At 68.7% G+C, this 53,588-nt stretch carries 56 protein-coding genes and 6 pseudogenes (2 of these 62 cut by a window edge); 25 read left to right on the top strand and 37 right to left on the bottom strand.

What is annotated here, in order from left to right:
* From WMF20_RS12630 to WMF20_RS12600, 7 genes are all read right to left on the bottom strand, one after another.
* Nucleotides 1-111, bottom strand: the start of a protein-coding gene (locus WMF20_RS12630) for a hypothetical protein (protein WP_437613541.1). The gene continues 312 nt to the left of window position 1, outside the view; 111 of the gene's 423 nt are visible here — the first part of the coding sequence; it begins with the start codon at nt 109-111; its stop codon lies off the left edge, out of view.
* Between the two features lie 271 nt (nt 112-382).
* Nucleotides 383-583: a hypothetical protein gene (locus tag WMF20_RS12625; RefSeq protein ID WP_165373941.1), complete on the bottom strand. Its 201-nt coding sequence runs from the start codon at nt 581-583 to the stop codon at nt 383-385.
* Nucleotides 584-822: 239 nt separating this feature from the next.
* A complete protein-coding gene (locus WMF20_RS12620; protein WP_129574582.1) occupies nt 823-1,059 on the bottom strand; it encodes a DUF433 domain-containing protein in 237 nt (78 codons plus the stop codon).
* Nucleotides 1,056-1,289 carry an addiction module protein gene (locus WMF20_RS12615; RefSeq protein ID WP_061626031.1) on the bottom strand — a complete coding sequence of 78 codons (234 nt, stop codon included), beginning with the start codon at nt 1,287-1,289 and terminating at the stop codon, nt 1,056-1,058. The genes WMF20_RS12620 and WMF20_RS12615 overlap by 4 nt, the downstream gene beginning before the upstream one ends.
* A gap of 641 nt (nt 1,290-1,930) precedes the next feature.
* Nucleotides 1,931-2,110, bottom strand: a complete 180-nt coding sequence (locus WMF20_RS12610; RefSeq protein ID WP_061626030.1) for a hypothetical protein — start codon at nt 2,108-2,110, stop codon at nt 1,931-1,933.
* 4 nt (nt 2,111-2,114) lie between these two features.
* Nucleotides 2,115-2,585, bottom strand: coding sequence for a type II toxin-antitoxin system VapC family toxin (locus WMF20_RS12605; protein WP_020464953.1), 471 nt, complete (start codon nt 2,583-2,585; stop codon nt 2,115-2,117).
* A gap of 136 nt (nt 2,586-2,721) precedes the next feature.
* Nucleotides 2,722-2,862, bottom strand: coding sequence for a DUF433 domain-containing protein (locus WMF20_RS12600; protein ID WP_129574581.1), 141 nt, complete (start codon nt 2,860-2,862; stop codon nt 2,722-2,724).
* Between the two features lie 100 nt (nt 2,863-2,962).
* Here WMF20_RS12600 and WMF20_RS12595 point away from each other — a divergent pair, with 100 nt between their 5' ends.
* Nucleotides 2,963-3,376 carry an LIC_13387 family protein gene (locus WMF20_RS12595; RefSeq protein ID WP_129574580.1) on the top strand — a complete coding sequence of 138 codons (414 nt, stop codon included), beginning with the start codon at nt 2,963-2,965 and terminating at the stop codon, nt 3,374-3,376.
* Between the two features lie 191 nt (nt 3,377-3,567).
* On the opposite strand, the gene WMF20_RS12590 is transcribed toward WMF20_RS12595, so the two are convergent.
* From WMF20_RS12590 to WMF20_RS12570, 5 genes are all read right to left on the bottom strand, one after another.
* On the bottom strand, nt 3,568-3,828 hold the full coding sequence (locus tag WMF20_RS12590) for an AbrB/MazE/SpoVT family DNA-binding domain-containing protein (protein ID WP_061616985.1): 261 nt from the start codon (nt 3,826-3,828) through the stop codon (nt 3,568-3,570).
* Nucleotides 3,829-4,112: 284 nt separating this feature from the next.
* The gene (locus WMF20_RS12585) at nt 4,113-4,733 is read right to left on the bottom strand and encodes a uracil-DNA glycosylase family protein (RefSeq protein ID WP_437613537.1); all 621 of its coding nucleotides are present in this window, start codon (nt 4,731-4,733) and stop codon (nt 4,113-4,115) included.
* A gap of 290 nt (nt 4,734-5,023) precedes the next feature.
* Nucleotides 5,024-6,637, bottom strand: coding sequence for a hypothetical protein (locus WMF20_RS12580; RefSeq protein WP_437613535.1), 1,614 nt, complete (start codon nt 6,635-6,637; stop codon nt 5,024-5,026).
* A gap of 154 nt (nt 6,638-6,791) precedes the next feature.
* Nucleotides 6,792-8,297 (bottom strand): hypothetical protein, encoded by a 1,506-nt coding sequence (locus WMF20_RS12575; protein ID WP_437613533.1) that lies wholly within the window; start codon nt 8,295-8,297, stop codon nt 6,792-6,794.
* 152 nt (nt 8,298-8,449) lie between these two features.
* Nucleotides 8,450-10,561 carry a DUF4365 domain-containing protein gene (locus WMF20_RS12570; protein ID WP_437613531.1) on the bottom strand — a complete coding sequence of 704 codons (2,112 nt, stop codon included), beginning with the start codon at nt 10,559-10,561 and terminating at the stop codon, nt 8,450-8,452.
* A gap of 439 nt (nt 10,562-11,000) precedes the next feature.
* On the opposite strand from WMF20_RS12570, the gene WMF20_RS12565 reads away from it, so the two are divergent.
* Nucleotides 11,001-11,951, top strand: coding sequence for an integron integrase (locus tag WMF20_RS12565; protein ID WP_437335414.1), 951 nt, complete (start codon nt 11,001-11,003; stop codon nt 11,949-11,951).
* A gap of 77 nt (nt 11,952-12,028) precedes the next feature.
* Here WMF20_RS12565 and WMF20_RS12560 read toward each other — a convergent pair whose 3' ends face one another.
* The 3 genes from WMF20_RS12560 to WMF20_RS12550 form a co-directional block, all read right to left on the bottom strand.
* Nucleotides 12,029-13,324, bottom strand: coding sequence for a hypothetical protein (locus WMF20_RS12560; RefSeq protein WP_437613529.1), 1,296 nt, complete (start codon nt 13,322-13,324; stop codon nt 12,029-12,031).
* A gap of 62 nt (nt 13,325-13,386) precedes the next feature.
* Entirely contained in the window at nt 13,387-13,986 is a 600-nt protein-coding gene (locus WMF20_RS12555; protein ID WP_437613527.1) for a hypothetical protein, read from the bottom strand.
* Nucleotides 13,987-14,399: 413 nt separating this feature from the next.
* A complete protein-coding gene (locus tag WMF20_RS12550) occupies nt 14,400-14,678 on the bottom strand; it encodes a helix-turn-helix domain-containing protein (protein ID WP_129574575.1) in 279 nt (92 codons plus the stop codon).
* Between the two features lie 161 nt (nt 14,679-14,839).
* Between WMF20_RS12550 and WMF20_RS12545 the strand changes: the two genes are divergently transcribed.
* The 5 genes and pseudogenes from WMF20_RS12545 to WMF20_RS12525 form a co-directional block, all read left to right on the top strand.
* Complete coding sequence (locus WMF20_RS12545) at nt 14,840-15,502, top strand: RNA polymerase sigma factor (RefSeq protein ID WP_437613525.1); 663 nt, start codon at nt 14,840-14,842, stop codon at nt 15,500-15,502.
* A complete protein-coding gene (locus tag WMF20_RS12540) occupies nt 15,499-16,125 on the top strand; it encodes a JAB domain-containing protein (protein WP_437617108.1) in 627 nt (208 codons plus the stop codon). The genes WMF20_RS12545 and WMF20_RS12540 overlap by 4 nt, the downstream gene beginning before the upstream one ends.
* 313 nt (nt 16,126-16,438) lie before the next feature.
* Complete coding sequence (locus WMF20_RS12535) at nt 16,439-16,663, top strand: addiction module protein (RefSeq protein ID WP_437613523.1); 225 nt, start codon at nt 16,439-16,441, stop codon at nt 16,661-16,663.
* Entirely contained in the window at nt 16,660-16,956 is a 297-nt protein-coding gene (locus tag WMF20_RS12530) for a type II toxin-antitoxin system RelE/ParE family toxin (RefSeq protein ID WP_437613521.1), read from the top strand. Before WMF20_RS12535 ends, WMF20_RS12530 begins: the two co-directional genes overlap by 4 nt.
* Before the next feature lie 10 nt (nt 16,957-16,966).
* A pseudogene (locus WMF20_RS12525) lies at nt 16,967-17,215 on the top strand (JAB domain-containing protein); the annotation flags it as partial.
* 184 nt (nt 17,216-17,399) lie between these two features.
* Here the strand turns inward: WMF20_RS12525 and WMF20_RS12520 are convergent.
* From WMF20_RS12520 to WMF20_RS12510, 3 genes and pseudogenes are all read right to left on the bottom strand, one after another.
* A complete protein-coding gene (locus WMF20_RS12520) occupies nt 17,400-19,007 on the bottom strand; it encodes a hypothetical protein (RefSeq protein WP_437613519.1) in 1,608 nt (535 codons plus the stop codon).
* 2 nt (nt 19,008-19,009) lie between these two features.
* Nucleotides 19,010-22,402: an RHS repeat-associated core domain-containing protein gene (locus WMF20_RS12515; protein WP_437617107.1), complete on the bottom strand. Its 3,393-nt coding sequence runs from the start codon at nt 22,400-22,402 to the stop codon at nt 19,010-19,012.
* Nucleotides 22,403-22,465: 63 nt separating this feature from the next.
* Nucleotides 22,466-22,840 (bottom strand): annotated as a pseudogene (locus WMF20_RS12510) (DUF6531 domain-containing protein); the annotation flags it as partial.
* Nucleotides 22,841-23,387: 547 nt separating this feature from the next.
* Here WMF20_RS12510 and WMF20_RS12505 point away from each other — a divergent pair.
* Nucleotides 23,388-23,718: pseudogene (locus tag WMF20_RS12505) on the top strand (JAB domain-containing protein); the annotation flags it as partial.
* Nucleotides 23,719-24,253: 535 nt separating this feature from the next.
* On the opposite strand, the gene WMF20_RS12500 reads toward WMF20_RS12505, so the two are convergent.
* Both WMF20_RS12500 and WMF20_RS12495 read right to left on the bottom strand, forming a co-directional pair.
* Nucleotides 24,254-24,607: an HNH endonuclease gene (locus WMF20_RS12500; protein ID WP_437613516.1), complete on the bottom strand. Its 354-nt coding sequence runs from the start codon at nt 24,605-24,607 to the stop codon at nt 24,254-24,256.
* Entirely contained in the window at nt 24,608-24,961 is a 354-nt protein-coding gene (locus WMF20_RS12495; protein ID WP_437478116.1) for a hypothetical protein, read from the bottom strand.
* A gap of 174 nt (nt 24,962-25,135) precedes the next feature.
* On the opposite strand from WMF20_RS12495, the gene WMF20_RS12490 reads away from it, so the two are divergent.
* On the top strand, nt 25,136-25,360 hold the full coding sequence (locus WMF20_RS12490) for an addiction module protein (protein ID WP_437613514.1): 225 nt from the start codon (nt 25,136-25,138) through the stop codon (nt 25,358-25,360).
* Nucleotides 25,361-25,668: 308 nt separating this feature from the next.
* On the opposite strand, the gene WMF20_RS12485 is transcribed toward WMF20_RS12490, so the two are convergent.
* A complete protein-coding gene (locus WMF20_RS12485; RefSeq protein ID WP_437613512.1) occupies nt 25,669-26,253 on the bottom strand; it encodes a hypothetical protein in 585 nt (194 codons plus the stop codon).
* Nucleotides 26,198-29,614 carry a DUF6531 domain-containing protein gene (locus WMF20_RS12480; RefSeq protein WP_437613510.1) on the bottom strand — a complete coding sequence of 1,139 codons (3,417 nt, stop codon included), beginning with the start codon at nt 29,612-29,614 and terminating at the stop codon, nt 26,198-26,200. Before WMF20_RS12480 ends, WMF20_RS12485 begins: the two co-directional genes overlap by 56 nt.
* A 58-nt stretch (nt 29,615-29,672) precedes the next feature.
* Here WMF20_RS12480 and WMF20_RS12475 point away from each other — a divergent pair.
* Both WMF20_RS12475 and WMF20_RS12470 read left to right on the top strand, forming a co-directional pair.
* Nucleotides 29,673-29,927: pseudogene (locus WMF20_RS12475) on the top strand (hypothetical protein); the annotation flags it as partial.
* A 97-nt stretch (nt 29,928-30,024) separates the two neighbouring features.
* Nucleotides 30,025-31,193 (top strand): IS3 family transposase gene (locus WMF20_RS12470; RefSeq protein WP_437606080.1). Its coding sequence is split into 2 segments (ribosomal slippage): nt 30,025-30,277 and nt 30,277-31,193, totalling 1,170 coding nucleotides; the frame shifts between segments, so codons are not numbered across the junction.
* Here WMF20_RS12470 and WMF20_RS12465 read toward each other — a convergent pair.
* The 4 genes from WMF20_RS12465 to WMF20_RS12450 form a co-directional block, all read right to left on the bottom strand.
* A complete protein-coding gene (locus tag WMF20_RS12465) occupies nt 31,169-31,678 on the bottom strand; it encodes a type II toxin-antitoxin system VapC family toxin (protein ID WP_437613508.1) in 510 nt (169 codons plus the stop codon). The genes WMF20_RS12470 and WMF20_RS12465 overlap by 25 nt on opposite strands.
* Nucleotides 31,675-32,058 carry a hypothetical protein gene (locus tag WMF20_RS12460; RefSeq protein ID WP_437613506.1) on the bottom strand — a complete coding sequence of 128 codons (384 nt, stop codon included), beginning with the start codon at nt 32,056-32,058 and terminating at the stop codon, nt 31,675-31,677. Before WMF20_RS12460 ends, WMF20_RS12465 begins: the two co-directional genes overlap by 4 nt.
* A 379-nt stretch (nt 32,059-32,437) precedes the next feature.
* Nucleotides 32,438-32,767 carry a type II toxin-antitoxin system RelE/ParE family toxin gene (locus WMF20_RS12455; protein WP_437613504.1) on the bottom strand — a complete coding sequence of 110 codons (330 nt, stop codon included), beginning with the start codon at nt 32,765-32,767 and terminating at the stop codon, nt 32,438-32,440.
* Nucleotides 32,764-33,006: an addiction module protein gene (locus WMF20_RS12450; RefSeq protein ID WP_437613502.1), complete on the bottom strand. Its 243-nt coding sequence runs from the start codon at nt 33,004-33,006 to the stop codon at nt 32,764-32,766. The genes WMF20_RS12455 and WMF20_RS12450 overlap by 4 nt, the downstream gene beginning before the upstream one ends.
* A gap of 339 nt (nt 33,007-33,345) precedes the next feature.
* Here WMF20_RS12450 and WMF20_RS12445 point away from each other — a divergent pair.
* A pseudogene (locus WMF20_RS12445) lies at nt 33,346-33,585 on the top strand (JAB domain-containing protein); the annotation flags it as partial.
* 186 nt (nt 33,586-33,771) lie between these two features.
* Nucleotides 33,772-34,176 carry a hypothetical protein gene (locus tag WMF20_RS12440; RefSeq protein ID WP_437613500.1) on the top strand — a complete coding sequence of 135 codons (405 nt, stop codon included), beginning with the start codon at nt 33,772-33,774 and terminating at the stop codon, nt 34,174-34,176.
* 86 nt (nt 34,177-34,262) lie between these two features.
* Here WMF20_RS12440 and WMF20_RS12435 read toward each other — a convergent pair whose 3' ends face one another.
* Both WMF20_RS12435 and WMF20_RS12430 read right to left on the bottom strand, forming a co-directional pair.
* Entirely contained in the window at nt 34,263-35,087 is an 825-nt protein-coding gene (locus tag WMF20_RS12435) for a hypothetical protein (RefSeq protein ID WP_437613498.1), read from the bottom strand.
* A 14-nt stretch (nt 35,088-35,101) separates the two neighbouring features.
* On the bottom strand, nt 35,102-35,824 hold the full coding sequence (locus tag WMF20_RS12430; protein ID WP_437613496.1) for a hypothetical protein: 723 nt from the start codon (nt 35,822-35,824) through the stop codon (nt 35,102-35,104).
* Nucleotides 35,825-36,034: 210 nt separating this feature from the next.
* Between WMF20_RS12430 and WMF20_RS12425 the strand changes: the two are divergent.
* From WMF20_RS12425 to WMF20_RS12405, 5 genes and pseudogenes are all read left to right on the top strand, one after another.
* A pseudogene (locus tag WMF20_RS12425) lies at nt 36,035-36,435 on the top strand (JAB domain-containing protein); the annotation flags it as partial.
* Between the two features lie 201 nt (nt 36,436-36,636).
* Nucleotides 36,637-36,861 carry a hypothetical protein gene (locus tag WMF20_RS12420; RefSeq protein ID WP_437617272.1) on the top strand — a complete coding sequence of 75 codons (225 nt, stop codon included), beginning with the start codon at nt 36,637-36,639 and terminating at the stop codon, nt 36,859-36,861.
* Nucleotides 36,862-37,121: 260 nt separating this feature from the next.
* Nucleotides 37,122-37,373 (top strand): hypothetical protein, encoded by a 252-nt coding sequence (locus WMF20_RS12415; protein WP_437613494.1) that lies wholly within the window; start codon nt 37,122-37,124, stop codon nt 37,371-37,373.
* 4 nt (nt 37,374-37,377) lie between these two features.
* On the top strand, nt 37,378-37,542 hold the full coding sequence (locus tag WMF20_RS12410; RefSeq protein WP_437613492.1) for a hypothetical protein: 165 nt from the start codon (nt 37,378-37,380) through the stop codon (nt 37,540-37,542).
* 367 nt (nt 37,543-37,909) lie between these two features.
* Nucleotides 37,910-38,779: a formate/nitrite transporter family protein gene (locus WMF20_RS12405; protein WP_129574556.1), complete on the top strand. Its 870-nt coding sequence runs from the start codon at nt 37,910-37,912 to the stop codon at nt 38,777-38,779.
* Between the two features lie 330 nt (nt 38,780-39,109).
* On the opposite strand, the gene WMF20_RS12400 is transcribed toward WMF20_RS12405, so the two are convergent.
* Nucleotides 39,110-39,316 (bottom strand): hypothetical protein, encoded by a 207-nt coding sequence (locus tag WMF20_RS12400; protein WP_129574555.1) that lies wholly within the window; start codon nt 39,314-39,316, stop codon nt 39,110-39,112.
* A gap of 293 nt (nt 39,317-39,609) precedes the next feature.
* On the opposite strand from WMF20_RS12400, the gene WMF20_RS12395 reads away from it, so the two are divergent.
* The gene (locus tag WMF20_RS12395) at nt 39,610-40,209 is read left to right on the top strand and encodes a hypothetical protein (RefSeq protein WP_437613489.1); all 600 of its coding nucleotides are present in this window, start codon (nt 39,610-39,612) and stop codon (nt 40,207-40,209) included.
* Nucleotides 40,210-40,242: 33 nt separating this feature from the next.
* On the opposite strand, the gene WMF20_RS12390 is transcribed toward WMF20_RS12395, so the two are convergent.
* Nucleotides 40,243-40,386, bottom strand: coding sequence for a hypothetical protein (locus WMF20_RS12390; protein WP_437613488.1), 144 nt, complete (start codon nt 40,384-40,386; stop codon nt 40,243-40,245).
* 171 nt (nt 40,387-40,557) lie between these two features.
* Here WMF20_RS12390 and WMF20_RS12385 point away from each other — a divergent pair, with 171 nt between their 5' ends.
* From WMF20_RS12385 to WMF20_RS12375, 3 genes are all read left to right on the top strand, one after another.
* On the top strand, nt 40,558-40,836 hold the full coding sequence (locus WMF20_RS12385; RefSeq protein WP_207217829.1) for a MoaD/ThiS family protein: 279 nt from the start codon (nt 40,558-40,560) through the stop codon (nt 40,834-40,836).
* 1 nt (nt 40,837) lies between these two features.
* Nucleotides 40,838-42,013: a WD40/YVTN/BNR-like repeat-containing protein gene (locus tag WMF20_RS12380; protein ID WP_437613487.1), complete on the top strand. Its 1,176-nt coding sequence runs from the start codon at nt 40,838-40,840 to the stop codon at nt 42,011-42,013.
* A 69-nt stretch (nt 42,014-42,082) separates the two neighbouring features.
* Nucleotides 42,083-42,415, top strand: coding sequence for a hypothetical protein (locus WMF20_RS12375; protein ID WP_437613485.1), 333 nt, complete (start codon nt 42,083-42,085; stop codon nt 42,413-42,415).
* A 7-nt stretch (nt 42,416-42,422) separates the two neighbouring features.
* Here the strand turns inward: WMF20_RS12375 and WMF20_RS12370 are convergent, their stop codons facing one another.
* The gene (locus WMF20_RS12370) at nt 42,423-44,399 is read right to left on the bottom strand and encodes a RecQ family ATP-dependent DNA helicase (protein WP_437613483.1); all 1,977 of its coding nucleotides are present in this window, start codon (nt 44,397-44,399) and stop codon (nt 42,423-42,425) included.
* Between the two features lie 125 nt (nt 44,400-44,524).
* Here WMF20_RS12370 and WMF20_RS12365 point away from each other — a divergent pair, with 125 nt between their 5' ends.
* Complete coding sequence (locus WMF20_RS12365; RefSeq protein ID WP_437613481.1) at nt 44,525-45,526, top strand: hypothetical protein; 1,002 nt, start codon at nt 44,525-44,527, stop codon at nt 45,524-45,526.
* Between the two features lie 234 nt (nt 45,527-45,760).
* On the opposite strand, the gene WMF20_RS12360 is transcribed toward WMF20_RS12365, so the two are convergent.
* Both WMF20_RS12360 and WMF20_RS12355 read right to left on the bottom strand, forming a co-directional pair.
* Nucleotides 45,761-46,078, bottom strand: coding sequence for a DUF1330 domain-containing protein (locus WMF20_RS12360; RefSeq protein ID WP_437613479.1), 318 nt, complete (start codon nt 46,076-46,078; stop codon nt 45,761-45,763).
* Nucleotides 46,068-46,799, bottom strand: coding sequence for an SDR family NAD(P)-dependent oxidoreductase (locus WMF20_RS12355; RefSeq protein ID WP_437613477.1), 732 nt, complete (start codon nt 46,797-46,799; stop codon nt 46,068-46,070). Before WMF20_RS12355 ends, WMF20_RS12360 begins: the two co-directional genes overlap by 11 nt.
* Before the next feature lie 108 nt (nt 46,800-46,907).
* Between WMF20_RS12355 and WMF20_RS12350 the strand changes: the two genes are divergently transcribed.
* Entirely contained in the window at nt 46,908-47,843 is a 936-nt protein-coding gene (locus WMF20_RS12350; RefSeq protein ID WP_437613475.1) for a LysR family transcriptional regulator, read from the top strand.
* 24 nt (nt 47,844-47,867) lie between these two features.
* Here the strand turns inward: WMF20_RS12350 and WMF20_RS12345 are convergent, their stop codons facing one another.
* Both WMF20_RS12345 and WMF20_RS12340 read right to left on the bottom strand, forming a co-directional pair.
* Entirely contained in the window at nt 47,868-49,136 is a 1,269-nt protein-coding gene (locus WMF20_RS12345; protein ID WP_437613473.1) for an FG-GAP repeat domain-containing protein, read from the bottom strand.
* Between the two features lie 96 nt (nt 49,137-49,232).
* Entirely contained in the window at nt 49,233-50,135 is a 903-nt protein-coding gene (locus tag WMF20_RS12340; protein ID WP_437617106.1) for a LysR family transcriptional regulator, read from the bottom strand.
* A 144-nt stretch (nt 50,136-50,279) separates the two neighbouring features.
* Between WMF20_RS12340 and WMF20_RS12335 the strand changes: the two genes are divergently transcribed.
* Nucleotides 50,280-51,059 (top strand): NAD(P)H-dependent oxidoreductase, encoded by a 780-nt coding sequence (locus tag WMF20_RS12335; RefSeq protein ID WP_437613471.1) that lies wholly within the window; start codon nt 50,280-50,282, stop codon nt 51,057-51,059.
* A gap of 34 nt (nt 51,060-51,093) precedes the next feature.
* Here WMF20_RS12335 and WMF20_RS12330 read toward each other — a convergent pair whose 3' ends face one another.
* A complete protein-coding gene (locus WMF20_RS12330; protein WP_437613469.1) occupies nt 51,094-52,167 on the bottom strand; it encodes a cyclase family protein in 1,074 nt (357 codons plus the stop codon).
* A gap of 202 nt (nt 52,168-52,369) precedes the next feature.
* A protein-coding gene (locus WMF20_RS12325; protein ID WP_437613467.1) for a PAS domain-containing protein crosses the window boundary here: on the bottom strand, nt 52,370-53,588 show its 3' portion. Its footprint extends 65 nt past the window's final position; 1,219 of the gene's 1,284 nt are visible here — the last part of the coding sequence; the start codon falls outside the window, past its right edge — the gene reads right to left on this strand; its stop codon occupies nt 52,370-52,372.

Here is a 53,588-nt window from a genome sequence, read left to right as displayed (position 1 = left end):
TGCCGCAGTCGGCGTCACGGCGGCAGCGGGCGGCTGCTTCGCGCCCCGCGGGGGCCCACTCGGACGGTGTGCGTCGCCGCACGCGGCCAGCAGCGCGGCGACCGCGATCACGAGACGACCAGCTCCTCGACCCAAGCTCGTATGCATTCCGGGCGAACGGTCGAACCTCCTGCCCCCTTACAGTGCTTCACTGGGCACGTGCGGGCGGACCGCGTAGGGCAGCACGCTGACAGCAGCCCCCGTGTCGAGCAGGCCCAACGCTTGCACGCTGCGCCCTCCCACCAGCGTCAGCGGGAGCATCGGCGCAAGGCTTCCGGCGACATGCTCAGAGGCGCGCGCCAGGAAGGGGAACTGCTGACCCGTAACGGACACGTTGCGGTTCCTATTCGGTGCGCAAGGTCTGGAGGAGCGTCTCGGCCGCCTCAAACGCTTGGTCGGGCGACCACACGGAGTAAGACTGGCCCGCCCGGAGCGCAGGCGGCTCCTCCGCCTCCGCCAGCTCCTGTGCGAGGAACTGGATCAGCTTGAGCTTGTCAGCACGCGGCAAAGACTGGATATCCGGGAGCAACTCCACGAGCGACATGACGCGTCACCTCAATTGGTTCTCAGCGATGAACTCGTCGCCCAGCCCGGGGCGCCTCTCGTCGTACCAGATGGCCGCCGCACGAAGCTCAGCGCACGCTTCAGGATGAAGCTCGACCCGCACGCCGGTCCTCGAGCTCCTTCAGGATCTCCGCTCGCGCCGTGCCCCAGCCGTCGTGGCCGAGCTGCACAAGCGCCTCGACCAGGGAAGTCGGCAGATCTCGTCCAGGTTGATGCGCATCAGAACCCGACGACCTTGGGCGCCGGTAGATCTTCGCGGACGGAATCCGCGGCGAACGCGATCACGGCGCGCACGTCGTCCGCGGTCAGGGTCGGGTAGTCGCTGAGGATGCCATCGATCGAGTCGCCGTCCGACAGGCTGGCGAGCAGCGTGCGGAGCATGACCCGCGTCCCCTTGATGACCGGCTCGCCCCCGCAGACGAGAGGATCTCGCACGATGCGATTGCGGTGGTTCATGACGTGAGCTCCAGGATACGGCGCCGGGCTTCCGGCCAGGGGACCGGCGTGACGACCCCGGCGTCGACGTCGGCGAGACGTTGCTGGATCTCCTCGGCCCACGCAGCCTCGACCTCCTCGGTCGTCTGCTCGGGCTCGTCGAGGCTCTGGATCAGCGCGGCCGCCACGGCCGCTCGGTCCTCCGCCGACAGACGCAGCGCTGCGACCAGGACATCCTCGACGTCGCTCATGGTGCAGGGAGCTTACCGCAGGCTCGGCCGGGTCACGAGCGGGACCCGCCTCGATGCGGGGCCTGGGCCGCGGGTCCTGGGCGAGGATCCGTGGCTCGCGGCGGCCCCGGCCCTTGGGCCGCTGCCGGCGACGCCCGGCCTGCAGGCTACGCAGAGCGGAGCCTGGCTCCTTCCCGACCAGACGGCGCTCGTACCTGAGGTGGAAGCGTTCCTCGCCGCCGGCGAGCCGCCCGCCTACGTCGGCTTCGGTACCATGCCTGTGGACCCGCAGACCGGCCGCAGGGTCGTCGAGGCCGTGCGGGCTGCGAGGCGCCGTGTCGCGCTGTTTCAGGGGTGGGCCAAGCTCGGTCGGGTCGACGACGCCGCCGACGCCGACCCCGACGCCGACCCCTGGCAACAACGGACGGCGAGGACGCGGGGACGTGGCCGACGTGGGCTGCACGGACGGGAGCTACGGGAGCTACGGCGCGCGAGGCCCCGTCGGCGCCCCCGGCCACGGCATCGGGCGCATCGGCGAGGCCGGCTGGGAAGCGGACTGGGCCGGGGCACGCCGGGCCAGGGCGGCGGCGGAGGCGGCGGCCGCAGGGGCGGGCTCGGCGTGTGCGGCGCGGCGTCCAAGGGGGGCGCCGGGCATCGCCTCGTCACGAGGCTTTGCGAACGACCGTTACCTCGCGCGGTGGCAGCCGTACGACTTTCCGCCCGCTATTGGCCTCACGCGCCTTGAGCGCCTCGGCGAGCTTATCAACATCATAGTCGTGCTCCTTGGCGATGGCGTCGCGGGTAGCACGGACCTCGTCGATGATGGAATCGGAATAGCGCATGATGTTACTCCTCCACGAGCTCCAGAGGCGTGCAGATAACCGGAGGCTCGAAGCCACCGGCTCGGCAGATCTCCTCGATCTTAGGGCGCATCGTGGCGTTGGCGATGTGCGCGCAGTTCCAGGTGAGCAGGTAGCGCATGCCGTGCGCCGCGGAGAGCGCGATATGAACTGCATCGCCGGCTGCCTTGGACGGGAGGGCGGCGGCGTGAAGGAGCTGCCGGGCGAGACCGACAGCCTCCGGCGTGAGCTCCAGCAGCGGCAGGTCGCCGAGCGCCTGGAGCCGCAGCGCTGCCGCGCCGGGGTCGCCCGCCGAAGCTTCGTCGACCACGAGCTGCGAGATGTACAAGTCGTAGGCGTCGCGCCCTGCCCACCACTCGCCGGTCACCTCTTGATGCGCCGCTCGCACCAGATCGCGGCTCGGCCTGGCAGTCAGGTAGCTGACGATGCTGGTTTCCACATCGACGCTCGGTTTCATGCACAGGCCTCGGGGATGAAGCTCGTGGATCGTACAGGCCCGCGGCAGACCAGGCAACGCTCATTCGGCCACCCCAACCGACGAGCGAGCAGGCGGTCTGCATCGCCGCGAGGACAGCGGCATCATGAGATTGGGTTCAGGCGCCGCCCTCGCCCGCGGTGAGGATGTGCTCGATCGAGTCGCCGTCCGACAGGCTGGCGAGCAGCGTGCTGAGCGTGACCCGCGTCCCCTTGATGACCGGCGCGCCCCCGCAGAGGAGAGGATCTCGGGAGCCCATTCGGTGCCGTATTGAAATCTCCAGGGCCGTGCTCCAGATCCAAACGGCAGCATGTGGAGCGCACCCGCCAGGGACCGGCGGCAAAGAAACGAGGGCTGTCATGAGTAGCCGTGCACAGGTGCTGTTTCAGATGGGCGCGTGGGCGTGGGTCGTCACCGGGATCGGGCACCTCGCGATCACTGCGCTGCTGCTCGGTCGCCCCGCGCCGCCCGCCGCGGAGACCGCGGTCCTGGACGCGATGCGGGCGCACCGGATGTCCATGATGGGGCTGTCGCGCGACCTGCTCGGCCTCTTCAGGGGGTTCAGCGTGGCCATGGGCCTGGCGCTCGCGCTGCACGGCGCCGTCTGCGTGCTCGCCGCGCCCGCCCTCGCCGCGCTCCCTGCTGTCGTGGCGCTGAACGCGGCGGTGTCGCTGGCGCTGCTGGCCATCGCCGTCCGCGCGTTTCCGCCGCCGCCGATCGTGACCATGCTGGTCGCGACGGCGTGCTTCGGCGCGGCGCTCGTGGTGCGCTGAGCGTGCGGGCGAAGATAGCTCATTGCCCATCGCGGTCGCGATGAGCGGCCCGTCGGACGAACCGTCGCGGCATCGGTCCTTCAGGTTCCGGCGGAGCGCGCCGCTATCGCGGGGCGGCGGGCTGCAGGGGCGGGCTCGGCGTGTGCGGCGCGGCGTCGTCGCGTGCCAGCAAGCGAACGAGGACATTCATGTCAACGGCGCGCATGGCGGGCCCTCATGCGCTGCCTGATGCCCTCCTTGAGATCCTCAAGGCTGCGCGGCTGAGGTTCCCGCGAGAACAGTGCCCGGTGAAGGTCCTCGAAGCTGTGCCGACCAACGCGCCGCACGGTGATTCGATCACCTTCGGCATCCCATTCCAGGATGGATCCAGGCACCAGTTCGAGGCGCTTGCGCACCTCCGCGGGAACCGAGATCTGCCCCTGAGCCGTGACCCTGGATTGCGCGAGCTTCATGCTGGCACAGTACCACGGTAATGAGCCCTGAGAAACGACGGCCGCTCGGCCCGTCGATGAGCCCGGCTGGAAGCGACGACCCATATCCGCCCCATACAACATCGCGGACGGTGCGCCTCCAGGGATGCCCCGATGGTACCGCACCTGGACCTCCGCCGGCCCAACGACTTGGGCCTCAGCCGCGGGGCGCCGGACCGCGCTTCGCGCGGCCCAGGTGCACCGTCGGCCGCAGGCCCTTGTTGTGCAGCCGCACCGATGAGGACGAGCCCTGCAACGGGTAGTCATCATGGGAAGTACCTCGCAAGCAGCGCGGCACGGTAGGCTGCGAACTCCCGATGGATTTGTTCCGTCCAGCCAACGCCGGCCAGCAACGCGATCTGATGGAAGAGAGCGTCATGCTTCGTATCGGTCACCGCGGCAAGTCCCGCATTCACGGGGAAGGGAAGCGTGAAGATGGCGGGGGAGTGTTGCTGATTCCGGAGCGAGGCGACTTCTCTTGCAGCCGTTGCTCCAAAGGCGAGCAGGACGCGGGGGGCGAAAGCGGCAAGCTCAGCTTCAAGGTGTGGGCGACATGCTGCGAAGGCGGCCTTAGGGATGCGCGGCGCACTTTCCGCCCTCGTGCTGCATTTGAAGATGTCGGTGAACCAGCAGTTGTCGATCCAGCCATCAGCGCTGACGGCGTCGCGATGGCCCAGCACCCAAAGGCTCGCGCGCGCAAACGTCGTAATCTTCCGATGGAAGACCGTGTCGGCGCCTCGTCCTGGGGCAACGTACTGCTTCGTGCAGTGTGCCATCAGGAGCTTGGCCTGGTTCTCGCTAACGCATCCGGGTACGGTCAGTCCCCAGGAGGCGTAGAGGTCGCGCTCGCCATCCATCGGGGCCCCGGGGTTCAGGGTAACGACCATCAATGCACGCGGTCCGCGCCGAAACGTACCGGCCCACCCGCGGGGCACACACCAGGGAGTAAGGACAGCGGTGGCGCGGTCGCGTAGGAACGTCCTGGGGTCGCGCAGGCAGGTCGTGCAGTTCGCAAAGCGGTGGCTCAGGTCAGCAGGCATGGTTGGTCGGAGGGGGCAGGATGGTGGGGCTCGTCACTACTCGGGCTGCACAACGGCTTGGCAATCAGCCGCGGGCGCCGCAGGCGCCCGTCGGCTGCATTGCCGTGTTGGGCAGTCACCGCGGCAGACATCGTCGGTCACGCGAACAGCCAGGCGTTCGCCGCGTCGAACAGAGCGCTTCTCGCCTCCTCGATGAAGTGCGGATCCTTCGGCGTGAAGTCTGCATACTGCTCAATGCAGAAGTCGCCCAGACCGGCCGTAATGAGCGGCGGCTCGTCGGGCGCAGCCTTCACAGTCTTGACAGATGATCGGAGCGCTTCGTGGTACCTGGCGACAAGAGACGAAAGCGAAAGATGCTCGCCGGCCTCCGCCATCGCAGTTGCGACCGCCGCGATCTTTTCGAGATCGCGAATGCTTACGAACAGCGTTCGCGCTTCGATGTCGCGTTCCGGAGCAGCTAGGTGTGGCACCAGGAACCGTTGTCTGAAAGCCGGCCAGTTCGCGGTCGGCGGCGGCGAGCCATAGCACACGACAAGGTACTGAAAGGACTCTGTGTATGCGGGCAACTTGTCTGTCGGCACATGCCCTGCCTTCCAGTCGGCAATAAATCCGGACCCCTGCTTCAGCGGACTGCGTCGGTCATTCCCGCCGCCAAGATGCCAAATCCAATCATCGAGAGCCTCGAGCGAGGTCGCGTTCCCGTCGTCCGGCAGCCGCACCGTCTTACACTCAACAACGAATATGGAGGCGTCCTCGCGAGCGAAGATGTCCGGGCTGTCGACCGGATTGCCGTCCCGGTTTGTGTACTTGAACTCTTTCGTCACGGAGTCATTTTTGAGGATCGCCTGCAGGAGCAACACGGCATATCGTTCGAGAACGTGTCCGAAAGCTGAGGAGAAGTGCTTGAACCCACCATCGGGGTCATCGTGCACGAACTTACGAATGGCTGCCTGGTGTTGCTGGGCCTCGAACGTGCCGAGCAGATACTGCGGTTCCGGGATGAATAGCGCGTTGTCCGACAGTTTAACTATGGGCCGGAGCGCAAACGGCGATGTGAACCAAGCCTCCGGGTAGCCGACGTGCGCGTATGACCCGAGAAGATCGTCAGGAGTCCAGCTTGCCAAGTCGATCAGATGAAGCGCGGTCTCGACAGGAACGGCTGTCTCCGAGAACCGGCTGCGAATGTCCTTCAAGAGTGTCGGTCCCGACTGGAGTGCGGACGCGACGGCGAGTGCCGATGCTAGGTTTTCGTAGGCGCTAGAAAACAGGGTGCTTTCTGTCTCCTCAGTCCACAGAGATCCATATAGGAGTTGCGCCCGAGCGATCTCAAGCCTCGCAGAGCGGGAGAACCATTGCTGCTCAAGCGTCGTGAACCAGATCTTCCTCCCCAGCTGCAGCGGGCTAGGAAGCTTGACGATCCCCGAAAGTGCAACGTGCTGACGCCGCCTCGAGTGGAGCTGCCGCGCGCACCGCAGCAGGGCGGTCTTTGCGGCGTCCGTCATTTTCGGCGTCGCGCAGTCGAGGCAGAAGCCTGCGTCGCGCCAGCGAGAGAGGAAGCGAAGCATGAGCGGAGGAACAGAGAGTGCTGATAGCGGGCCCGCATTCGTAAACACGCCGTCATTTCGGATCGCGTTTGCGATCACTTGCGACACAATAACCGGAGCCTGCGGCACCTGAAGTGTGTCAAGCGCGGCCTCCCACGAGGGCCATCCGGGGAAGGGCACATCCGTAAGTATGTCGACGCTGCTCATTTCTCTCTCCTTTGGTAGGTCCCGATGGCGGGACGCTAGCGACCGTGAGTTAACAGCGGGTTCCGGGGCGCGTCAACGGCGCCCGCTACCTGCCCAACGATGACGGCTCTGCCGCCGCGCGAAGCGCGGCCGGCAGCAGCCGTGAGTTGGGCAGCTACTTGTTGTCGTCGCCGAGTTCCCACTTGTCGAAGAATCGATCTCGTGCAGCAACGAGAAAATCATTCTCTGCTTCCTCCGGCGGCGCATGGTGGGCCATCCAGTCGCCAACGTCCATCAGACGGGCCTCCTCGCCGACCCATCGCTTCGCCCAGAGGAGGTCGTACAGCGATGACGCCTTACTCCGCGCGACGAGACGTTCGAGCTCCCTTACAGACATCGCGTGCACAACATCGTCGCCCGCTTCCCCTCCAAAGTCGCGCTGAAGAATGGAGTTGACCCACGACGCCTCCTCCCAGAACACGGCAGCAAGTTCGACATTTTCCGGACGAGGCATGTTTTTGATGTGGGGGAGGTGGCTCTTAAACTGGCAGAGCTGCCGTTTGGCCGCATGAAGAGTCTCCTCCAAATCCCTCTTTACGCTATCAGAGTGGCCAAATGCCTTGGCTTTGGATCGAAGAAGCGACTTCTTGACTTCGACCACAACGGCGCGCTCTCCATCCAGAACTAACCAGTCCGGACTCAGGTATTTCTTGCCATTGATCGTGTACGAGAACTCCGGGCGGATCGTTGCTTCCGGAAAAACCTCACCAAGCAGCTTGCCCACATACTCCTGCGCCACGAATCCGAACTGTTCGTCGAAGGAGGGTCCGAACTTCTTCCGGCAGTCGAACAAGATACCGTGAGTAACGCGTTCAATGAGGAATTGGTAGCAAGGGACCAGAAAAACCGGTGTGTCCGTGGGCGGGGAGATGTCGGGTCTGATCAGAGGGTACAAGAACAGAGGGTTGAATCGGTATTTGGCCAACGCCGGACTGGGTGGCTCGAAGGCCTCGGCCCTGATCTGTGCGTACGTCGCCGAAAATCTATCGAGGAATGCAGCCTGTTGCTCGTGGCTGAAGAGACGAAGGACTGGGCGGGAACTATCGGCGGCCGGCGGCGGGTACGGATTAATGTAGCCCTGTCGCTTCGCCATACCAGCGAACGATTGACCGAAGAGTAGCAGCTGTTCGAGATTGAACCCCGTGGCTTCGGAGACCACGTCCGGAGGGAGTCGGCCACGGGGCCGAGCCGGCCAGATCTCCCCAAAGGCGACCAGGAACCGTGGAAGCGCGTACGGATCGTGGTGCTGGAAGGAGAACTGTGCCTGACCTTGGCGAATCAGATACTCGAGTACAGCATCGTTCTCGAGTCCCGCTTCGGTCATGTTGTGGTAGTCGTCAACGAGCGCTGCGAGCGATCTGTCGTTCAGGTGGCCAGAACCCTCGTCGGAGCACTCCAGGATGAAGAGAAGAGCAATATATGCGAGTGCAGTCGGGGGAATCGGGACGTCATGAATCACGACGAACCGGTCGCGTGCGGACGCGACCGCGGCATAAGCCTCGGCAATCGCTCGCAAGGAATCGCGCAAGTTCAGGCCACGGATTTGGGCACGAAGATCCGCTTCGGTCTTCGCAGGTCCATCACCATAAACTCGGAACTGCTTGCCCGCGATCGTCCTCATTATTCCAACCTCTGTTTACGAACCTGTCGCGCCCCTCGGCGAGGCAACCTTGCCTGGATGCTCATGGGTGCTCGGCTTGGCTGCCCAACGGCTGGCGGCTCAGCCGCGCGCGAAGCGCGTCGGCTGAGCCGCTTGTTGGACAGCGAAAGAGCCTAGCCACTGCCAAGTCGTCGGCGCCTTCTCATCGCTTTTGCTTTATTCCGCAGTGTGCGCCCCTGCAGAGCACCCTTATCACGCTCCGTAACAGGTCGGGCAATGTCGGGGCTTCGATGAATACAGGTCTGGCAATGGCGACGTCGAAAATCTTCGCTCACCAGGCTAGCATCTGACGCTTGCACCAAAGCCTCCTTGCGAAGTTTAAGACAAACAATCTTTATCGGCGGACGCTCTGCATACATAGTAATAAGCGACCCCCGGTGGCCGTCGTGCTCTGCATGCGCAATGTGCTTGCACCAGTCGCGCCTCTCCCTAGCGAGTTGCCTCTGACACAATAAGCTATAAAGAATGTTAGGGGCTCGATACATCGGCAGCTGGTACGCGTTTGCTAGGGCACCAGCCATAAACTCCACCTGGTCATCTCCCGCGTCTCGAATGATCTCTTCCTCAGATTTTGCTGCAAACTGCATCATCTCGCGCTTACGTGCTTCGCTGCGGTCCGCGCCACTGAGGAAGTGACTCGCTTGACGCACATGAAGTGCGCTGCCGCTAAGCTCGGCAATTCTCAGGGCATCAGTCGCGAGCGCCGTAGCATCTTCCTCGCTGCCGCAAGTGTCGAGAGTCTCAGCCAGCATAAGCATGGCGGACAATTCCAGATCCCGATCTTCAAGTGCGCGTGCTACGCGCAGCGTCTCTTGAGCGGATTCAACTAATGTCCCCACATCGGCACGGTCTTGCGATTTTGGATTGTCCTGTGACCACTCCACATAGCGACGTTGTCGCTCCGCTGCAAGTGCAGCATGGTTTTTCAATAGAAGAACGTGGCAGTAGGTGCGGTGCTCGGCCCGAGACGTTTTAGCCGCCAGCTCATTCACAGCCTTCAGCCAGACTTCCATGAGCTGGCGCGGTGCCCGCGCCTGTTCACGTGCGAGATGGGCATCTCCGATGCCGATTGCCGCAACGTGGTTCAACGCTTGCGCGTCAATCGCCATGTCTTCAATTTCATGCTGTCGCAAGGTCAACTCAAGTAGCTCAATGTGATTGGCTACTCGTTGACTTTGGATGCTCCGCCCGCGGAGCAGCGCGGCATGAAGCTTCTCCTTAGCGATCGCGCGGACATGCTCGGGGGTAGCGCGAGCAATCGTCTTCGTGTAGTCGGACCATGCACGAGAGATCGCGTACTGGATTGCCAGATCTGTTGGAGCGTGCATCGACCATGCGTCGATTTCGCGGTTGTATTGGTCTTCTCCGATTTCTCCAAGCATCCGCCTAACGGAGACATGGAGAACATCAAGCAACGCTCGACTATCAGCGTCTAGCGGAGGGTTAGATAGGAGCAGTTGTCTTATCGCAGCGGACGCATCGTAGTAATGTGATAGATGGAAATGAGCATAAACCACAGCTAGTGCTGCCCGGGGAGTTTTCAAGAGGAGGTCGGTCGGCACCAGCCTAGCTCGTTCGATGACTTGCTTGGCGAGCCCAGAGTTGGTCAGCGCCTGACCAATCTGGCTCAACATGTCTAGGACCTGGCTCGAATCAGCAACTTCGAGGCTCTGTGCATCAATAGTTACCGCATGACCGGTGGTCACTCGTAGTACGTTGAGCCGTTCGTCTACTCCGCGACGTACGGCCGCCTCGTTCGCGATAAGACGCCTGAGCTCTGCGAGGGAATCCGGCGTCAAGATTCGATGAAAATGAATGTTGATCCACTGTTGATCGCGCCAGTTTGCGTTGTCACGCTCAATACGCGCCCACTCGTCGCGCGCAAGAGCAAACCTTAGCTCGCTGGATTCGGGGCGAAACAGTATGTACAGAGGGCAACTGCCGTTTAGAAGATAGTTTAGGTTTGCAGTGCTTACCTGTATCGACACCGCGCCGCTCTTGTTGACTTGTGTGTTTGAGCGTCCCTTGAGCTGAACCTGTGCTCGAACGTTTGTCGCTCTGCTATTGGCCAGGAGCTCAATGGCGCCATCGACGCCGTAGTCGTCTAGCCGCTCATCGCGGAATATGTAGTCGGAGAGCGGCAGCGCCGCTTGTAGGGCACGCTTGCTCTGTTCCTGGAGGATGCTGCCGGCGTCAACAATGGGTAGGGGTCCTTGAAATGTCACGGTGGCTTCGATCCTCTCGCGGAAACATAGCTCACTTTACCGGCGCCTGTCCAACATCGCAATCATCTGTGCTGCGCGACATATCTTCGCATTTTTGCATGTAGGCTGCGAACCGCGGTGCCCGATCACCGTGTTCTCGTGGATGAGTCGCGGCACCCCGCAGCATATCTAGATATCCCCGCGGATAGGTCGCGATCTTCCGCAGGCTATCTGCGCATCTCCGGAGATAGGCCGCCGCTACACAACTACGTATCGCCGTTGATGGGCTTCGGACGGCGACGGTGTGCCGAGAAGCAAGATGCGTGCCTGTGATTGATTGCCTCGGGCGACTGATGTGCGGCCCAAATATCCGCTGGCCGCCGCAACTCGCGCCCGCCCTGCGCCGATAAGGGTCACTGCGGGTCCGACGAACCGGCCCCAACCAATCGGAACCACCCCCATGACCCTCATCGAAGCCGTGCGCGCCACCATCCGGCGCCTGCATTACTCGCCGCGTACCGAAGAGGCGTATGTCCACTGGATCCGGGCATTTATTCGCTTTCATCACGGCAAGCACCCACGGCAGATGGGCGCGGAAGAGGTCACGGCCTTCCTCAACGATGTTGCGGTCGCGCGCCGCAGCGCGGCGTCCACGCAGAACCAAGCGCTGTGCGCGCTCCTCTTCCTTTACAAGCGGGTCCTCGACCTGCAGATACCCCGGCTCGAAGCGCTCGAGCGTGCCCGCCGGCCGGAGCACCTCCCCACGGTCCTCTCGCGAAAGGACGCTCTCACCTTGCTCGAGCACCTGATCCCACCTTTTCGACTCATCGGCGAGCTCCTCTACGGAAGCGGCCTCCGCCTCCTCGAAGCGCTTTCGATTCGCGTCAAAGACGTCGACCTTGATCGACGGCAAATCATGGTGCGCCGCGGGAAAGGACAGCACGACCGGCCGGCCTTGCTCCCCGCTCGGGCGCGCGACGAGCTGCAGGCCCAGCTCGACGCCGTGGCGCAACGGCACAAGAAGGAACTCGCGGCTGGCCGCGGCGAGGTCGACCTGCCCCACGCTCTGCGAGCGAAGATGCCAGGAGCAGCCACGAGCCTCCCCTGGCAGTACCTCTTCCCCGCCTCTCGCCCTTGCACCGATCCAGCGACGGGTCGACAGGTCCTCTACCACCTGCACGAATCGGCGGTGCAAAGGGCCGTGAACAATGCCGGACGGGCGTCGGGGCTCACCAAGCGCGCGACATGCCATACCCTCCGCCACAGCTTCGCGACCCACCTGCTCGAGGCGGGCACCGACATCCGGACGATCCAGACATTGCTCGGCCACAAGGATGTGCGGACCACGATGATCTACACCCACATCGTCGACCGCGGCCCTCTCGGCGTAATCAGTCCTCTCGACCGCTGACCGCCGCTTCCGCGTGGAGCGCCTTGAACTCCGCCCCCACCCCCTCGTGCCGCCCCCATGCATCGTGGAAAGGTAGCCTAGCACCAAACGCTCCCGCAGCCGGTAGCGCTGCCAGAACCGACTTCCGCCGCACGTGGCAGCACAGGCCGTGCGTCTGACGGCGTGCGACCTCTGGCGGCGAACCCCATCACGACGCGGCGCCCGCCGAGCCACGGCAAGGCGATCTCCGCCGCGTTGAAGCGTTGGACCAGGGGACGGAGCCAGGCTCGACGAGCTGGGGAGGCCAGCACCACAAGCAGGTGCGAGGGCGTGAGGATCAAGTCGGCGTCGCGCATCAGCACCCAGCGCCGCAGCGTGCGCGGGTGGGCGAAGTGGAAGCGAGGGGGCAGGGTGTCGCCCAGAGCGCGGAGCGCATCCCAGGCGAGCGCGGCGATCCAGGCGCAGAGCGTGAGCGGCCCTTGGCGAAACCCCGGGCGATCGGGCCGGCCGCGCTTGGGGTAGCCGCTCGCCGACGTGTCCATCCAGAGGTCATGCACGCCGATTCGGTGGCCCTGCTCGTGGTGCTGGCGAGTGCGGTACTCGTGCAGCAGAGCGAGGGCCGGCGTCGTGGTGTCGTGCAAGATGAAGAGCGCGTGCCAGCGGTCCTTGCCCTTCATCGCGCGCTCGCGCACGACGACGGTGCGGAGGGGCCGAGCGATGCCCCGGATCCTGGTGGTCGTCTCGGCGAGCTCGATCTGCTTGGGCTTGGCGCCCCTGTACCGACCGGGCTCCTCGTAAGGCGTGAACCGCGCCCGTGGCAATCGCTTCCAGGCATTGACATAGCCCGGCCGACGAGGCGCGCGGATCAAGAACGCTGTCTTGCTGAAGCGATCGAGGCGCCGGAGGCCTTCGTTGGTGGCGGAGGCGCCCGCGTCGATGATCAGGCGAAGCTGATGGACCTGGACACGCCGACGCACAGCGCGCAGAAAGTCGAGGGCCCGGTCGACGAGCTTGCCGTTGCCGCGGGTGACGAAGACCGCGAGGAAGCGGCGCGCCTCGGGCCAGTGCAGGAAGAAGAGCTTCTCGGCGCGCATCTTTTTGCTGCGGAGGGTGTGGAAGCCCTTCGGGATCTTGAACTTGCGCGTGAAGCGGGCGATGACGTGCTCGTCGAGGCTCAGCGTCACCTTCCGGTGGCGCAGCGCGCCCCACGACTCGGTGGCGTGCGTAAGCTTCTTGACCCCGGCCGTCGTCACCGCGCGCACCAGGCCGCCGAGGCGAGACCGAGACATGACCTTCTTGCCACCGGACAGGATCGCGAAGCCCGGATCGTCGAGGGTCTCAAAGTGAAAGATGCGCTCGATGCCCAGGGCCGCGCGGAAGAACAGCGACAGCACCAGGCGCCGCGCCTTGTCCGCGCCTCCCAGCGCCCTGGCCAGCGTGCGCTCGGCGATGCGGCTCAGGGCGAGCGCGGCCGGCAGCAGGAGGAAGGCGCACCCGAAGTGGGTGCGCCCGACGAGGTGGGGCGCGCGACATGCGCCTCCGCGCGATCGTGATCTGGGCGGAAGACGTAGAGGCCGTAGGCATCGAGGAACCGGCGGAGCGTCTGCTGCTCGATGTCGATCCCGAGCTCGCGCGCGATGAACGTGACCACCTCGGGCTGAGTGCATCGAGGATGGTCGACCAGGTACTTGGCGATCGGACCGGCATGCTCCGGGCGCAACCGCGGTTGCCGATGTCGCCCGAGCTCCGCCCAGATCGACTCGAGCATCTGGTGCGCCGTGAGCGTGCGCACGGTGCGCATGGCCCGGTCGGTGCGGCCCACCGCCGCGCCCACTTGCGCTGTGGTCAGGCCCGTGTCCGAATGCAGGAGGAAATAGGCTGCGACGCGCAGCAGGATCGGCTGGGCCGCGATGGCGGCGACGAACCGCACCGCCGCCTCCAGCAGGACTTGCTGCGCTCGTGTCGCCCCCTCCAGCACGTCCGCATGCTCGCGCTGCCAGCGCGCCCACGCCTGCTGCGCCTCGCTCGCCTGTGTCGTCGCCGTGTCCGTCGCCATGATGCCCTCCCCACGACGAGCATCCCACAGGGACGACAGCGTGCAGCAGCCAGACTCAGGCGACGATCATGCGTTGAGGCGGAAGTCGTGGGTGAACGCTCCGAAGGGCTCGGGGGCGTTTGGTGCTAGCCGACGGCTGGCCCACCTTGTCAAGGAGGCCAGCGCAGGACCGAGCGGGCTCTCCAACGGACGAAGGCGCGAGCGGTTCCTCGATGCCCTACCCCTCCGAAGCGAAGAAGTGGCCCTGCAATGGCCCGGCCAGTCATCGGCTGGGGCCCTCAAGCTGCTACGGCCTGTAGAGTTCGCCGCGGCGCGGTGCAGCGTCTGCGCAAAGCATGCGCCAGTTCTGCGTCACGGTGAGGAGCACCGGCGATAGCCGTAGGCGGTCGACTGCGGGCAGCGAGGGATGGCCGTCAAGGGCCGGCGGGACGCTTGCGCGGCCTCCCGCGCGTCGTCTCCGGCATCTCGGCTGGCCGGAACAGTGCTGCTGGTGTCACGCCGAGGGCGTTGGCGATCGCCACAAGCGCCGCGACGCTGACGTTGGTCTTGGCGCGTTCGAGGCGATGGAGAAGGCCAGGGCTCACGTCCGCCGCTGCCGCCAGCTCGTCTTGGGTCAGCCCTCGCCTGACCCGAAGCCGCTGGACGTTCGCCGCGATGTACCGAAAAATCGTATCAGTCTCGATGGGTTCCATCGCCACGGGCTGAACCTGGGCAGGCCAAAAGTAGTCGTGGATTGCGACTTTCCTTGACTCGGATCGTGCCTCGCACGTACCCTGAACAAAACAAAAAGTGCCCCCGCGACGGCTGGCACCGTCCGGAGGCGTGGCCGAACCCCGCGTTCACGAGGTCCGACATGGAAACCGTACGTCTACGCCCTGACCAGGGCCAAGAGATCGATCCGCCCTCCCGTCGCCGTCCCCGTCCCGCTGCTCTCAACGGGCTCGCCCGCCCGCCCCAACCCCTCCGTCAGCAGCCCCCGCCCCCCTCCGTCTACCTCGACCCCACCGCGCTCCTCGAACAGCGCCCGCTCATCCGCCGCACCCTCCGCGCCCGCGGCGTTCTCCCCGCCGATCTCGACGACCTCACCCAGGACACCCTCCTCGGCGCCTGGCGCAGCCTGCGCGCCGGCCGCTTCCGCCCGTCCCCCGCTCTCCCTCCCGCCGACGCCCTCCGCCGCTGGCTCGCCGGCATCGCCGCGCGGCAGGCCTCGCACGACCGCGACAAGGCCCACCGCCGCCACGAGCTCCCCGCGGTCGACCCGGACCGCCTCTCCGCCTTCGCCGCCCCCTCTCCCGAGGCCCGCCTCGTCGCCCGCGGCCTCCTCCGCGCCTTCCACCATCTCCGCCCCGAGCTGCGCGAGATCCTGTCGCTCGCCGCCACCGGCCTTTCCTCGCTCGAGATCGCCGCCTCCCTCTCGCTCCCGCGCCCCACGGTCGCCACCCGCCTCCGCCTCGCGCGCCGCCTCTTCGCCCGCGCCCTCACCCGCTCTCGGAGGTGGCCCCGATGCCCCCGATGAGCCGCGCCCCCGTCGACGCCCCCGCCGAGACGGCGGCCGAGCTGCCGACCGCGACCGAGGCCGCCCTCCTCGAGATGGTGCTCGGCCTGCCCGGCGTCGGCCCGCGCCTCCTCGGCACGGCCGCTCTCCCCTCGCTCGGCCGCCTCTCGCCCGCGGCGCTCGCCGAGCGCACCCAGATCGCCCTCTTCGACGCGACCCGGCTCGCCGCCGCCTTCGAGCTCGGCCGCCGCACCCACGCCGCCCGCGCGCGCCGGGGCGCGCTCCTCACCGACGCCGCCCGCGTGGCGCGGTACTTCGGCCCGAGGCTCGCCTCCCTCGTCCACGAGGAGCTCTGGATCGCGGCGCTCGATACCCACGGCCGCGTCCGCGAGACGCGCCTGCTCGCCCGCGGTTCCGACGACGCCCTCTACATCGGCCGCTCCACCGTCCTGCGCACGGCGCTGGACATGGCCGCCCACAGCTTCGTCCTGGCCCACAACCACCCGAGCGGCGACCCCACGCCGACCCGCGAGGACGAAGCGATGACCCTGGAGCTGCGCCACCTCGGCTCGGAGCTGCACGTCCCGCTCACCGCCCACGTCATCGTCACGCCCAGCGGCCGCTACGCCGCCGTCCACGAGTAGGCCCTCGCCACGCGCAGCACCCCGCCGCCGGCGCGCTGCGCCCCCGCGCATCCAGCCGAAAGCATCCCGCGCACCGCCCCGGCCGGGAGCTCCGCGAGCCCCGGCAGCAGCAGAGGCGCTGGAGCACGTGGAGCAACCGACCGTAGCTTGGCTAGCTCGAGCTCGGTCAGGTCGCTCCGTGCCTGCGCCACGCCAGTCGACGTCGGCCCTCGCCGTCGTCGCGGCACCTCCTCGCCGATGGTCGTCGCGGCATCTCCTCGCCGATGGGGCAGCGCGCCTGGGCAGCCTCCGAGCCGCGCGGTACAATCCCCCCGTGAACCTTCCCGAGCTGGAAGCCGAAGCCCTGAAGCTGCCCGTCGCGGAGCGCGCACGTCTCGCAGAGACGCTTCTGGAAAGCCTGGATGAGCTCTCCGAGGAGGAGCACAGGCGCCTCTGGACCGAGGAAGCGACGCGCCGGGACGCAGAGCTTGACGCAGATCCGTCCCGGGGGCGACCGGCCGAGGACGTCTTTCGCGACGCCCGCGCGCGGCTCCGGTGACGCTTCCGGTCATCTTTCACGATCTGGCTGAGGTCGAGCTGAACGAGGCCGCCGCCTACTACGCTCGGGCACGTCCTGGCCTTGGTGACGCCTTCCTCGCCGAGGTCCAAGGCGCAGTCGATGCCCTGGCCGCATCACCGCTCGCGGGGAGGGACGTGGAGAACGATGTTCGCTGGTGGCTCGTGCGGCGGTTTCCCTACAGCGTGCTGTACCGGGTACGCGGCGATCACATTCGTATTCTCGCGATTGCACATCAGAATCGGCGGCCCTTCTACTGGCGCGGGCGCCAATAGTCCGGCTCCGCGCCTGCTCGCCCGCGGTGGCGCCGACGTCCTCTACATCGACCGCTCCACCGTCCTGCGCACGGCGCTGGACATGGCCGCCCACAGCTTCGTCCTGGCCCATAACCACCCCAGCGGCGGCCCGACGCCGACCCGCGAGGACGAAGCGATGACCCTGGAGCTGCACCACCTCGCCTCGGAGCTGCACGTCCCGCTCACCGCCCACGTCATCGTCACCCCCAGCAGCCGCTACGCCGCCGTCCACGAGTAGGCCCTCGCGGGGCGCTGCGCCCCTGCGGCGGGGCGCCCCGCCCCTGCGCGTCCCAGCCGAACGCCTCCCGCGCACCGCCCCCGCCCGCATCTCCGTCGCCTCCGCCAGCCACACAGCGAGCTGGAGCACGCGGAGCCAAAGGCCGTGGCTTGGTTCCCCCCACCTCGGTCGGGTACCTGCGGTTTCAGTGATCGGAGATGACCACCCCTGCGTGGGCGCATGCGGCGAGCTCCTCGTCGGTCGGGAAGGACTCGGTGTCCTGCAGGACGCGCACAGGGCGGCCCGCGGCGGCAAGCGGGCGCAGGAGCTCGCAGAAGCGCTTGGTCGAGGTGGCGATGAGCTGGAAGTAGGGGTCGAGTCCCAGGACCGCCTTGCGGTGCCGCAGCATGAAGCCGGGGCCGGCATGATAGGTGTGCCCGAAGGTGTCGAGCTTTCGCTCGGCCGCGCCGTGCAGTTCCTTGAGCACGCGCTCGGCGCCTTCGCGCTGGAGGAACCCGCCCATGCTGGCCTCGGTGCGCCAGCGCTGGAGCTTCCAGTCGAGCGCGAGGCGTAGCAAGGCCGACTCGATGTCGTCGCCGCCGGGCTCGAGGTCGTCGCCGAGGCTCCCTGTCACGTAACAGCGCCCCTCCTCGTCGATACAAAGCCAGCGCATCTTGTCGACCTTGCCTACCTGCCGCACCGGCTTGCCCTGGATCTCCCTGATCCGCTGGTCGCCCGCAACGGTCTCCGCGACGTACCCAGGCGCGATGAGGGGCGCCACGCCGAGCAGACTCCACGGCGCGAAGTCATCTTCCGCGATGACGCCGCCGTGGTCCCGCTCCACCGCGGAGAGGACGGGCCAGAGGTCGTCGCCGAAGAGCCTGCGCAGGTCCTCCTCGGAACGCCGGAAGCGATCCAGGCGGTGGATACGCCGGGCGAACAGGTATTCCTGCAGCTCGGGGATCGGAGCAAACAGCTCGGTCGCCGGGCGCGTGCGCTGGACGAGGAGCTCGCCGTCCTCCCACTCCGCTCGCTCGGTGGCGACGTCCCCGTAATGGAGGGCCTGCACGATCCGCCGCCCTTCGGCGATTTGAATGGATATCTCCGCGATGTAGGCCGCCTGGTGGAGCTGGGCGCCCCTGGGCACGCGCTGGAGATCCTCGACGAGCATCGCCTCGGCGCGGCCGTCGTGCAGGCCAAGCTCCGCGCCGGCAGCGCGGGCAGCCGCGAGCAGCGCGGGCAGGTCCTCGAAGCGGCGGGCGGCGGCGCGATCCCGGACGATGAACCAGCGGTCGTCCGACCAACACGTGTCGTGCGGCGCCGATGCGGCGCCATTCTCCGCGGCGCGGAGCCTGTTCGCGAGCTTCCTGGCCTCGTCCCCAGCGCGCCAGTGGATCGAGAAGCCAACCAGGGCGGGCGTGGGACAGAGCTCGGCGGCGAGGCGTTCCAGGAACGCGCGCAGATCGCTGCAGAGGCGCTTCTCGTACCGGCCGAGGTACACAGCGCCCTCTCGCTGCGTCAGGAGCACGCGCCGGCCCGAAGCGTGCCTTGCGATCACCAGGTCGGGCGGGCCCGAGCGGTGGCGGCGGAAGCTGCAGTCGAACTCGGCGAGGGCGCCGAAGTCGTAGTCGCCGAGGAGGGGCAGGCCTCGGTCCTGAGTCAGCGCGAGGAGCAGGTCCGCCGCCTCGGTCCAGCGGGGCGGGCAGCCGGGCGGCGCGAGCTTCGCGAGCGTGCGGCGGTCACAGGCGCGGCGGATGGGCGCGCGTTTGGCCAGCGCGCAGAGGGCCTCGGAGAATCCCTGGACAGCGCTCATGGTTATGTGACCCTCTGGAACCGATCGCCCACCACCCTCCAGGTGCCCACGTTCTGGATGCCTCCCGGGCGGTTCGGTCGTGTGAGGCGGTTACTTGGGTTATCGTGATAGGTGGGGTTCTGCGGGTTCATGGCCCCGCCGACCTCGCTCGGGCGCGGCGGCTTGCGGCCCGCCATGGTCCACAGCCGAGGGATGAGCTGGGAGCAGTTGGGGCAAGCCGGGATGTTGCTGGTCCCGGTCTCGGACTCCATGCCCTGCACCTCGCCGAGCGCTGCGCGAAGGTTGCGCCGCCACCCGGGCTGACCCGGCGTGCATGACCTGCCGGTCCGCTGCTCCCACTCCCGGAGGTGGTCGCTCAGCACGTGGGGCTCGGCGCACTGCTCCGCAGGCTGCGGCTCCATCGGGTGCCGGGCCGGCTGCCGCGGCAATGCCCTCTCGACGGCCGGATGGAGCCGGCTCGGGCTGCCGCCGCTGCTCCTCGTGATCGGATCCCCGACCGTGCGCGCGAGTGTGCAGCGAACGAGCGCGTCGATGTCGACGTGCTCGACCGGCATGTTGTCGACATAGGCGTAGGGCTTGAGGCTGCCCTCGATGCGCAGCGGCTCCGGGCTCAGGTAGCAGCCCGTCTCGGGATCGTAATAGCGATTCCGGTTGTAATGGAGCCCGGTCTCCTCGTCTGCGTACTGGCCCGGGAACCGGAGCGGGGTCCTGGGCTCGCCGTCGACCCGCCCGTACAGGGTAGGGGCGAGGGTCTCTAGCAGGGCCCCATCGTTCGCAACGAGCGCCTCGGGCGCGCCGTTCGGGCCTTCGACGTAGTACAGCAGCTCCGGCGGTTGCCCGACCCTGGTCTCGCGCTGTGCCAGTGGCAGCACCGTCCCTGGCAGCACGACATAGGTCCGCTCCTGGACGATGGGATCGCCCGCCGCGCGCGCAGTCTCATGGATCTCGCGCACGAGGGCGTCGCCGTACCAGGCGTAGCGGGTCACGCTCTCGACGCGTCCGGCGCGCTCGACGCGCTTCTCGGTCCGCCGCGCGAACGGATCGTACGCGAAACGGACCGTCCGCCCGTCGGGTAGGCGCACGGCCATGAGCTGGTCGTCGTCGCCCCAGATGAACGACCACGCTTTCCCGTCGGGCGCCCGCTTGTGCGACACGCGCCCCAGCGCATCGTAGGCGTACTCGACCTCGCCCCGCCGGACGAGGCGGCCTCCGGAAGCGTACTCGCGTGGGGCGGTTGGCTCGTAGAGATCGCCGCTCGCGCCGTAGCCGTACGACTCGGCGACCGCGTGCCGCGCTCCCTGAACACGACGCTTCTCGGCGACACGCCCATTCGCGTCGCGCCGGAGCTCGACGCGGACGCCGCTCGCGTCGTCGACGGCCGCGAGCAGGCTGGCCGGCGAGTAGTGGTAGCTACGCGCAAAGGTCTCGCCGAGGGGAATCTGGCCGACCCACGCCGGCTCGCCCGGCCCGACGCGCGGCGTTGCCCTGGGGCTCAGGACCTGCACGCGGGCGAGCATGCCGTCGGGCGTGAAGCCCTGAGCGATGCGTCCGCCGCCGGGCAATACCTGTTCGAGGACGCGGCCAGTGGGGTCATATTGGAGCTGTATCGGCGCGATGTCGCCGTGGTGGATCCGTACCGGGCGGCCGGCGACGTCGCGCTCAATCGCGATCGCGCCGAACGGGCCCTCCGCGCGTACGGCCTTACCCATGACGTCGTACGCGGTTTCGACCGTGGTGGTGACGCCATGGTCGACGAGGCGCTCGCGCAAGATCCGGCCGCGGGCATCGTAGGTGTACTCGCAGGCGCTATCGCCGCTCTCGACGCGTACGACGCGGCCGAGCGCATCGTACTCGATCCGCTCGACGAGCCCATCGGAGAAGCTGCGCCCGACGAGGCGGCCGCAGGGGTCGTAATTGAGCTCCGTCAGACGCGCGTCCTCACGGATGGCCAGGATTTGTCCCATGGCGTCGAGCCGGTAGGAGATGGCGCGGCCGTCGAAGGTGCGCTCGCCAACGATGCGGCCCTCGGTGTCGCGCTCATAGACGTGTTCTTCACCTACTTCGTTGATGATGCGTGCGAGAGCCTGCTCGCGGTCGTAGCGATAACGGACGATCTGACCATCGGTGCGCACGACCTCCGTAACCACGCCGATGCCTCCCCAGCGGAGCAGGGTGGCACGGCCATCGGCGTCCAGGATGCGCGAGACGTTGCCGTCTGCGTCGTACTCGTAGACGACCTCAGCGCCCCCGGGGGTGCGCATGCCGCGGGTGCGACCGCAGGCGTCGTAGGTGAAGAACGTCTGAAGCCCGCGCTCGTCGGTGAAGCCCACCACGCGGCCCAGGTAGTCGTACCTGATGTGGCGTGTGGCGCCGTGCGGCTCGACGACGGAGGTCCGGTTGGCGAGGGTGTCGTACTCCATGCGGGTAACGCCGCCGTTCGGCAAGGTGGCGGCGACGAGGAGGCCGCGGGGGTCGTAAGCGAAGGCGACGACTAGCCCGAGCTCGTCATGCACGGAGAGCACGTCGCCCCAGGCGTCGCGCTCATACCGGGCGACGCCACCCAGCGCGTCCCGCATCTCCACGACGTCTCCGCGCTCGTCGTGCACGTAATCCGTCACCGCTCCGGTGGGATCGACGGATCGCAGCAGGCGGCCTTCGCTGTCCCGCTCGGCGCGTGTGACGTGGCCAAGCGCGTCGATGTACTGGGTGGGCTCGCCCGCGTCGTCGTACGTGTAGCTGTGTACGCCCCGTGACCAGGTGACCAGCGTGGGCAGGTCGAGCGCGTTGCCGTGTACGCGCCGGATGCCGCGCGAGGTGACGACTTCCGTGCTGTCGGGGCCGTACTCGAGGCGCACGTGGAGGAAGCCCTTGGCCCGCGTGGTGTGATCGGCGAGAAACTCGGGGATGGAGGCGTCGAGTCCGTCATTGCCTTCGCGGTGACACCAGCTCTCGTAGCATCGGCCTTCCTGGTCGTAGCGGAACTCGGCGACCAGCCCACCGGGCTCGGCACGCCGGAGGAGGCGGTGGTCGACGTCGTACTCGTAGCGCGTCGGCTGGCCCTCGCCGTCGACGGCCGCGACCAGGTCGCCTCGGTCGTTGTACAGGTACGTGCGGAAGGAGACGCGGCGGCCCTGGGCCTTCGCGTTCTTGACCTCGAAAGCGGCGATGTGTCCGTCCGGGTGCCTGCGCACGGTGACCACCCTTCCCACGCTGTCGAGGACGGTCGCGAGCTTGCCGCATTCGTAATGGAGGCTGATCGCGTTGCCGCGCCGGTCGACGATGCGCGACAGCTTCCACCGCGAGCCCTCGACCTCGCCGAAGAGGTACGCGAGCCCATTTCGATCGATCACGTAGCCCCAGGGGTGTCGGGTGAGCTTGCCGCAGGGCAGGCGCACCGATGCCCCCTCGGCTGGGCGCGGCGTCTCTGTCGGGTTCGCTCCCGGCTCGATCACGAGGATCGAGCGGCGGCGCTCGTCGATCGTCCAGGCGAGCGCGTGGGTCCAGCCGAAGCCCAGGCCGAGATCCTCGTGGGCCAGGGAGCTGCTGTAGCTGCGGGTGATGATGAGCGGGATGGTGCCGGGCAGCGCGAGGTCGACCGCTGCCGTGGTGTAGACGCGCCCGGTGATCGGGTCGACGGGGTCCCCCGCCTGGGTGCCGCGGCCGCCGTGGCTCGGGTTCGGGCATCCGCCACCGCTGCCCTGCCCACAGGAGCCCGCGTCCTTGCCGCCGCCGCTCGCGCCGCTGCCGCCATTCCCGCCGCCGGCACCCTGTTTGCCGCCGCGTCCGCGACCGCCTCGCCCGTTGCCGCCGCCGCCACCACCACCTCCTCCCATGATCCAGGTGCCGGGGTTCATGCCTGGAATGGCGGGGATGTTGGGCACGGGAGCGGTGCGAGCCACGGCTCCATCTGTCGCCGAGCGGGTGCAGGTGTCAACCCGGTCTGGTCCGACCGGATCCTCTCCGCAGCTGGATCGTCGCCGGGCTTATGCGTCGCGGGACCGTGGGGGGGGTTCGGGCGTTCGGATCGTGTCACGGCGTCGCGTGAGCGCAGCCCGTGTCGCTGGACGCGGCGAACGCGGCGGCTAGCCCGACCCGAGTCGCCCCAACCTGGGTCGGGCTTCCGTCCGCGCCGGTCGCGCTACGCGACAGCGACCGGCTCGGCCGTGGTCGGCTCGGCGTCGACCGGCTCTGCCAGCTGATGCTTGCGGGCGCCGCCCTGGCGGAAGGTCCCGAGGAACATACTGGAACGGGCATCGTCGGAGCCTGCGGGATCAACCCCGGAGCATGGCTCGGCCAACGTCCAGCACGGATTCAGCAACATCGTGAACGGCCAGGCGTTCATCTGCGCGCGCCGGGAGGGCCCCCGCACGAGGCGTCCCCTCGGCCCGCGTGGCGCGGTACTTCGGCCCGAGGCCGGCGTCCCTGGTCCACGATCGACGCCCACGGCCGCGTCCGCGAGGCGCGCCTGCTCGCCCGCGGTGGCGCCGACGCTCTCTACATCGACCGCGCGACCGTCCTGCGCACGGCGCTGGACATGGCCGCCCACAGCTTCGTCCTGGCCCATAACCACCCCAGCGGCGACCCGATGCCGACCCGCGAGGACGAAGCGATGACCCTGGAGCTACGCCATCTCTCCGCGGAACTGCACGTCCCGCTCACGGCCCACGTCATCGTCACCCCCAGCGGCCGCTACGCCGCCGTCCACGATTAGGCCCTCGCGGGGCGCAGCGCCCCGCCCCGTCGCCGGCGCGCAGCGACCCTGCGGCGAGGCGTCCCGCCCCCGCGCATCCAGCCGCCTGCCTCCCGCGCACCGCCCCAGCCGGCAGCCCCGCCGCGCGTTCGCTCTCGTCATCGCGGCTGGCCGGGAAGGAGCCGGGGGTGCTCCTCGTGCTAGGCTCGACGGCGAAGCGGGCTCGCCTCCGTCCACCCCAGCGCGATGTCGACCGCCACCGTCACCCTCGCTCTCCCCGGATGGAGCGGGCACGCGGTCGCTTCTCCGTAGCGCGCGCCCTCCACGAGATAGTTCCGACGACGCCCTCTACGTCGGCCGCTCCACCGTGCTGCGCATGGCGCCGGATTCAGCGTTCGCTTCCACCAAGCAAAGCGGCCACGGCTGCCCGAAGACGCGTAATCTCTCCTTGGAGCGCCTCGTTTTCGCGCCGCAGACGCGCCTCCGCCTCCCGTGAACGCGAGAGATCGGATCTCTGCGCCTGAAGGACGTGGAGCAGATGGCGCCTCTCGATGAGCTACGGGCGGTTGAGGTGCAGTCGCTGGATGTGAAACCAGCCACGAGGCGTGAGCCCGATGAGCCGGCCGTGGACCGTCTCCTCGACGTGCGCGCCGAAATCGTCACGCTGAGGGCGAAGGAGCCGCAAGCTCTCAGGTGCATCGTGTGCGGGCGCATAGTCGCCCTTGAACCGGTTGCACGCGGTGCAAGCGTAGACGAGGTTCTCGATGTCATCGGACCCACCCGCTGCCAGCGGGTAGAAGTGATCAACCTCCAGCTCGCCCCCCACGGACGTTTCGGAAACGCCGCAGTAACCACATCGGCCACCGAAGGCGACCCAGACGATGGCGCGCGTTTCCGTCGAGACGGCCATTCACGCGGCGTGCAGCGGGCCGCCGGCGATGCGGGCAAATCCGTCGAGGATGGAGGCGCGGCGCCGGTCGAACTCCTCGAGGAACCTGCGCGTGTCGGCCACGAGGGCCTGTTGCTGGGCCATGAGCTGAGCCAGCTGTTCGTTCTCGCTCTCGACCCGAGCCAGCTCGGCCGCCACGTCTCCGGCCTCGGCACGCAGCCGAGCCATTTCCGGGGCAAGCAGCGCCGCCTCCTCCGCCTCGATCCGCGCCATGAGCGCCGCTAGCTCCGCCTGCTCGGGCTCCGTCAACGTGCCGGAGAGCTCCTTGCCACGGAGATGGTCGAGCTTGCTCTGGTCATCCTTGGTCCAGCTCATGACAGCCACCCTAGCCATACCAGGCCGGGAGCACCGGGGCAACGGCCGGCCTCTCCTACCTTGCACGAGAGCATGGTCGTTGAGCAGGACAGCTCGTCGCCGTCGTCGCGGCATCTCCTCGCCGCTGGGGAAGCGCGCCCGGGCAGCCTCCGAGCCGCGCGGTACAATCCCCCCGTGAACCTTCCCGAGCTGGAAACCGAAGCCCTGAAGCTGCCCGTCGCGGAGCGCGCACGTCTCGCAGAGACGCTTCTGGAAAGCCTGGATGAGCTCTCCGAGGAGGAGCACAGGCGCCTCTGGACCGAGGAAGCGACGCGCCGGGACGCAGCGCTTGACGCAGATCCATCCCGGGGGCGACCGGCCGAGGACGTCTTTCGTGACGCCCGCGCGCGGCTCCGGTGACGCTCCCGGTCATCGTTCACGACCTGGCTGAGGTCGAGCTGAACGAGGCCGCCGCGTACGACGCTCGGGCACGTCTTGGCCTTGGTGACGCTTTTCTCGCCGAGGTTCGAGGCGCAGCCGATGCCCTGGCTGCGTCACCGCTCGCGGGGGGCCGTGGAGAACGATGTCCGCCGGTGGCTCGTGCGGCGGTTTCCCTACGATGTACTGTGCCCGCACCCAGATCGTGCTGTTCGACGCGACCCGGCTCGCCGCCTCCTTCGAGCTCGGCCGCCGCTACCACGCCGCCCGCGTTGACGATGTCGTTTTCATCACGTGCCCTCCCATGCCCCCGAATCCAGGACGTCGCCCTCTTCGTCACGCCCCTGACCACGCAAGAACCCGGTGGCTGCTGCGACGAGGGCTCGATGTTCGTCCTCCGACAGGAGCGGTGCGACGGCCTCGCGCCAGCACCTCGCGAACGTGTGCGCCTGCACGAGCTCCTGCACCGTATCCATGGGGTCGATCTCGTCCTCCAGGTACCCCCTCTCATGGAGGACCCGATGGTCGAACTCGGACAGCTCGGCCGGGTCGAGGGACGGCACTCCCTCGCTCGCGCGCTCGGCCTCGTCGAACGCGCGCCACAGCGCCTCCCGCGCGCCCTCGGCGAGCCCTAACAGACCCTCTGCGCGCGGCTGTACGCGCACGACGGACATCCATGTCAGCCAGTAGCCGGCACGGCCGACCACCGACGTCACCCAGCCGAGCAGCGCGCCCGCGAACTCCGGATCGCGCGCGCGCAGGCACCCGAGCGCGGCGACGGTGACCCGATACGGGGCCTCGCGCGTGTTGACGGACCAGTCACGGTCCGCCGTGCATGACCGCAGCGCCGCCTGGAATTGCTCCTTGCTCGTCACGCGCAGGCCCATCTTCTCGTAGTGCGGCCGTACGCAGTCGAGCGACAGGAGGAAGAACGCACGCTCGATGCTCCCACCTTCGCGCTCGATCCTCGCTTCGTCGATCAAGGCGTCCACCCTCCTCACGACCCGCCGCCGCCGCCGGTGGGCGGCGGGGGCCAGTCTCGTCATCATCGAGCTGCCCCGGGAAGCCGAGGCGGGTCGCGCGGTCCCGATCCGCCGCAGCGGGTGCCCCCCAGACGCGCCGCTCAACGCGCTCGACCGAGCCGCCGTCCGCCCCGACCACCGCAACCGGGGTGCCGATCGGGTCGTTCACGAAGTGCTCCCACGCACCTCGCTTCTGCGCGAGCGGCACGAACAGGCTGTCGGAGAACGCGTACGTGCGCTCCTCGACGACCGCGGCGGTCGACCCACGCGCCTCCTCGTGGACCTCGTGCACAAGGACGTCCTGATCCCAGACGTAACGCACGAAGCGCGTCACCTCGAGCGGCGCACCCGCCCCAGCGGCGCGGCGAACGCGCTTCCATAGCCGCCGCGCAAAGGGATCGTACGCGAAATCGACGACGGCACCATCGGGGAGCATGACCGATCTCAGGAGGCCAGCGCCGTTCCATTCGTACCGGGTGACCGCCGCCTCGCCATCCGCGCGTCGCTCGCGTCTCTCGACGAGCCGGCCCTCACGGTCCCACATGAACTCAAGCCGACCTTTTCGCGCCAGCCGGTTGCCGCGCGTGTACTCGCGTGACTCCGGCTCCGCCTCGTGCAGGTTCCCGGCGGCATCGAACCGGAAGACCTCCCCGCGCGCCTTCTCCGGCACCGCAGCGAGCAGCTGCCCCACCGGATCGTACTCGTACCGCGTCGAGCCGCGCTCCCGATCCCATGCCGTGACGAGCTCTCCCGCCGCGTCGTAAGCGTACCTCTTCTCGACCGTGACGCCGTGTGGCCTAGGGCCGAACCAGTCCGGTTGCCCGAAGGCGGCGGCGCCATGGCTCGTCATCGCGTTCACGCGGCGCGCGGCGAGCCTGCCGAGCGGATCGAACACCGTGTCAACGCTGCCGCCCGCCGGCAGCACGCGCCGCACCTCGCGCCCGAACACGTCGCTGTGATGCTGGAGGACGTGCTCGCCGTCGAGCAACGTTTGCAGGCGCGACCCCTGCGCGTCGCGGGTGATCTCCTCGGTATGGCCCCGCGACGTCGAGCGGCGCACGCGCGCCCCCACGGCGTCGTACGTCACAGCGACGCGGCTCGTCTGCCCCTCCACGATCTGCGTCTCGGCGACAACGCGCCCCACCGCGTCGCGATTGAATCGGACCTCTCCCGCCCCCGTCCTCGTGGAGATGAGCTCGCCCCGGCCGTTGTACTCGAACTCCTCGACGCCTCCGTCCGGTAGCTCCCTCCTGGTGAGCTGCCCGACCAGGTCGTACGTGAGGAAGACCTTGTCGCCCGCGCCGTCCGTGATCTGCACCTCGCGCCCGCACAGATCGAGCCGATACGAGATCTCGCGGCCGTCGAACGTCGTCTCGCCTACGAACCGGCCAGAGGTGTCATAGCGAAGCGTGTGTATCTCTCCGCGTTCATTATGCACCTCGACGAGCTCGCCCTCGCGGTTGTAACGGAGCTGCACGACACGCCCGTTCGCATCTCTCCGGGCGCAGAGCTTGTGATACCCGCCCCACTCGAAGCGGGTCGTCGCGCCGGCGGGGTTCACCCGCTGCGTCACGCGCCGCTCGCCGTCGTAGGCGAAACGGGTGGCGCCGCCGAGCGCATCGTGGACCGAGCTGAGGTCACCGCGCGCGGTGTACGTGTAACGTGTCGTCATGCCCGTCGGGTCGGTCATCGCGGTGCGCCGGCCGAGGAAGTCGTAAGCGAATCGCCACACGCCGCCGTTCGGCTGGGTGGTCGCGGTCAGGTTGCCATGCGCGTCGTACTCGAGGCGGCTCTTCGCGCCGTTCGCATGATGGATGGCTGTAACCAGCCCGCGCTCGTCACGTGTGTACGTCGTCGCCGCGCCGCTCGCATCCTGCACCCCCTCGACGTTGCCGAACCGGTCGCGCCACAGCTTGGTCGTGCCTCCTTCCGGGTCGGTGATGCACACCGGCAGGCCTTCCGCGTCGCGCTCGATGACCGTCGTGCGGCCGAGCGCGTCGGTCAGCCGAAGCAACCGCCCGCGGCGGTCACGCTCGTAGTGCGTCGTTCCTCCTTCAGGATCGACCGAGCGCGTCTGGAATCCGCGATCGTCGTAGGCGTAGCTCCACACTCCTGGCCCCTCGCATGATTTGTCGATCGTCCCACGCGAGTTACCGAAGAACCGGGACACCTGGGTCGAGTCGACGACCTCGCTGTAGCCGTCGGGGTGCCAAAGGAACCGGCAATGGTGGATTCCCTTCGCGCGGGTCTCGCGATCGTGCAGGTGAGGCGGGAGATCCGGCGCGAGGCTTGGATCTGGTCTACCATCGTACGTACCCCACGACTCGACGCATCGCCCCTGGCGATCATAGAGGAAGTGGAAGGTCAACCCCGCGCGGTCCGTGTCCTTGGTGAGCCGCCGGTCGTCGTCGTACGCGTATCGCCACGCGTGGCCGTCGGCGTCTGTGGCCTCGATGAGGCACCCTCCGGCATCATAGGAGTACCTCGCGAGCTCGATCCAGCGCCCCTGCGCGGCCGCGTTCTTGACCAGGAAGGCCGCTATCCGGCCGTCGTTTGTCGACTGCACGTGTATCGTGCGCCCGGCGGCGTCGTGGATGTCGGTGAGGCGGCCGTCGGCGTACAGGAGCCGGATCCGGTTCCTGGTGCGATCGGTGATCGCTGATAGGCGGTACTGCGTCGCTGCGTCGTTGGACGGCTCGAAGAAGCGCCATACCCCGCCGTCGTCCGCGTCCAGCGAGAACGACCGCTCGCCGTCCCGCCGCAGGACCCAGCCCCAGGGACCGCTGATGGTCTCGCCGGCGTGCGGCACGGGGAAGTCGAGCGCCGTGCCGCTTTCATTCCACACGCGCACGCGCTGCCGCTGCACCTCGATGCGCCACCCGAACGTGTGCGCCCACCCCCAGCCGAGCCCCGCGTCCTCGCGGTGGATCGTCGAGCTGCACGTGCGCGCGAAGCGCAGCGGGAGCGGGCCGGGCAGCTCGAAATCAACGATGGGGTGCGTGAACGCTCGCCCGGTGACGACGTCGACCGGGTGGGATTTGGTCCCGCAGGTCGGGTACTTCTTGGGATCCGGCGCTTGCTTCCCGCCGCCCTTGGCGCTGTTGCCGCCGTTGCCGCCACTCCCGCCCTGCCCGTCCCCCGAGCCTCCGCCGCCGGCGCCGCCACCGCCCCCACCCGCGCCGCCACCGCCGAGGATAAAGGTCCCCGGATTCATGCCAGGAATCGCTGGGATGTTCGGAACTGGAGCGGTTCGCGCCATGGTTTCATGAACCATGGCTCTATCTGGGCTGTCAAGCGCCGAGCTCCGGTGGCGGACTGTCATCGGCCAGGCGCCGCGTCGCGAGGAGCGAGCGGCGCCGGCAGGGCTCCTGGTGGAACGCCGGGGAACCGGTCCTGGCCATATCACCATCGTACGACCGGGACGCTACGTCCGCGCGGCGGCAGGCTCTGCCTTGCGCTGCCGGGGGCGAAGGTGGGCCGCTGATCACATCACGCCGGTCTCGAAGGGCGGGCCGACCTCGTTCGAGAACGTATGCCTCGCATGCCGCCCCTGTAACGAGTTCAAGGCGGGCGCTGGTCCTCCCCCGCTTCCGTCGACACCCCCGACGGCACCAGGAGGCAGGGATGGGACGGAGAAAGAGGAGGGCGTTCACGCCCGAGTTCAAGGCGGAGGCGGTACGGCTGGCGAAGGCGAGCGACCGGAGCATCGGCCAGGTGGCGAAGGACCTCGACCTGACCGAGACGGCGCTGCGCGACTGGATCAAGCGCGCGGACACCGACGCGGGCCACGGCCCGCCGGGGGCGCTGACGACGCCGGAGCGTGAGGAACTGCAGCGGCTGCGCCGCGACGTGAAGCGGCTGGAGATGGAGCGCGAGATCTTAAAAAAAGCGGCGGCCTTCTTCGCGAAGGAAAACGAGTGAGGTTCGAGTTCATCGACGCGGAGAAGGCGCACTACCCGGTGCTGGTGCTGTGCGCGGTGCTGCTGGTCTCGCGCAGCGGCTACTACGGGTGGGCCAAGCGCTCGGAGTCCGCGCGGGCCAAGTCCGACGCTCAACTGAGCGTGCAGATCAGGGCCGTGCACCACAAGAGCCGTGGCCGCTACGGCAGTCCGCGCATCCACGCGGAGCTGCGTGCTCGCGGCATGCGTGTCGGCAAGAAACGGGTCGAGCGGCTGATGCGCGCTCAGAGGCTCGCGGCTCGGAGGAAGCGGCGCTTCCGCCGCACCACCGACTCGCGGCACAACGGCCCGATCGCCCCGAATGTGATCGAGCGGCAATTCGATGCTCGAGCGCCCAACCAAGTCTGGGTGACGGACGTGACGTACATTCCCACCGGCGAGGGCTGGCTGTACTTGGCCGTGATCCTGGACCTGTTCTCGCGCCGCGTGGTCGGCTGGGCCGCGAGCGCGTTCAACGATCGCGCCCTGGCGCTCACCGCGCTCGCGTTCGCCTTGGGAACGCGGCGGCCGGCGCCTGGGCTGGTGCACCACTCGGATCGCGGCAGCCCCTACGCCAGCGACGACTACCGGCTCGTGCTCGGGGCCCACGGGCTCATCCCGAGCATGAGCCGCGCCGGCGACTGCTGGGACAACGCCGTGGCCGAGAGCTTCTTCGCGACGCTGAAGGCGGAGCTGGTCGAGCACGAGCGCTACCCGACGCGAGCGGCCGCCATCGCATCGATCGGAGACTACATCGAGAACTTCTACAACCTGAAACGACGGCACTCACGGCTCGCCTACATGAGCCCGATCGAGTTCGAATTGAAGACCTACGTGACCGCGCGCGCGGCATAGTGAGACTGTCCGCGGAACCGGGGGAGGACCACGCCACGGAGTCGGTCGACCCGCTGACGGGAGACGATGCGCGGCGAAGTCGGAGCGGCAAGCCGGAGGAAGTCCGAGCCGTTGAACGTCACGAGCGCATCCGCGCCGGCATGCTCGGCCGCCACGAGGTGCAGGGCATCGAAGAGGACGCCGGAAGAGAGCACGCGATCGGTGCACCGCTGCATTGCCTCGTCGTACACGGCCGGATCCACAGGGCGGACGTCGTACATACTCCGGACCCGACGGACGACTTGCAACGCCTGCTCCGGGCTGGCTCGCGCCGGCTTCGGCAGGCGGGTGAGCACGCACCAGAGCTCCGCGAGGGCGTGCCAGGTGGCCAGGCCGCTCACCCGTCCCTCGGCCACCGCGTCAATCCAGACGACGGCCCGACCGTGGAGCGAATGCGACCGGTGCAGCCCGGCGACGAGCACGCTCGTATCGAAGGCGAGCTTCACGACTCTCCCTGGATCCGGTCCGCTCGTGCATCGCGATCGGGGCGATGGTCGAACACTTCGGCCGGCATGGTGGCGTCAGCGTCGACAAGCAGGAGGCCATGCCGCTCGGTCAAGGTGACGCCCTCACGTCGAGGTGGATGATCTGCAGCAGGGACGTCGCTGACGGCCTCGTGCGCGACCAGCTCGATCACACGAAGCCGATCGGTTACAGGGAGGGCACGGATGGCGGCGACGATCTGCTCGACGGTCATGCCCGGCAGGATGCCATCCCCGCAGCGAGGAAGGAAGTCGAGGATCGGTGCAGGTGCATTGAACAGGCGGAACGAGCGCGGCCGCGTCCTCGGCGAGCAGCGCCGCCACATCGTCCAGAATATCCGCATAAACGGGCAACTCCTTGCGCAGCCGCGTTATCTGCTCGGGCCCGAGCGGCGAGAGCGCCACGCCCAGCATGTCGGTCACCTCGCGGGGGAGCGGCGGCCTGGCCGGCCTGGTGCTGCTCGACGTCGTAGGGGGCTCGAGCGATTCTTCGTCGTCGTTCGGGGGCCATGGACTCCCCGTGGCGGGTTCAAGGTCGATGATGGCTTCGTCAACATGGAATGATGGATCGGCCATCATTCCATGCTGAAACGGCCATCGTCGAAGCCTGCGGGGTCAACCCCGGAGCATCGCTCGGCCAGCTCTCAGCATGGGTTCAGCGACATCGCGAACACCCTGACGGCGTGCTGCGGGCGCGCCACGCCCGCCGGCACCAGGGCCAGATTAGCCCGTTGTACCTTCGTCTCGAACGCGTTTCTTCCAAACAGACGGGCTACGCCGCTGATGGAGTACGGCGAGGATGACCGCCGCCCGCTCGTTTCCTTCACCACGGAGCAGGAAGTAGACCGCATAGGGGAACCGCTTGAGCAGCGCGCGCCGGACACCACCCCGACCGACATCGGGGAACTGCGACGGGAGGTCGCTGATCCGGCGGACGATGTGCCGTAGCTCATCGACGAACTGTCCGCCCAGCCCATCCTCCTCGCCCTCGTACCAGTCCGCCGCCTCCCGGATGTCCAGCTCGGCAGACGGGAGAACGAGGAGCCGGCTCATCGACGCGTTGCGAGGCGCGTACGGAGGTCGGCCTCGACCTGTTCCCAGGAGCGGCCAGCATTCGGTGCGGCCTCGAGCTCGGCGAGCCGGCGATCGAGCTCGGCCTCGTGCCACTCGGGTACCGGCACCTCGTCTTCCCTCGCCGCGATCCGCTCCCAGAGCGCCTGGACGTACTCGATCTGCTCGTGCACGGTGAGGTCGTCGAAGCCGGGCGGCGGGCCCTGGATGGCTCGGTGCATGAGCCGCAAGATACCACGAGGTACCGCGACGGCGCAGCACACGGCCCTCGCGGTCGAGAACGAGCGGCGCCGACGGCGAACCACGCACTGCCGCGCCGTCCGGCCGAGCCGGGGCCGGTGACCCCAAGCGCCCGCCTGTCAACGTCGGCCGTCGCCGTCGTCGCGGCAACTCCTCGCCGAAGGGGAAAGGCGCCTCTGGACCGAGGAAGCGACGCTCCGGGACGCAGAGCTCGACGCAGATCCGTCCCGGGGGCGACCGGCCGAGGACGTCTTTCGTGACGCCCGCGCGCGGCTCCGGTGACACTTCCGGTCATCTTTCACGATCTGGCTGAGGTCGAAGCCCGCGGTTCCGACGACGCCCTCTACATCGGCCGCTCCACCGTCCTGCGCACGGCGCTGGACATGCCCGCCCACAGCTTCGTCCTGGCCCACAACCACCCGAGCGGCGACCCGACGCCGACCCGCGAGGACGAAGCGATGACCCTGGAGCTGCGCCACCTCGCCTCGGAGCTGCACGTCCCGCTCACGGCCCACGTCATCGTCACCCCCAGCGGTCGCTACGCCGCCGTCCACGAGTAGGCCCTCGCCGGGTGCAGCGCCCCGCCTCCGCGCATCCAGCCGAAAGCCTCCCGCGCCCCTCCCCCGCCCGCAGCCCCGCCGCGCGTTCGCTCTCGTCAATCACGGCTGGCCGGGGAGGAGCCGGGGGGCTCCTCGTGCTAGGCTCGACGGCGAAGCGGGCTCGCCTCCCGCGTCCACCCCAGCGCGATGTCGACCGCCACCGTCACCCTCGCTCTCCCCGAAGCGCTCTACCAGCGACTCAAGGGGACTGCGCTCGCGACCCGACAGCCGCTCGAAGCCGTGATGCTGCGGGCGCTGAGCCTCGGCAGCCCTCCCGCCTGGGACGACGCGCCCCCGGAGTTCCAGGTCGACCTCGCCTGCCTGGACAAGATGGACGACCAGGCGCTCTGGCAGATCGCGAAGAGCCACAGGTCCGAAGCAGAGCTCGTGCGCTACGACGAGCTGCTCGACCGGAACAGCCAGGGGCTCCTCACGCCGGCGGAGCGCATCGAGCTCGAGCGTCTTCGCCACGAGAGCGACCTGTTCACGCTCCGCAAGGCGCACGCTGCGGCGCTCCTGCGATGGCGCGGGCACGCCGTCGCTTCTCCATAGCGCGCGCCCTCCACGCATCCTCACCGCACGCCGGCGCTGGGCCGAGGTGGGCTGGCACCCGCCCGCGCAGCGCCGGCTCGTAGAGCCTACGCGTCTCGTGGGCTGGGAGAGCGGAGGTAAAAAGGGTTTACCTCCTCATCGAGCGCTTCAAGCTCCTCCGAGCTCGACATGTGATTGAGTTGCATGAGGACCGCCCGCGCGGCAGCTTGCAACCCGAGGGGCGGTGCTTCGGTGCCGTCCCATGCCTCGCAGAGCGCTCGGAAGCTCTCCAGGCGCTCGAGCAGCGCTCGCCACCATGCGCGCGCCTCCGGGTGACTCCGGCGAACAGGCCGGAAGGTCGCGAGCAAGCTGTCGATGTGCGCGAGCGCCGGGCGCCGCAGATCCGCGGGAGGGATCTTCGCGACCATCTTGGGCGAAGCGAGATAGCCGCACCACACGATGGCTGCCGCGAAGGTGATCGTATCGGGCATCGCTGCCAGCTCCCCCGCGGTCGGCGGCAGGCCCGGGTCGGGGTCTTCCGGCCCAGGCGGCGCTTCAGGCGGTGCGCCTTCCCAGCCGTCCCACCCTCCGGGCGGCTCCGGGACCGCGAACACAGCGAGCATGTCACGCGCGGCACGCTGGATTTCGGCCGGGATGTCCGCCGATGGCGACCAGCCCTGGCATGACGCGAGGAGTCTCTCCACCTGTGGCGCTACGTCCAGCGGCCGCCCACCGGCGTTGAGCCCTGGTTCGGGGCCCTGGCCGATGACGGTCAGGAGCTCGCTCAGGAGCTCCAGGACGTGCTCGCGCGACGGCATCGCGCCGGCTTGGCGCGCTGCGCGCGACGACGCGAGCAAACCTGCCAGGTTCAGGGCTCTTGAGACAACGTGCGCCACCCGGGCAGCGCGCTTCGAGGCGTCATCAGCGTCCATGGCGAGTCCCTCGATCACTTCGGTCGACAGAGCTGAATCCAGGGGACCATGCTGCTTCCGATGGCGGGCTTCAGTGTGATGGCAGCGCCGACAACGTCAGCAGCGTCGTAGCAGGTATAAGTGCACCATCCATCGACGATCAGATTGCCAAGGTTCCAGACGTCGGGACACGTCCTGCAACGACCATCGCCGCAGTCGTTCAGTACGCATATCTTGGCGAATGAGCACCTCACGCTCGACTGACATCGAAGCGGCGGATCCATACACTCGACCTTGATCGGGTACCCGGTGGAAAGCAAGGTCGGGTCGATGGATGCGACCCATTCTTCGGCCAGCTGCCAGGCCAGCTCTGCGTTCTGATGAATGAACTGTTCAAGCGCCTGCTGGTCAACCAAGGCTGGATCGATGAACTGTGACTCGGTGAGGCCAGAGAGCGCGTAGGCTGCATAAGCTGCCCTTGCATTCACCAGGGCAAGTTCCCCTGGGTCTGCCCTGTATGCCGCATCGATCGCAGCCTCCTCTTCCGGAGTAAACGTCATGCCATCCTCTACGCCATCGTCCATCGGCGCGGGCTGCGCCTCGTCTGGCGCCGGCTGCGTCTCGTCAGGCGTGGGCCAGTTGTCCTCCCTCTCCCCGCCTTTCCCGATCCGGATCGTGCATGCCGGTATCATGATCGCGCTGACGGTGCCGAAGACAAGGAGAGCTCCGAGCCTGCCTGGAAGATTGCTCTTCGACATGAGTTACCCCCGCGCCCTGATGCTAGGCGACGGTGGAATGTCTTTCTACGCGGAAAGTACGATGGAAAACCGCTCGGGGTTCCCCCCCAGCCGGCCGTAGGGGTATGCCGCAACCAGCTCTGGGCGGCCCGCTGCTCGCAGCCGGCTCGCGGCGCGCCGCCTCTTCGCCCGCGCCCTCACCCGCTCTCGGAGGTGGCCCCGTTGCCCCCGATGAGCCGCGCCCCCGTCGATGCCCCCGCCGAGACGGCGGCCGAACTGCCGACCGCGACCGAGGCCGCCCTCCTCGAGATGGTGCTCGGCCTCCCCGGCGTCGGCCCGCGCATCCTCGGCACGCCGCTCTCCCCTCCCTCGGTCGCCTCTCGCCCGCGGCGCTCGCTCGCCGAGCGCACCCAGATCGCCCTCTTCGACACGACCCGGCTCGCCGCCGCCTTCGAGCTCGGCCGCCGCTACCACGCCGCCCGCGCCCGCCGCGGCGCGCTCCTCACCGACACGCCGCCCGCGTGGCGCGTCACTTCGGCCCGAGGCTCGCCTCCCTGGTCCACGAGGAGCTCTGGATCGCCGCGCTCGACACCCACGGCCGCGTCCGCAAGACGCGCCTGCTCGCCCGCGGTGATGGCGCGCGAGAAAGGCGCTCGCGGGGTCGGGCGGTGGGAGCCACCCGGCCGCTGCGACGTCCAAGGCGGGAAGACTGCGACGGGCGTACGCGCTCAGGGCGACGACAGCCGGCCGGCCTCGGGAGCGTTGCTCGCTCGCGATCGTCGGGGATCACCACCGTGGTACACGTGGTACAGTGGGTCAGGAGCCCGACGCCGATGCATGATCGTCAAGCCGAACCAACAGGGGCTGAACCCTCCGACGCCGAGAAGAGCTGGGATCAGCGGATCCTCGAAAGAGTCCCCTCTGGCGTTGATGCATCGCTCATCGCCGAGAACCTGCGTTTGACTCCCACCGAGAGAGTCGAGCAGATGCGGAAGACACTGGAGTTCATCGAGGAGGCGAAGGCAGCCCATGGCCACCGACTTTCGGCGCGTCGTTGAAGCGTTCATCGGTGAGCATGTCGATTTCGTGATTATCGGCGGGCTCGCGGGTAATCCAAGGCCGACTTCAAGCGACCCGTGCGCTCCTGCACGGCAGGAGGATGGGAGGTCGGCTCCGCTGGGTCTGGCAAGGAGCTCGGCTGTCGGTCGGGAGCGAACGTGGGGCGAGGGAGGGCACCCTGCCGGAACGACACCCTGCCTCGCGAGGGACCGCGACCGAGCCCTTCCCGTACGAGCGGTTTCTGCTAGACTCATGCTGCATGTCGATGGTCGGCACCTCGCCGCAAGCGGACGCGCGCTACCACGAGCTGCTCCGGCGCATGCCTCCGGAAAAGCGGCTCGAGGCTGCGATGCGGCTGAGCCAGGCGGTCCGTGAGCTCGCCCTCGCGAGCATCCGCGCTCGCCACCCGGGGGCGGACGACCAGGAGCTTCGCGTTCGCCTTACGGTGAGGCTGTACGGGCACGACTGCGCGCGCCGGCTGTTCGGTCACGTGCCGGCCGACGCCACGTGACGTCATGAGCAGCTCGTCCAAGCAATGGCGTGACATCGTCGAGGTGCTTCGAGTCAGCGGAGCCGAAATCAACGAGCAATATCTCAGCATGTGGGCTGAGAAGCTTCGCGTCGATGACCTCCTCACGCGCGCGCAAGCTGAGGCCGCTGCGAAGCTCGGCTCGCAATAGCTTGCTCGCAATAGCTTGCTTGAGAGATGGGCTCTCCGGCCCCGCGCCCCCCGCGCCGTGCCCCTGCGCGCGTCCGGTGCGGCTCGGGACCTCAGCAGCCGGCGCCTCGCTCGACCGCCAGCGCCGCCCTCAAGCCCGTCTCTCGATAAATCACAGTTCGATCGTCGACGGAAACATCGCCGAAACGCAGCCACGTCTACATTCCACGGCACGTCGTGGGAGCTCGATCGCACCGGCACACGCCGGGGCGATCCGCTCGCGCCGCCGCCCAGGCCGCGCCGGCCAGCGCGGCGCGGCCTGCCAGAGGCGGGCGCGCCAAGCTCGAGTCCTCTCGCCAGTCACGTCTTCACGGAGGAAAGCCAAGCTTATGTCCTATTTGGCGCCGACAGAATTTGTCACCAAGATGGTCGACGCGGGCGAATCCAAGGTCTTCATGTCGACGCGGGACACGTTGATCCGAGCCTACATGGCCGGCGCGCTGCTCGCGCTCGCCGCCGTCTTCGCGGTGATGGTCACCCAGCAGACGGGCTATCCGATCATCGGCGCGATGCTGTTCCCGGTCGGCTTCTGCATGCTGTACCTGCTGGGCTTCGATCTGCTCACGGGTGTGTTCGTGCTGTCGCCGCTGGCGCTGATCGATCGCCGCAAGGGCGTCACCCTGGGCGGCGTCCTGCGCAACTGGGGCCTGGTCTTCACGGGCAACTTCGCCGGCGCCGTCACCGTCGCCGTGATGATGGCGGTCGTCTTCACCTTCGGCTTCTCCACCGAGCCCAGCGCCGTCGGCAAGGCCATCTCCGGCATCGGCGAGGCGCGCACGCTCGGCTACAAGGAGTATGGCGCCGCCGGCATGCTGACGCTCTTCGTGCGCGGCGTGCTCTGCAACTGGATGGTCTCGACCGGCGTGGTCGGCGCGATGATCTCCAACACCGTCGGCGGCAAGGTGACGGCGATGTGGATGCCCATCATGCTGTTCTTCGCGATGACGTTCGAGCACTCCGTGGTGAACATGTTCCTGTTCCCGTCGGCCATGCTCATGGGCGGAAAATTCTCGATCATGGACTACATCGTGTGGAACGAGATCCCGACCGTCGTCGGCAACATGCTCGGCGGCATCACCTTCACGGGCCTCACCCTGTACGCCACCCACCTCAAGACCGCCCCCAAGCTCGTCCCCGCCGCCAGGGAGCGCGAGCTCCCCGCCGAGCCGCTCCGCGCCTCCGCCAGCTCCGCCTCCTGACACGCCCGCGAGCAAGCGGCCCTCGCGCTCGGGGCCATCGCGGTGCGCACCGGCGGCGGCACGGGCTACACGCTGCGCATCCCGCACCGCGCCGAGCACGACGACGGCGCGAAGCTCGAGATCGAGAGCGGCAACGAGCCGCCGCCGTAGATCTGCTTTCGCTCGTACGCGCTACCAGCGCCGCTTCCTCGAGCTGACCCCGAAGCCGGCCAAGGCCGCGTAGATCCGCTTCCGCCCTCTCCGGATCGAACAGCAGCCCGAGCGTGGCGCCCGGCGCGACGAACAGCACCGGGGCGACCAGCGAACGTGTCGGGTTCTTCTGCGCGAACGTCAGGACTCCACCGCGAGCAGCGCGCCGCAGCGACCGGCCCGGTCGTCGGTGGTCGCCGCCGAGCTCGGCTGCAGCCGCCCACCCGGAGCAGAGCCGGCGGCCTTGGCGAGCGCCTGGTTGAAGGCCGCGTATTCGGCCCAGAGCTCCTTCTGCGCGGCCGCGGCGAGGGCGGGTTCGTCATGGTGGATCAGCATCATGAATCGCATGTCGTTGGCTCCTCCGGCGCACCATCTGCGCCTCGTCGTGTATCGCGTCGGCCTCCGATCGTGCGACATGATCACACCTTGTCGGCAGAATCTCGTCTGCGTCCGCAACAGAGATCCCGGCACACGGAAGGGCGCATGTATCCCGCCGTATTTCGTCTTTCCGCTGCGTATCGACGGTTGTCCGATCGCTGGTTGATCACTCGAAGCGGGCCCCCTTGACCTGGCGTGCGCCGCCGCGTAACCATCGCCTCCGGTGGCTCCCGAGTGGAGCGTGGGTTCTCCAGGAGATGGTCATGCAAATATATTACTTGATCCCGCTCGTGTTGATAGCGGCTGGTTTCGCGTACTCGATGTACGTCCGCAAGAAGGTCATGGCCGAGGCCGCCAACATGACCCCGGAGCAGATCGAGCAACGATTCAGCGACCTGTACGCTCCGTATTACGAGCTCCAGCCCGGCGAGCGCATCATCGGCAACTGGAGCGGAGTCGAGTACCAGGCGCCCACCGGCACGGCCCGCCGCGTCGCCGGCGGAGTCCTCAACGCCGCATCTGCCGCCGTGATCGGCGTCTCCACCTACGTTCCCAACGTCCACGTCGGCCTCACCAACACGGGCCGCGTCCTCGTCTCTCGCGAGTACAGCGACTTCGGCAAACGCGGCAACTACAGGCACCACGCCGCCCTCGATCAGGGCACCCGCGCCTTCAACCAAGACGCGACGTATCCCGGCCAAGACATCGGCTCCCGCCCCGGCAACCCCTTCAACCCTCTCGTGAGCCTCGAGTTCATCCAGCTCCGTTCGCCGAGCGGCGACATCTACGAAGCTTGGCTGTCCCCGCAGGGCAGCCGCCACGGCCAGCACGGGTTCAGCTCGATCTTGCAGTCGCTCGGTTGAGCGCAGCGAGCGGGGCGACGCTGACCAGACCACTCATCCCGTTTCACCTGGCCGGCCCCACTCGACTTCGTCGGTCCAGTTGACCCCAATCAGCCAGCGCTTGAGCGTCGGCCACCGCTCGATCAGCGACTCGTTCGTGCGCTCCAGCACCGCCCGCGCCAGCTTCGCCTGGCGCACGCTCCTCCCGGCCAGGTTCGTGTCGGCGTGGCTGGCCGAGCTCCCCGCGGTCGACCCTCATCGCCTCTCCGCCCTCGCCAGCGGCGACCCGACGTCGAAGGCCCCTTCTACGGCCCAGTCGCCGTGAAACCAATTGACGCGCGACAGCGCCGGGGGTACGGCAAGCCCACCATGCCGTCTGTCCACCTGACGCGCCATCTCTACACCTTCTTCCCGCACCTCGAAGGTCAAACCATCGTCGTCGCGGCGTCGACAGCGGGTGAGGTCGTCGCGGCGCTGGAGAGGCTCGCGCCCGGCATCGGCTTCTACATCTGCGACGAGCGCGGCCGCTTGCGGACGCACGTCAACATCTTCGTCGGCAAGCAGATGATCCGCGACCGTAAGGGGCTCACGGACGCAGTCGCTGCCGACGACGAGGTCCACATTCTGCAAGCGTTGAGCGGAGGATGAGATGGCAAGTCGTATCCTGTTAGGCACGCGCAAAGGTACGTTTGTCGTCGAGAAGCAGAGCGGCTCGTGGAAGCCGCGCCTCGCGGGCCATGCCGGCGGCGGCGTCAACTATGTCGCGCGCGACCCCTATACGGGCAAGCTCTGGGCGCTGCTCGGCTTCGGCCACTGGGGAGCCAAGCTGTCCGTCTCCACCGACGAGGGCAAGACCTGGAATGACAACCCCGCCCAGATCAAGTACCCCGAGGGCGCTCGCTACATCGGCCAGGACATGTACGAAGACGCAGGCAGCGAGTTCGGTGCCGGCTTCAAGCTCGTCACGCGCCCGGCCACGGTGCAGAAGCTCTGGATCATCGGCTTCGGCCCCGGCGGCGCGGTCTACGTGGGCACCATCCCTGGTGGCTTGTTCGTCAGCCGCGACGGCGGCGGCTCCTTCGAGCTCAACCGGCCGCTCTGGAACCACGAGTCACGCGGCGGCGATCTCTTCACCGGCGAGGGCAGAGGCGAGACGAAATGGTTCGGCACGCCGGCCTCCGAGGGGGGCGATTTCGCCCCGGGCATCCACTCCATCGTGGTGGACCCGCGCAACCCGAAGCGAATGCTCGTGGCCGTGTCCACGGCCGGCGTCATCGAAACCGAGGACGGCGGAGAGAGCTGGCGACCGCGCAACAAGGGCATGCTGCTCGATCACACGCCCGAGCCAGACGCCGAGTGGGGCCACGATACGCATTACATCGAGCAATGCGAGGGCGATCCCGACCATGTCTGGCAGCAGAATCACGTGGGTATCTACTACAGCAGCGACGGCGCGAAGAGCTGGCGCAAGGTGAGCCGCCCAGAACAAGGCGTGCACTTCGGCTTCCCCATCACCGCGGACGCGAAGGACGGACGCACGGCGTGGGTCGTGCCCGGAAAGTCGGACATGCAGCGAATGACCGTCGACGGCGCGCTCTTCGTGGCCCGCACGACGGACGGCGGTGAGACCTGGGCGCAGCTCCGCCGCGGTCTGCCCCAGGAGCAAGCCTACGACGTCATCTACCGCCACGCGCTCGCCAACAAGGACGGCGCCGTGGCTTTCGGCACCACCACGGGCAACCTCTACGTGAGCGATGACGGCGGAGAGGGGTGGACGGCGGTCGCCAACAACCTGCCGCCCATCTATTCAGTACGCTTCGCCTGACAGGTTGGTTGCTCGGGGGAAGCGAAACGGTCTACCCTCGTTCCGCGACAGCGTTCGGCGCGCGCTCCGGTGCCGGTGACGAGCGAGGCGATCCGCTGGCCGGAAGGCTGCTGCGTGTGCGCGAAGCCGGCGACTCGCGGCATCGAGGCGAAGGCGCACGACGGCCAAACCGGGACCAACGTGGCCGTCGCCGCGGCCGGGCTCGCGCTCGGAGGCATCGCGGTGCGCACCGGCGGCGGCACGAGCTACACGCTGCGCATCCCGCACTGCGCCGAGCACGACGACGGCGCGACGCTCGAGATCAAGAGCGGCAACGAGCCGCCGCTGCCGATCCGCTTTCGCTCGTACGCCTACCAGCGCCGCTTCCGCCAGCTGAACCCGAAGCCGGCGAAGGCCGCGTAGATCCGCTTCAGCCCTTCACGTTCGCGCCGGCGAGGACGGGGAGCCCGGCGCACCAGTCGAGCACCTCGGAGAACCGGCGAGCGACCAGGACGCCGAAGAGCGAATGGCGCGCGAGCTTGGCCTGGGTGGTCGCCGGGCTCGAGAGGCCGCAGAGGAAGCGCGCCGCCTGGCGAGGGTGACCCAGGGCGCCCCCGTGCGCCGCGCGCAGCGCCGTGAACGCGGTGACGTCGAGCCCCGCCGGCATCGGCGGCGCGCGCGGCGGCTCCGGCAGCCTCAGGGCGACCCGGGTGCGGCAGAAGGTGCAACGCCCGCACGCGGTGTCGAGGCGCTCGCCGAAGTACTCGGCCAGCGCGGCGGCGTGACAGCGCTCCGCGGTGAACAGCTCGATCACCTGCCGCACGCGCGCGATCTCCGCCTCCTCGCGCCTCGCGAACCGCGCGAGGAGCTCGCCGACCAGGGCGGGCGCGTCGTCCGGCGGCGCGACGCGCACGAAGCGGTGCCGCAGATCCGACGCCTTGAGCTCCGCGAGCCCCTGCCGCTCGAGGTACTCGAGCGCGCGCACCACCCGCTCGCGCGGCTGGTCCAGCGCCGCGGCGGCGGCGGCCGGATCGATCGCATACAGGACTCGCCCCCTCTTCGCATGGCCGAAGAGCGCTTCGAGGAACCGCGCCGGCTCGCCCTTCACCGTCGCGACGACCTCCTCGAGCTTGCGGTGGAGCCGCACCTCGTAGCCGGCGTAGAACGGCGTGAGCTGCCGGACCGCGCCCATCAGCTCGAGGTAGGTCAGCGCGGTGCGGAGCACGAGCGGCCGGACGTCGTGGCGCGCCGACAGCGCGTGCAGACCGATCTCCACCTGGGGCGCGTCGAGCACGGCGCCGACCACCCCGTGGAGCGCCTCCGCGGTCGGCGTATCGCCATAGGCGAAGTTCTCGAGGACCGGCAGATCGTCGCCGCACACGAAGAGCTCGACCGCCGAGGGCGCCTGATCCCTGCCCGCGCGGCCGATCTCCTGGCTATAACTCTCGAGGCTCTTCGGGAGATTGTAATGGTCGACATAACGCACGTCGGCCTTGTCGATCCCCATCCCGAACGCGATGGTGGCGACCACGACGCCGCGGTCGCTCTGCATCCAGTCGTCCTGCACGCGCGCGCGCTCCGCCGCGTCCATCCCGGCGTGGTAGGCGCGCGCCGGCAGCCCCGCCGACGCGATCTGCTCGGCCACGTGCTCGGCGGTCTTCTGAAGCGTGACGTAGACGATGGTGGAGCCGGGCGGCCGGGATCTCAGGCGCTCGATCAGGATCCGGTCGCGCGCGGGCGCGCTCACCGCCGTCGCGCGGATCTCGAGGTTCGGCCGGTAGAAGCCGGTGACGACCGCGTGCTCCTCGCGGATGCCGAACGTGGCGCAGACGTCGCGCACGACGCCGGGCGTCGCGGTGGCCGTCAGCGCGAGCACGCGCGGCACGCCGAGCGCCCGGGCGGTGTCCGCGAGCCTCAAGTAGTCGGGGCGGAAGTTGTGCCCCCATTCCGAGATGCAGTGGGCCTCGTCCACCGCGAACAGGGCGATCTTGAGCTCTTTCAGCAGCGCCATGAAGCGCTCGCTCACGAACCGCTCGGGGGCGACATAGAGCAGCTTCGTCTTGCCCGAGCGCAGGTCCCTGTGCGCCTCCGCCGCCTCGTCGGCCGACAGCGACGAGTCGAGCCGGACCGCGGCGATGCCGCGCGCCGTGAGGAAATCGATCTGATCCTTCATCAGCGCGATCAGCGGAGAGATGACGATCGTGACCCCGTCGAGGAGCAGCGCGGGGAGCTGGTAGCAGAGCGATTTGCCGCCGCCCGTCGGGAAGACCGCGAGCGCGCTGTGGCCCGAGAGCAGGGCATCCATGACCGCGCGCTGGCCTGGGCGGAGATCGCGGAACCCGAACCGCGCCTCGAGCACGTCGAGCAGATCCGGGCGGGGGAGCGTCGGCTGGTCCAAGGGGCGCATCCTACACATCCTTCGCGCCGAGGGGGGTCCTGCCCCGCTTGAAAGAGGCGGGCGCTCGAGCCCGGGCGGCGGCGGGCGGATGACCCGATCGGGATCGGTGTAGACTGCGAGGCCGGAGCTGGGCGATGGGCGGCAAGCTGTTCAACCTACCGAGGATGCCGCGAGGCGAGTACCTGGCGATCGAGGCCGAGGTGCGGCGCTACCTCGACGTCAAGCTGCCGGGGCAGTACCGCATCCCGCGCTACTACGGCGACAAGCCGGACTTCGGCGACATGGATGTGATCGTCGCGTCGCGGCCGGACTGGGGCGAGGTGCGCGCCGAGATCGCGCGCGACCTCGGGGTCACGCAGACCAAGGCCGTGGGGCACGTGTTCTCGACGGTGTGCCGCGGGCTGCAGACCGATTTCTTCCCGGTGCCGGAGCGCTACCTCGAGAGCGCGTACAGCTTCATGTGCTTCAACGACGTGGGGAACTTCATCGGGCGGATCTGCCGGCGCTTCGACCTGAAGTACGGGGAGCGCGGGCTCGCCTACGTGTACCGGCGCGAGGGGGGCAATTACCGGGCAGACCTGGAGGTGACGCCGAATTTCGAGCGGATCTGCGGCTTCCTCGGGCTCGATCACGGGGCGTGGCAGGCGGGGTTCGCGTCGCTGCCGGCGGTGTTCGACTGGGTGATCGCGAGCCCTTATTTCTCGGCGGCGCCCTACCTCGATGATGGCGAGAGCCCGCTGCGGGAGCGCGCCGGCGTGCGGTCGACCGTGGCGCGGTTCATCGAGTACCTGAGCGCCCGGGGGATCGACAAGCGGCCCGCCCTCGCGGACCGGCGGTCGTACCTGCCCATGATCCTCGCCGCGTTCCCGGAGGCCGATCTCGGCGGGCAGATCGAGCGCGAGCGCGCGGCCGAGGCGCGGCGGGCGCAGATCGACACGAAGTTCAGCGGGAAGCGGGTGATGCGGCTCGTGCCGGGGCTGCAGGGGAAGGCCCTCGGGGAGCTCATCACGCGGTTCAAGGGATCGTTCGACGACTTCGAGGGATGGGTGCTGGCGACGCCGGAGGAGGAGATCGACCGGCGCATCACCGAGTTCGCCGCGCTCGTCGATGCGGAGCTGCATCCTCCCGGCTCCTGAGCGGCCCCGCCGCGCGAGCTCGCCGAGGGTCGTCGAGGTGCAGCGCCGCCGCGCCGGCGCCGAGCTCCTCGAACACGACGAGATCGATGCCGTCGGCCCAGAGCTCGAACACCTCGGGCAGCGCCTGGAGGCGCCGGGCTCCCGGCGGCGCGATGGATCGACACGGCGCACCTCCGTAGGCTCGCCCGGCGCCGGTGGCGCGACGCTCAGCGCCCTCGCCTCGCGACGCGCGGCTCACGCCGCCGTCGCATCGAACTCGCCGAGGATGAAGGTCGCCGCGACCGCCGGCTCGAAGAGCTCGGCGCGCACGGCGCGGTACCGCGCGTCGGCGAAGAACCGCTCCCGCGCCGCGCGGTCGGGGAACAGGAGGGTGAAGACGCGGTTGATGCCCGCTTCCCCCTTCAGCACCCGCGCCACGACGAAATCGTGGCCGAAGGCGCCGCCGTAGGACGACAGGATCGGCGTCATGCCGGCGCGGTAGCGGGCGTAGGACGCCTCGTCCGCGATCTGGAGCCCCACCAGGAGCACGTGCTGTCGGCCGTCAGCGCCCATGGGAGTAGCCTCCATCGACGTCGAGCGTCGTGCCTGTCACGAAGCCGGCCCTGGCCAGGAACAGCGCCGCTTCCGTCGTGTCCCGCACCTCGCCGACGCGCTGCAGCGGGTGGATCGAGGCCAGCGAATCCGCATCTTCGCCGATGAGCGGCGTGCGGATGATGCCGGGCGCCAGCGTGTTCACGCGGATGTTGTGGCCGGCGAGCTCGGCGGCCAGCGAGACGGTGAGCGCGTGGACGCCGCCTTTGCTGGCCATGGCGGCCGAGGCCGGCATCCGCGCCATGGCCTGCTGGACGAGCACCGTGCCGACATTGATGATCGAGCCCCCGCCGCCCTCGATCATCAGCGGCACCGCCGCCTGCGTCATCAGGAACGTCCCCTTCACGTTGGTGGCGAAGAACCGCTCCAGGTCGTCCTCCGTGCTCTCGAGGAACGGCTTCACGCCGAAGATCCCGGCGTTGTTGATCAGCACGTCGACGCCGCCGAAGCGCTCGCGCGCGGCGGCGGCGACGGCCCGCGCCGTGGCCCGATCGCCCACGTCGCCCGGCACGGCCACGACGCGCGCGCCGCCGTCGAGGCTCCGCCACGCCCGCTCGAGCTTCTCCGGGTCGCGCCCGTTCACGACGACGCTCGAGCCCTCGGCCAGGAAGCGCCTCGCGAGGTCGAGGCCGATACCGCTGCTGGCGCCTGTGATGATGACGCGATCGATTCTGGTGGACATGGAGTGTCGCTCCTTTCGCGTCGACAACCTAGGACCGCCCCTCGAACCAAGAAAGTGGTATGTTTCTATGGTCTCCATAACTCCAGGTTCTGATCCTGCGGGGCCGCCATGACCTACGATCAGCTCGTCGCCTTCCTCGCCGTCGCGGGCGAGGGCACGTTCAGCGCCGCCTCCGCGCGGCTGCACAAGTCCCAGCCGGCCGTGAGCAAGCTGGTGCGCAACCTCGAGCGCGAGCTGGGGGTCGAGCTGTTCGACCGCCGGGAGTACCGCGCCACGCTCACCGACGCCGGCCGCCGGTTCCACGAGCGCGCCGCGGCCGTCATCGAGGGCACCGAGGCGCTGCGCAGCTTCGGCATGCGCCTCTCGGGCAAGGCGGAGCCGATCGTGCGGCTCGCCGTCGACGCGGTGACGCCGCTCGGCCCCATCATGGACATCTTCCGGCGAGCGCAGGCGCGTCATCCCCTGGTGCGCATCGAGCTCGGCACCGAGCGGCTGGCGGGCACCGCCGACGCGCTGCGCGAGGACCGCGCCGATCTCGCCGTCGCCACGAAGCTCGGGATCGACGCGTCCGCGATGGAGATCGCGCGCTTCTGCGGCGTGCGGGTGATCCCGGTGGCGCGCTTCGATCACCCCCTGGCGACCTGCGGCGCGCCGATCCCGCCCGCGCTGCTGCGGGCGCACGCGCAGATCATCCTGCGCGACAGCGCCAGGGGGAGCGCCTCGCCGTCCCTGAACGTGCTGGGGGGCGGCCTGCGCTGGACGGTCACCGACGTCGCCGCGAAGAAGGAGATCATCCTCGCGGGCATGGGCTGGGGCGGGCTGCCCGAGCACGTGGCCGCCGGCGCGCTGGCGACGGGCGAGCTCGTGGCGCTGCAGGTCCCCGAGTTCGAGGCCGACACCATGGATCTGTTCGTGATCCGCCGCCGAGACCGCCCGCACGGCGTCGTCGCGCAGGCGCTCTGGGAGGAGCTGCGGCGCTGCGGCACGGGCGCCGGGGCGGCGGCGCCGGCGGGAAAGGCCCCGCGCCGCCGGAGGAAGGCTTGAGGATCTATCGACGTGATCGGTGTCCTAGCGTTGTAGGAAGACGAAAGCGCCCTTCTTGTTCGAGATGACGATGTCCGGCCGACCGTCTCCGTTACCGTCCGCGACCGTGAGCTGGGTGCCTACCCCCGAATCGTCGTCGATGAGAACGGGCTGGAAGTCGATGCGTTCCGCCGCTCGCGCCTGCTCGAACCAGTAGAGCCGGGCCGGCGCGTCGAAGTCCGGCATGCCGGCAGGCACATGACCCCAGAAGCGCTCGCCGCTCACGAGGTCCTGGAGCCGGTCACCGTCGATGTCGGCGTGAGCGAGCGCGTGCGGCTCGTGCATGAACACGCTCGACGCGGCATCGGGCATGGTCCCCGGAACGACGACGTGCTCCACGAACGCGGTGCCGGCCACGTTTGGAACCTGCTCGAACCAGGAGAGCCCGTAGCCGTGAGCGGCCAGCGTGGTCGCTATGTCCGCGTCCCCGTCGCCGTCCACGTCGATCACCAGCATCTGCGCTCCCCCGGCACCGAACGGCTGCTCGACGCGCGTGAACGGCAAGCCGTCGGGCGACTCCGGGCTCCGCGTGAAGTAGCCGCTCGCCTCGACCAAGTCGATTGCGCCGTCCCCGTTGACGTCGCCTGCACCGAGGCCGTGCGTGAACGCGCCGTACCCCCGATTCTCGGTGAGCGCCCGGAAGACCCACGGCTCGGTCGGGTCCACGCCGGGCGACGACGCTCCGAGCACGCCCCCCGACATGTGCACGAGCTCGGGCACGCCGTCGCCGGTGATGTCGGCGAACAGGGGCGACTCGTTGTCGATCGGCCACGGCAGCGTGTCGTGACGAGCCCAGAGCGCGTCGCCGTCGCGCGGGTTCTGGTACCAAGCCGCGGGCGCCCCCGGAAAGCCGACGACGAGGACGTCGGTGAACCCGTCGTGGTCGAAGTCGTAGGGGAACTCGAAAAAGCAATCCGAGTAGCCGTGCGGATCGAAGGCTTCCCTCGGCCATACGGGATGGCGCGTGCCATACCCCGGACCCTCGTACCAATCCGGGCCCGCGATGACATCCGTCACCCCGTCGCGATTGAAGTCCGCAAAGCTCGCCCCCTCGCAGTAGAACTCGCGGTGCAGCGTGATCTTCACGAAGCGTGCGTCGAGGGCGGCCTCACGCGGGAGCGGTGGGGGCGCGGTGACGGTGCCCGCGGGCGGCGCGTCGGTGCCCGCGTCGACGGGCGCGCGCGAGGATTCGGCCGCGCAGGCGATCATCAAGGCGAGCGGTGTGCAGCACAATAACCCCGTTCCCGAAGCCATCTCCGAGCGCTTAGCACGTCGTGGCCTCCTCGAGAACGAGCTCGCCGCACGCAACCCCGGCGACGGGTCGGACGAACCGAATTGGCGCCGCTCGCGTCAAACGCCCGCCGCGAACGATCGCACCCGGTCCCGGAGCCAGGTGAGCGCCGGGTGCCTGGCCGTCCTGTCGTGCCACACCATGGCGATGGCAAAGCCCGACACCGGGACGGGGGGCGTGAGGATCTGGAGCCGGCCGGCGCGGTCGCGCGCGATGCGCTCGGGGACAAGCGCCGCCATGTCCGAGCGCGCCACGATCTCCGGCACCATCAGGAACGACGGCACCGACAGGACCACGCGCCGCTCGCGCCCGTGCGCGGCGAGCGCGGCGTCGGTCGCGCCCGCGAAGCCGCCGCCGCGCGGGCTCACCACCACGTGGTCGAGCGCGCAGAGCTGGTCGAGGCTGATGGCGCGCGACACAAGCGGGTGCTTGCGGCGGACGATGACGACATAGCGCTCGTCGAGCACCTTCCTGCTGCGCAGGCGCTCGGGCGCGGTGTCGGGCGTCATGAAGGCGACGTCCACCTCGCCGCGCTCCGCCTGGTCCGCGAGCTGGGCGCCGTCGAGCGCCCGCCACGCGAGCCGCACCCCCGGCGCCTCGCGCCGGAGCTGAAACGCGAGCGGCATCAGCAGCGCATACTGCACATAGTCGGACGCGGCGACCGCGACCGTGAGCGCGGCGGTCTCCGGGTCGAAGCCGGCGCCGGCGGCGAGCACGGCGCGCACGCCCTCCAGCGCCTCGTGCAGCGGGGCTTGCAGCTCCAGCGCGCGCCGCGTGGGCGTCATGCCGCGCTGCGCGGGGAGCAGCAGCGGATCGCCGACGATCTCGCGCAGCCGCTGGAGCTGGGCGGACAGCGCCGGCTGGCTGAGGTTGAGCCGCCTGGCGGCCCTCGTCACGTTCCGCTCGGCAAGCAGCACGTCGAGCGCGACGAGCAGGTTCAGGTCGAGGCGGCTGGTATCCACCGAAGCGATAGCAGCACAGAAGAACCACGATTTCAACGATGCCTGGGAGACGCGTAAGTGTTCGATGCGTCGGCCCGGCCGCGCCCAGGAGGCCCGGGGCCCCACCGCGCGCGCCGACGAACACGCCCTCGGAAAGGACATGCCATGAACATCCTCATCGTCTACGCGCATCCCGAGCCGCGCTCGTTGAACGGCGCGCTCCGCGACCGGATGGTCGCGACGCTCACCGCCGCCGGGCACGAGGTGCTCGTCTCCGATCTCTATGCGCAACGCTGGAAGGCGGCGCTCGACGGCGCCGATTTCCCGGCCGAGCCCGAAGGCGCCCGCCTGCGCCTCATCGACGCTTCCCACCGCGCGTTCGCCGAAGGGACGCAGACACCGGACGTGGTCGAGGAGCAGCGGCGCCTCCTCTGGGCGGACGCCGTCATCCTCCAGTTCCCGCTCTGGTGGTTCTCCATGCCGGCGATCCTGAAGGGCTGGGTCGAACGCGTGTTCGCGCACGGCTTCGCCTACGGCGTCGGCGAGCACTCGGACCGGCGCTGGGGCGACCGCTACGGCGAGGGCGTGTTCGCCGGCAAGCGCGCCATGCTCGTGCTCACCGCCGGCGGCTGGGCCGACCACTACGCCGAGCGCGGCATCAACGGGCCGATCGACGACCTGCTGTTCCCGATCCAGCACGGGATCCTCTTCTACCCCGGCTTCTCGGTGCTGGATCCGTTCGTCGTCTACCGCGCCGAGCGGGTGGACGAGGCGCGCTTCCAAACGATCGCGGCCGACCTCGACCGCCGCCTCGCGGGGCTGTTCACCGAGCGGCCGATCGCCTACCGGCCGCAGAACCACGGCGACTACGAGATCCCGTCGATGAGGCTGAAGGACGGGCTCGGCGGGACGGGACAGCAGGGCTTGCGGCTGCACCGGGCCTGAGCAGGCCCGGCCTGGCTCCCGCGCGCCGCTCCGCTCACCGGATCGCGAGCGGAATCCCGGGCGAGCCGGACGCGCCCCGGAGGGGCAGCGGGCTGTAGACGTAGAAGAACTCGTACGGGCTCTTGTGGCCGTGCGGCCGCTCCTGGAGCTCGTCGGCCAGATCCGCGGCAAGCTCCGAGAGCACCATCGCCTCCTGCATGAAGATTCCGCTCTTCACCAGCAGGTGATGGTGCACCGGGAAGACCACCCCCGGCGCGACCGGAGGCTTCGGCGGGGTGACCTCGATGCCGAAGTTGTCCGACCCGACGCAGGCGATCCCCTTCGAGGAGAGCCACTTCGCGACCTCGAGCCCGATCCCCGGCTGGGCCATCCCCACGCCCGGCTGCGTGTAATACCCCTCGGTGCCGAGCTCCCAGTTCTCCTCCCAGCCCGTGAAGATCAGCACGACATCGCCGACGCCGATGTCGCGCGCGTCCATCTTCTGCGCGCGCAGCGTCTTCATCACCATGGACAGCGTGATCTCCTGGCCCCACGCGAGCGTCTGCCCGCCGTTCGCGTGGCGCTTGACGTCGAGGAGCACGCCGCGCGTGACGAGGGGCTTCACGTTCTCGACGCCGAGGTGCGCGAGCCCGTCTTCGGTCATGACCTCGGCGCCCGTGAACTGGTTGTAGAACAGCGCGTCGGCGGGATCCGAGCTCCCGGGCGGGATGTAGCCGAAGTGCCCCAGCGCGTCGAACTGCGTCCCCATCTGGCCGAACTCCCCGTGCATCACCTCGGAGTTCGTGACCTGCTGCGCTATCAGCGACATCGGCCCGGCCTCCAGGGAGAGCCCCTGGTTGCCGGGGAACGTCGCCATGCCCGGCTCGTAGACGTGGCCGAGGCGATAGACCTTGCCCTTCTTGATCAGGCGCTTCCCATCGAGGACCTTGTCGGGCGTCTGCGTGTTGGAGGCGCCCGCCTCGTCGTCAGGGCCCCACGGCGAGGGGCCAGGCACCGGATCATACCCAACCAGCGTCGGCACGCCGCGGGCCAGCGCCGCGCCTCCGATAAGGCTGACGGCCATGGTCGCCACGATCGCGCCCCGTAACGGCATCACTCCAGGCTTCATCGACAACCTCCTGGGCTACATCGCACGTTGTACCGACAGCGCCCCGCGCTCCCATCACGGGCGCGGACGCGCGTCCTCCACATCGTACACCGTCAGGGGCTCTGGAGAACCGCTCTTCTGCGGTGCGCGCGCGCTCCGCCGGCGCCGTGGAGGCTTTGCGCGCACGCACGACCACCCGGCCTCACGGTGGGAGCGCGCTCGGTCAGGAGCGGCGCCGGGCGCGGAGCGCGTAGGCGATGCCGCTCTCCAGCGTCCCTTTTGTCACGATGCCGCTCAGATCCGCGCCCGTCATCGTGAGCGTCTGCGCGATCTGCGGCTTGATCCCGGTGAGCACGACCCGGGTGCCGAGCAGCCCCGCGGCCCGGGCCGCGCCGACGAGCGACTGCGCCACATGCGCGTCGACGCCCTTCACCCCGGTGATGTCGAGGATCGCGATCCTGGCCTTCCGGGCGGCGATCCCTTCGAGCAGCGTCGTCAGGATCTGCTCGGCGCGCGCGGGGTCGACGGTCCCGACGATCGGCATCGCGACGACGCCGCGCGCCAGGGGCAAGAGCGGCGTGATGAGCTCCTGGATCGTCGCCTGCTGCATCTCGATGAGCCGCCGCTGCATCTCCGCGCGCTCGGCCTCGGCCTGCTTGGTCCGGCTGATATCCACCGACACCGTCCCGACCGCGTAGAGCTTCCCCTCGGCGTCGCGGATGGGGAACTTTGTCGACAGGTAGTTGCGCGGACCGTCCGGATAGACGAGCACGTGCTCGGAGGCGCCCGGCTGCCCCGCGGCTGCGATCTCGTCATTGGCCTTTCGTATCGAGGCGGACGCCGCCGGCGGGAGGAGGTCGTAGACGACCTTTCCGAGCAGCTCCTCGCGGCTCATCCCGTAATAGGACTCGATCTCGCGGTTCACGAGGAGGAGCCGGCCCTCGACGTCCACCGCGACCATCATGGACGGTGTGTATTCGAGGAACGCATGGAGCAGGCTCTCGCTCCTCTCGAGCATCTGCTCCGTATGCTTGTGCGCGGTGATGTCGTGCGCCGACCCCAGCATCCGGCGCCCCGATCCCTCCGGATCGCGGCCGAGCGCGACGCCTCGCTCGAGGAACCAGCGAAAGCCCCCGTCACGGCCGCGCGCGCGGTACTCCACCGTCGCCTGCTCCCCGCTCTCCGAGGCGGCCACGCGAGCCCGGTACCCCTCGATACGGCCGATATCGTCCGGATGGAACATCGAGGACAGGCCGTCGCCGCGGAGCGGGCCCGCCGCCGCGCCGATGCCCGCTCCGGCGAGCTCGGCGAGCTCCCGGTTCCAGTAGACGTACCGCCGCTCCTCGAGATCGAGGACGTAAACGAGGCTCGGCAGCGCGTCGACCAAGCGCCCCGGGAGGCCGCGGTCGGCCTCCAGCTCGGCGTTGCGGGCGCGCAGGCGC

The organism is Sorangium sp. So ce834 (assembly GCF_051521425.1).
In the GTDB taxonomy this organism is placed as follows: Bacteria; Myxococcota_A; Polyangia; order Polyangiales; family Polyangiaceae; genus Sorangium; species Sorangium cellulosum_D.
Note: the sequence above shows the minus strand (reverse complement) of the source record. Positions and strands in the feature narration are given on the sequence as shown.

What these genes read in the sequence shown, in the direction of transcription:
- WMF20_RS12610 (WP_061626030.1), bottom strand. Translation starts at nt 2,110, where the DNA reads ATGCGCTATTCCGATTCCATCATCGACGAGGTCCGTGCTACCCGCGAC.
- WMF20_RS12625 (WP_165373941.1), bottom strand. Translation starts at nt 583, where the DNA reads ATGTCGCTCGTGGAGTTGCTCCCGGATATCCAGTCTTTGCCGCGTGCT.
- WMF20_RS12595 (WP_129574580.1), top strand. Translation starts at nt 2,963, where the DNA reads ATGAGTAGCCGTGCACAGGTGCTGTTTCAGATGGGCGCGTGGGCGTGG.
- WMF20_RS12440 (WP_437613500.1), top strand. Translation starts at nt 33,772, where the DNA reads ATGTCGACCGCCACCGTCACCCTCGCTCTCCCCGAAGCGCTCTACCAG.
- WMF20_RS12460 (WP_437613506.1), bottom strand. Translation starts at nt 32,058, where the DNA reads ATGCGGATATTCTGGACGATGTGGCGGCGCTGCTCGCCGAGGACGCGG.
- WMF20_RS12410 (WP_437613492.1), top strand. Translation starts at nt 37,378, where the DNA reads ATGAGCAGCTCGTCCAAGCAATGGCGTGACATCGTCGAGGTGCTTCGA.
- WMF20_RS12555 (WP_437613527.1), bottom strand. Translation starts at nt 13,986, where the DNA reads ATGGCGACGGACACGGCGACGACACAGGCGAGCGAGGCGCAGCAGGCG.
- WMF20_RS12405 (WP_129574556.1), top strand. Translation starts at nt 37,910, where the DNA reads ATGTCCTATTTGGCGCCGACAGAATTTGTCACCAAGATGGTCGACGCG.
- WMF20_RS12330 (WP_437613469.1), bottom strand. Translation starts at nt 52,167, where the DNA reads ATGAAGCCTGGAGTGATGCCGTTACGGGGCGCGATCGTGGCGACCATG.
- WMF20_RS12420 (WP_437617272.1), top strand. Translation starts at nt 36,637, where the DNA reads ATGCATGATCGTCAAGCCGAACCAACAGGGGCTGAACCCTCCGACGCC.
- WMF20_RS12385 (WP_207217829.1), top strand. Translation starts at nt 40,558, where the DNA reads ATGCCGTCTGTCCACCTGACGCGCCATCTCTACACCTTCTTCCCGCAC.
- WMF20_RS12575 (WP_437613533.1), bottom strand. Translation starts at nt 8,297, where the DNA reads ATGAGGACGATCGCGGGCAAGCAGTTCCGAGTTTATGGTGATGGACCT.
- WMF20_RS12350 (WP_437613475.1), top strand. Translation starts at nt 46,908, where the DNA reads ATGACCTACGATCAGCTCGTCGCCTTCCTCGCCGTCGCGGGCGAGGGC.
- WMF20_RS12450 (WP_437613502.1), bottom strand. Translation starts at nt 33,006, where the DNA reads ATGCACCGAGCCATCCAGGGCCCGCCGCCCGGCTTCGACGACCTCACC.
- WMF20_RS12395 (WP_437613489.1), top strand. Translation starts at nt 39,610, where the DNA reads ATGCAAATATATTACTTGATCCCGCTCGTGTTGATAGCGGCTGGTTTC.
- WMF20_RS12565 (WP_437335414.1), top strand. Translation starts at nt 11,001, where the DNA reads ATGACCCTCATCGAAGCCGTGCGCGCCACCATCCGGCGCCTGCATTAC.
- WMF20_RS12335 (WP_437613471.1), top strand. Translation starts at nt 50,280, where the DNA reads ATGAACATCCTCATCGTCTACGCGCATCCCGAGCCGCGCTCGTTGAAC.
- WMF20_RS12455 (WP_437613504.1), bottom strand. Translation starts at nt 32,767, where the DNA reads ATGAGCCGGCTCCTCGTTCTCCCGTCTGCCGAGCTGGACATCCGGGAG.
- WMF20_RS12545 (WP_437613525.1), top strand. Translation starts at nt 14,840, where the DNA reads ATGGAAACCGTACGTCTACGCCCTGACCAGGGCCAAGAGATCGATCCG.
- WMF20_RS12360 (WP_437613479.1), bottom strand. Translation starts at nt 46,078, where the DNA reads ATGGGCGCTGACGGCCGACAGCACGTGCTCCTGGTGGGGCTCCAGATC.
- WMF20_RS12585 (WP_437613537.1), bottom strand. Translation starts at nt 4,733, where the DNA reads ATGGTCGTTACCCTGAACCCCGGGGCCCCGATGGATGGCGAGCGCGAC.
- WMF20_RS12480 (WP_437613510.1), bottom strand. Translation starts at nt 29,614, where the DNA reads ATGAATCCGGGGACCTTTATCCTCGGCGGTGGCGGCGCGGGTGGGGGC.
- WMF20_RS12370 (WP_437613483.1), bottom strand. Translation starts at nt 44,399, where the DNA reads ATGCGCCCCTTGGACCAGCCGACGCTCCCCCGCCCGGATCTGCTCGAC.
- WMF20_RS12580 (WP_437613535.1), bottom strand. Translation starts at nt 6,637, where the DNA reads ATGAGCAGCGTCGACATACTTACGGATGTGCCCTTCCCCGGATGGCCC.
- WMF20_RS12495 (WP_437478116.1), bottom strand. Translation starts at nt 24,961, where the DNA reads ATGAGCTGGACCAAGGATGACCAGAGCAAGCTCGACCATCTCCGTGGC.
- WMF20_RS12400 (WP_129574555.1), bottom strand. Translation starts at nt 39,316, where the DNA reads ATGCGATTCATGATGCTGATCCACCATGACGAACCCGCCCTCGCCGCG.
- WMF20_RS12355 (WP_437613477.1), bottom strand. Translation starts at nt 46,799, where the DNA reads ATGTCCACCAGAATCGATCGCGTCATCATCACAGGCGCCAGCAGCGGT.
- WMF20_RS12605 (WP_020464953.1), bottom strand. Translation starts at nt 2,585, where the DNA reads ATGAAACCGAGCGTCGATGTGGAAACCAGCATCGTCAGCTACCTGACT.
- WMF20_RS12435 (WP_437613498.1), bottom strand. Translation starts at nt 35,087, where the DNA reads ATGGACGCTGATGACGCCTCGAAGCGCGCTGCCCGGGTGGCGCACGTT.
- WMF20_RS12615 (WP_061626031.1), bottom strand. Translation starts at nt 1,289, where the DNA reads ATGAGCGACGTCGAGGATGTCCTGGTCGCAGCGCTGCGTCTGTCGGCG.
- WMF20_RS12600 (WP_129574581.1), bottom strand. Translation starts at nt 2,862, where the DNA reads ATGGGCTCCCGAGATCCTCTCCTCTGCGGGGGCGCGCCGGTCATCAAG.
- WMF20_RS12520 (WP_437613519.1), bottom strand. Translation starts at nt 19,007, where the DNA reads ATGAGCGCTGTCCAGGGATTCTCCGAGGCCCTCTGCGCGCTGGCCAAA.
- WMF20_RS12430 (WP_437613496.1), bottom strand. Translation starts at nt 35,824, where the DNA reads ATGTCGAAGAGCAATCTTCCAGGCAGGCTCGGAGCTCTCCTTGTCTTC.
- WMF20_RS12620 (WP_129574582.1), bottom strand. Translation starts at nt 1,059, where the DNA reads ATGAACCACCGCAATCGCATCGTGCGAGATCCTCTCGTCTGCGGGGGC.
- WMF20_RS12550 (WP_129574575.1), bottom strand. Translation starts at nt 14,678, where the DNA reads ATGGAACCCATCGAGACTGATACGATTTTTCGGTACATCGCGGCGAAC.
- WMF20_RS12540 (WP_437617108.1), top strand. Translation starts at nt 15,499, where the DNA reads ATGAGCCGCGCCCCCGTCGACGCCCCCGCCGAGACGGCGGCCGAGCTG.
- WMF20_RS12500 (WP_437613516.1), bottom strand. Translation starts at nt 24,607, where the DNA reads ATGGCCGTCTCGACGGAAACGCGCGCCATCGTCTGGGTCGCCTTCGGT.
- WMF20_RS12365 (WP_437613481.1), top strand. Translation starts at nt 44,525, where the DNA reads ATGGGCGGCAAGCTGTTCAACCTACCGAGGATGCCGCGAGGCGAGTAC.
- WMF20_RS12345 (WP_437613473.1), bottom strand. Translation starts at nt 49,136, where the DNA reads ATGGCTTCGGGAACGGGGTTATTGTGCTGCACACCGCTCGCCTTGATG.
- WMF20_RS12380 (WP_437613487.1), top strand. Translation starts at nt 40,838, where the DNA reads ATGGCAAGTCGTATCCTGTTAGGCACGCGCAAAGGTACGTTTGTCGTC.
- WMF20_RS12590 (WP_061616985.1), bottom strand. Translation starts at nt 3,828, where the DNA reads ATGAAGCTCGCGCAATCCAGGGTCACGGCTCAGGGGCAGATCTCGGTT.
- WMF20_RS12415 (WP_437613494.1), top strand. Translation starts at nt 37,122, where the DNA reads ATGTCGATGGTCGGCACCTCGCCGCAAGCGGACGCGCGCTACCACGAG.